Source organism: Nocardia sp. NPDC004604 (genome assembly GCF_040609795.1).
In the GTDB taxonomy this organism is placed as follows: domain Bacteria; phylum Actinomycetota; class Actinomycetes; order Mycobacteriales; family Mycobacteriaceae; genus Nocardia.
On record NZ_JBEXLC010000003.1, the window covers coordinates 57,672 to 115,342 of the forward strand.

At 65.9% G+C, this 57,671-nt stretch carries 41 protein-coding genes, 1 tRNA gene and 1 pseudogene (2 of these 43 cut by a window edge); 29 read left to right on the forward strand and 14 right to left on the reverse strand.

What is annotated here, in order from left to right; all coding sequences use genetic code 11:
- From ABZW16_RS02575 to ABZW16_RS02595, 5 genes are all read left to right on the forward strand, one after another.
- Positions 1-256 carry the end of a lytic murein transglycosylase gene (locus ABZW16_RS02575; RefSeq protein WP_354951603.1) on the forward strand. Its footprint begins 434 nt before the window's first position, so only the last 256 of its 690 coding nucleotides appear in the window; its start codon lies beyond the left edge, outside the window; it ends in the stop codon at positions 254-256.
- A gap of 177 nt (positions 257-433) precedes the next feature.
- On the forward strand, positions 434-1,720 hold the full coding sequence (gene eno / locus ABZW16_RS02580) for a phosphopyruvate hydratase (protein ID WP_354951391.1): 1,287 nt from the start codon (positions 434-436) through the stop codon (positions 1,718-1,720).
- A 173-nt stretch (positions 1,721-1,893) separates the two neighbouring features.
- The gene (locus ABZW16_RS02585; RefSeq protein WP_354951393.1) at positions 1,894-2,535 is read left to right on the forward strand and encodes a septum formation initiator family protein; all 642 of its coding nucleotides are present in this window, start codon (positions 1,894-1,896) and stop codon (positions 2,533-2,535) included.
- A complete protein-coding gene (locus ABZW16_RS02590; RefSeq protein WP_354951395.1) occupies positions 2,532-3,086 on the forward strand; it encodes a DUF501 domain-containing protein in 555 nt (184 codons plus the stop codon). The genes ABZW16_RS02585 and ABZW16_RS02590 overlap by 4 nt, the downstream gene beginning before the upstream one ends.
- Positions 3,079-4,026 (forward strand): Ppx/GppA phosphatase family protein, encoded by a 948-nt coding sequence (locus ABZW16_RS02595; RefSeq protein WP_354951397.1) that lies wholly within the window; start codon positions 3,079-3,081, stop codon positions 4,024-4,026. Before ABZW16_RS02590 ends, ABZW16_RS02595 begins: the two co-directional genes overlap by 8 nt.
- Before the next feature lie 37 nt (positions 4,027-4,063).
- Here the strand turns inward: ABZW16_RS02595 and ABZW16_RS02600 are convergent, their stop codons facing one another.
- Positions 4,064-4,885: a neutral zinc metallopeptidase gene (locus ABZW16_RS02600; RefSeq protein WP_354951399.1), complete on the reverse strand. Its 822-nt coding sequence runs from the start codon at positions 4,883-4,885 to the stop codon at positions 4,064-4,066.
- Positions 4,886-5,194: 309 nt separating this feature from the next.
- On the opposite strand from ABZW16_RS02600, the gene ABZW16_RS02605 reads away from it, so the two are divergent.
- From ABZW16_RS02605 to ABZW16_RS02625, 5 genes and pseudogenes are all read left to right on the forward strand, one after another.
- Positions 5,195-6,661, forward strand: a complete 1,467-nt coding sequence (locus ABZW16_RS02605; protein WP_354951401.1) for a peptide MFS transporter — start codon at positions 5,195-5,197, stop codon at positions 6,659-6,661.
- A 44-nt stretch (positions 6,662-6,705) separates the two neighbouring features.
- Entirely contained in the window at positions 6,706-8,229 is a 1,524-nt protein-coding gene (locus ABZW16_RS02610) for an amino acid permease (protein ID WP_354951403.1), read from the forward strand.
- Positions 8,230-8,372: 143 nt separating this feature from the next.
- A tRNA-Leu gene (locus tag ABZW16_RS02615) sits at positions 8,373-8,446 on the forward strand.
- Between the two features lie 140 nt (positions 8,447-8,586).
- Positions 8,587-8,682, forward strand: a pseudogene (locus ABZW16_RS02620) (inorganic phosphate transporter); the annotation flags it as partial.
- Positions 8,683-9,630: 948 nt separating this feature from the next.
- Positions 9,631-27,864 carry an amino acid adenylation domain-containing protein gene (locus ABZW16_RS02625; RefSeq protein WP_354951405.1) on the forward strand — a complete coding sequence of 6,078 codons (18,234 nt, stop codon included), beginning with the start codon at positions 9,631-9,633 and terminating at the stop codon, positions 27,862-27,864.
- 56 nt (positions 27,865-27,920) lie between these two features.
- Here ABZW16_RS02625 and ABZW16_RS02630 read toward each other — a convergent pair whose 3' ends face one another.
- Positions 27,921-28,535: a hypothetical protein gene (locus ABZW16_RS02630; RefSeq protein ID WP_354951407.1), complete on the reverse strand. Its 615-nt coding sequence runs from the start codon at positions 28,533-28,535 to the stop codon at positions 27,921-27,923.
- 966 nt (positions 28,536-29,501) lie between these two features.
- On the opposite strand from ABZW16_RS02630, the gene ABZW16_RS02635 reads away from it, so the two are divergent.
- The 11 genes from ABZW16_RS02635 to ABZW16_RS02685 all read left to right on the forward strand — a co-directional run bounded on the left by ABZW16_RS02635 (position 29,502) and on the right by ABZW16_RS02685 (position 38,185).
- Positions 29,502-29,891, forward strand: a complete 390-nt coding sequence (locus ABZW16_RS02635) for a TcmI family type II polyketide cyclase (protein WP_354951409.1) — start codon at positions 29,502-29,504, stop codon at positions 29,889-29,891.
- 1 nt (position 29,892) lies between these two features.
- Entirely contained in the window at positions 29,893-30,150 is a 258-nt protein-coding gene (locus ABZW16_RS02640; RefSeq protein WP_354951411.1) for an acyl carrier protein, read from the forward strand.
- Entirely contained in the window at positions 30,150-31,067 is a 918-nt protein-coding gene (locus tag ABZW16_RS02645) for a cupin domain-containing protein (protein WP_354951413.1), read from the forward strand. Before ABZW16_RS02640 ends, ABZW16_RS02645 begins: the two co-directional genes overlap by 1 nt.
- Positions 31,064-32,326 carry a beta-ketoacyl-[acyl-carrier-protein] synthase family protein gene (locus tag ABZW16_RS02650; RefSeq protein WP_354951415.1) on the forward strand — a complete coding sequence of 421 codons (1,263 nt, stop codon included), beginning with the start codon at positions 31,064-31,066 and terminating at the stop codon, positions 32,324-32,326. Before ABZW16_RS02645 ends, ABZW16_RS02650 begins: the two co-directional genes overlap by 4 nt.
- Positions 32,323-33,573, forward strand: coding sequence for a beta-ketoacyl synthase N-terminal-like domain-containing protein (locus ABZW16_RS02655; protein ID WP_354951417.1), 1,251 nt, complete (start codon positions 32,323-32,325; stop codon positions 33,571-33,573). The genes ABZW16_RS02650 and ABZW16_RS02655 overlap by 4 nt, the downstream gene beginning before the upstream one ends.
- Positions 33,570-34,400, forward strand: a complete 831-nt coding sequence (locus ABZW16_RS02660) for an SDR family NAD(P)-dependent oxidoreductase (RefSeq protein ID WP_354951419.1) — start codon at positions 33,570-33,572, stop codon at positions 34,398-34,400. Before ABZW16_RS02655 ends, ABZW16_RS02660 begins: the two co-directional genes overlap by 4 nt.
- Before the next feature lie 2 nt (positions 34,401-34,402).
- Complete coding sequence (locus ABZW16_RS02665; RefSeq protein ID WP_354951421.1) at positions 34,403-34,729, forward strand: hypothetical protein; 327 nt, start codon at positions 34,403-34,405, stop codon at positions 34,727-34,729.
- The gene (locus tag ABZW16_RS02670; RefSeq protein WP_354951423.1) at positions 34,726-35,082 is read left to right on the forward strand and encodes an antibiotic biosynthesis monooxygenase; all 357 of its coding nucleotides are present in this window, start codon (positions 34,726-34,728) and stop codon (positions 35,080-35,082) included. Before ABZW16_RS02665 ends, ABZW16_RS02670 begins: the two co-directional genes overlap by 4 nt.
- Positions 35,079-35,318, forward strand: coding sequence for a hypothetical protein (locus ABZW16_RS02675; protein WP_354951425.1), 240 nt, complete (start codon positions 35,079-35,081; stop codon positions 35,316-35,318). The genes ABZW16_RS02670 and ABZW16_RS02675 overlap by 4 nt, the downstream gene beginning before the upstream one ends.
- A gap of 69 nt (positions 35,319-35,387) precedes the next feature.
- Positions 35,388-36,341 (forward strand): SAM-dependent methyltransferase, encoded by a 954-nt coding sequence (locus tag ABZW16_RS02680; RefSeq protein WP_354951427.1) that lies wholly within the window; start codon positions 35,388-35,390, stop codon positions 36,339-36,341.
- A 47-nt stretch (positions 36,342-36,388) separates the two neighbouring features.
- Entirely contained in the window at positions 36,389-38,185 is a 1,797-nt protein-coding gene (locus ABZW16_RS02685) for an MFS transporter (protein ID WP_354951429.1), read from the forward strand.
- Between the two features lie 21 nt (positions 38,186-38,206).
- On the opposite strand, the gene ABZW16_RS02690 is transcribed toward ABZW16_RS02685, so the two are convergent.
- On the reverse strand, positions 38,207-38,716 hold the full coding sequence (locus tag ABZW16_RS02690) for a MarR family winged helix-turn-helix transcriptional regulator (protein ID WP_354951431.1): 510 nt from the start codon (positions 38,714-38,716) through the stop codon (positions 38,207-38,209).
- A gap of 69 nt (positions 38,717-38,785) precedes the next feature.
- Between ABZW16_RS02690 and ABZW16_RS02695 the strand changes: the two genes are divergently transcribed.
- From ABZW16_RS02695 to ABZW16_RS02705, 3 genes are all read left to right on the forward strand, one after another.
- Positions 38,786-39,610 carry an SGNH/GDSL hydrolase family protein gene (locus ABZW16_RS02695; RefSeq protein WP_354951605.1) on the forward strand — a complete coding sequence of 275 codons (825 nt, stop codon included), beginning with the start codon at positions 38,786-38,788 and terminating at the stop codon, positions 39,608-39,610.
- 39 nt (positions 39,611-39,649) lie between these two features.
- Positions 39,650-40,342, forward strand: coding sequence for a hypothetical protein (locus tag ABZW16_RS02700; RefSeq protein ID WP_354951433.1), 693 nt, complete (start codon positions 39,650-39,652; stop codon positions 40,340-40,342).
- Between the two features lie 241 nt (positions 40,343-40,583).
- A complete protein-coding gene (locus ABZW16_RS02705) occupies positions 40,584-41,402 on the forward strand; it encodes an SAM-dependent methyltransferase (RefSeq protein WP_354951435.1) in 819 nt (272 codons plus the stop codon).
- Positions 41,403-41,444: 42 nt separating this feature from the next.
- Here the strand turns inward: ABZW16_RS02705 and ABZW16_RS02710 are convergent, their stop codons facing one another.
- On the reverse strand, positions 41,445-42,416 hold the full coding sequence (locus tag ABZW16_RS02710; protein WP_354951437.1) for a hypothetical protein: 972 nt from the start codon (positions 42,414-42,416) through the stop codon (positions 41,445-41,447).
- A 524-nt stretch (positions 42,417-42,940) separates the two neighbouring features.
- Here ABZW16_RS02710 and ABZW16_RS02715 point away from each other — a divergent pair.
- On the forward strand, positions 42,941-43,957 hold the full coding sequence (locus ABZW16_RS02715) for an alpha/beta fold hydrolase (protein WP_354951439.1): 1,017 nt from the start codon (positions 42,941-42,943) through the stop codon (positions 43,955-43,957).
- A gap of 21 nt (positions 43,958-43,978) precedes the next feature.
- Here ABZW16_RS02715 and ABZW16_RS02720 read toward each other — a convergent pair whose 3' ends face one another.
- A complete protein-coding gene (locus ABZW16_RS02720) occupies positions 43,979-44,689 on the reverse strand; it encodes a hypothetical protein (RefSeq protein WP_354951441.1) in 711 nt (236 codons plus the stop codon).
- Positions 44,690-45,051: 362 nt separating this feature from the next.
- Entirely contained in the window at positions 45,052-45,702 is a 651-nt protein-coding gene (locus tag ABZW16_RS02725; RefSeq protein ID WP_354951442.1) for a TetR/AcrR family transcriptional regulator C-terminal domain-containing protein, read from the reverse strand.
- 123 nt (positions 45,703-45,825) lie between these two features.
- Here ABZW16_RS02725 and ABZW16_RS02730 point away from each other — a divergent pair, with 123 nt between their 5' ends.
- Positions 45,826-47,310 carry a long-chain fatty acid--CoA ligase gene (locus ABZW16_RS02730; protein WP_354951444.1) on the forward strand — a complete coding sequence of 495 codons (1,485 nt, stop codon included), beginning with the start codon at positions 45,826-45,828 and terminating at the stop codon, positions 47,308-47,310.
- Positions 47,311-47,465: 155 nt separating this feature from the next.
- Here ABZW16_RS02730 and ABZW16_RS02735 read toward each other — a convergent pair whose 3' ends face one another.
- The 5 genes from ABZW16_RS02735 to ABZW16_RS02755 all read right to left on the reverse strand — a co-directional run bounded on the left by ABZW16_RS02735 (position 47,466) and on the right by ABZW16_RS02755 (position 53,703).
- A complete protein-coding gene (locus ABZW16_RS02735; RefSeq protein ID WP_354951446.1) occupies positions 47,466-47,657 on the reverse strand; it encodes an acyl-CoA carboxylase subunit epsilon in 192 nt (63 codons plus the stop codon).
- Between the two features lie 11 nt (positions 47,658-47,668).
- On the reverse strand, positions 47,669-49,291 hold the full coding sequence (locus ABZW16_RS02740) for an acyl-CoA carboxylase subunit beta (protein ID WP_354951448.1): 1,623 nt from the start codon (positions 49,289-49,291) through the stop codon (positions 47,669-47,671).
- A gap of 210 nt (positions 49,292-49,501) precedes the next feature.
- The gene (locus ABZW16_RS02745) at positions 49,502-52,123 is read right to left on the reverse strand and encodes an AAA family ATPase (protein ID WP_354951450.1); all 2,622 of its coding nucleotides are present in this window, start codon (positions 52,121-52,123) and stop codon (positions 49,502-49,504) included.
- 127 nt (positions 52,124-52,250) lie between these two features.
- Positions 52,251-52,463, reverse strand: coding sequence for a hypothetical protein (locus ABZW16_RS02750; protein ID WP_354951452.1), 213 nt, complete (start codon positions 52,461-52,463; stop codon positions 52,251-52,253).
- 232 nt (positions 52,464-52,695) lie between these two features.
- Positions 52,696-53,703, reverse strand: coding sequence for a LysR family transcriptional regulator (locus tag ABZW16_RS02755; RefSeq protein ID WP_354951454.1), 1,008 nt, complete (start codon positions 53,701-53,703; stop codon positions 52,696-52,698).
- A gap of 87 nt (positions 53,704-53,790) precedes the next feature.
- Between ABZW16_RS02755 and ABZW16_RS02760 the strand changes: the two genes are divergently transcribed.
- The gene (locus tag ABZW16_RS02760; protein WP_354951456.1) at positions 53,791-55,125 is read left to right on the forward strand and encodes an aspartate aminotransferase family protein; all 1,335 of its coding nucleotides are present in this window, start codon (positions 53,791-53,793) and stop codon (positions 55,123-55,125) included.
- Between the two features lie 7 nt (positions 55,126-55,132).
- On the opposite strand, the gene ABZW16_RS02765 is transcribed toward ABZW16_RS02760, so the two are convergent.
- Positions 55,133-55,474: a hypothetical protein gene (locus ABZW16_RS02765; RefSeq protein WP_354951458.1), complete on the reverse strand. Its 342-nt coding sequence runs from the start codon at positions 55,472-55,474 to the stop codon at positions 55,133-55,135.
- Between the two features lie 89 nt (positions 55,475-55,563).
- Here ABZW16_RS02765 and ABZW16_RS02770 point away from each other — a divergent pair, with 89 nt between their 5' ends.
- Complete coding sequence (locus ABZW16_RS02770) at positions 55,564-55,728, forward strand: hypothetical protein (protein WP_354951459.1); 165 nt, start codon at positions 55,564-55,566, stop codon at positions 55,726-55,728.
- A gap of 14 nt (positions 55,729-55,742) precedes the next feature.
- Here the strand turns inward: ABZW16_RS02770 and ABZW16_RS02775 are convergent, their stop codons facing one another.
- A complete protein-coding gene (locus tag ABZW16_RS02775; protein WP_354951461.1) occupies positions 55,743-56,462 on the reverse strand; it encodes a DsbA family oxidoreductase in 720 nt (239 codons plus the stop codon).
- 254 nt (positions 56,463-56,716) lie between these two features.
- On the opposite strand from ABZW16_RS02775, the gene ABZW16_RS02780 reads away from it, so the two are divergent.
- Complete coding sequence (locus ABZW16_RS02780) at positions 56,717-57,433, forward strand: hypothetical protein (protein WP_354951463.1); 717 nt, start codon at positions 56,717-56,719, stop codon at positions 57,431-57,433.
- Positions 57,434-57,442: 9 nt separating this feature from the next.
- Here the strand turns inward: ABZW16_RS02780 and ABZW16_RS02785 are convergent, their stop codons facing one another.
- A protein-coding gene (locus ABZW16_RS02785; protein ID WP_354951465.1) for an alpha/beta hydrolase crosses the window boundary here: on the reverse strand, positions 57,443-57,671 show its end. It continues 722 nt past the right edge of the window; the window shows 229 of its 951 coding nt (coding positions 723-951); its start codon lies off the right edge, out of view — the gene reads right to left on this strand; the stop codon is at positions 57,443-57,445.

A 57,671-nucleotide genomic window follows, 5' to 3' on the forward strand; every position in this document is an offset into this window, starting at 1 on the left:
GGCCCTCGGCCCACTGCAATTCATTCCGGAGACCTGGAAGCGCTGGGGTGTCGACGCCAACGGTGACGGCATTGCCGACCCGCAGAATATCGATGACGCCGCACTCACCGCGGCCCGATACCTGTGCGCGAGCGGCGGCGACCTGACCTCCGAGCGCGGCTGGCAGCAAGCTCTATTGACCTACAACCAATCCAATGTGTATCTGCGGACGGTCCGCGATCGCGCCGCCGCGTACAGCGTCGGACGCCGGGCATGATCACCCATTGGACGACATGATCACCCACTGGACGAAACGACGGGCGATTCCCGCGACGATAAGACGGGATTCGTCGGAGTGCCGGTTACTGCACAGTCCGCGAGGACGCTAGGCTCGCAGACGCACGGCCCTTCCCGTCAGACCTACCGTGCCAGCAGCCGAAGGAGTGTCGTTTTCGTGGCCATCATCGAACAGGTCGGAGCTCGCGAGATCCTGGATTCTCGTGGAAACCCCACCGTCGAGGTCGAGATCGCCCTCGACGACGGCACCCTGACCCGGGCTGCCGTGCCTTCGGGCGCCTCCACCGGCGAGCACGAGGCCGTCGAACTGCGCGACGGCGGTGAGCGCTACGGCGGTAAGGGTGTGCGCAAGGCCGTCGAGGGTGTCCTCGACGAAATCGCGCCCGCCGTCATCGGACTCGACGCGGTCGAGCAGCGCACCGTCGACCAGGTCCTGCTGGATCTGGACGGCACCCCGGACAAGTCCCGCCTCGGCGCCAATGCCCTGCTCGGCGTCTCGCTCGCCGTGGCCCGCGCCGCCGCCGAATCCTCGGGCCTCGAGCTGTTCCGCTACCTGGGCGGCCCGAACGCACATGTGCTTCCGGTGCCGATGATGAACATCCTCAACGGTGGTGCGCACGCGGACAGCGGCGTCGACGTCCAGGAGTTCATGGTCGCCCCGATCGGCGCGCCGACCTTCAAGGAATCGCTGCGCTGGGGCGCCGAGGTCTACCACGCGCTCAAGTCGGTGCTGAAGGCCAAGGGTCTGTCCACCGGTCTCGGTGACGAGGGTGGCTTCGCGCCGTCCGTCGCTGGCACCAAGGAAGCCCTCGACCTGATCGGCGTCGCCATCGCGAAGACCGGTCTGAAGCTGGGCGCCGATGTCGCGCTCGCGCTCGATGTCGCCGCGACCGAGTTCTACACCGCGGGCACCGGTTACAAATTCGAGGGCAGCGTGCGCTCGGCCGCCGATATGGCGCAGTTCTACGCCGAACTTCTCGCCGCCTACCCGCTGGTCTCCATCGAGGACCCGCTGTCGGAGGACGACTGGGACGGCTGGATCGCGCTGACCGATCAGATCGGCGACAAGGTGCAGCTCGTCGGTGACGACCTGTTCGTCACCAACCCCGAGCGCCTGGAGGAGGGCATCACCAAGGGCGCGGCCAATGCGCTGCTGGTGAAGGTCAACCAGATCGGCACGCTCACCGAGACCCTCGACGCCGTCGAACTCGCGCACCGCAACGGCTACAAGACGATGATGAGCCACCGGTCCGGCGAGACCGAGGACACCACCATCGCCGACCTCGCGGTCGCGGTGGGCAGCGGCCAGATCAAGACCGGTGCTCCGGCGCGCAGCGAGCGCGTCGCCAAGTACAACCAGCTGCTGCGCATCGAGGACGCTCTCGGCGATTCCGCACGGTACGCGGGTGACGTCGCGTTCCCGCGGTTCGCGTTCGAGGGCTAGTCGATCGCGGTGTGAGCGACGGGTCCGGAGGCTAGCCGTAGCGACTGCTTGCAGGTCGCTCGAAACGATCAGCCGTAGCGACTGCTTGCAGGTCGCTCGAAACGATCAGCCTGCGTAACCATCAAGGGCCTGGGAGCACCGCAATCGGATACAGGTAGATACAGGGTGACGGTATGACAGAGCGACGTGCGCGTGGATCCAGTCCGGCCGGACGTGGGAACCGCCGCACGTCGCGCTCTGCCAGATCGCGCCCGTCGGCCGAATCCCCGGCGGCCGCGCCGAAACGGACGACCCGCAGGCGCTCCGAACCCGGCGAGAAGAAGGCCGAGGCGCGGCGCGCAAAACCGCGCGTCGCCGAGCACGATCGCACCATCCTCGGGCTCTCGACCGGCAAGGCGGTCATCCTGGCCATTGTGGTGTGCGCCCTGGCACTGACCCTGGCCGTGCCGCTGCGCACCTACTTCACCCAGCGTGCCGAGGCCGCGCACCTCGCGCAGGAGCGCATCGAACTCGAGGCCGATCTCGCCAAGTTGCGGGATCGCCGGGCCCAGCAACAGGATCCGGCCTACGTCCGCTCCGAGGCCAGGGACCGGTTGCGGCTGGTCATGCCGGGCGAGACGCCTTACATCGTGCAGGTGCCCGGTATCGAGGCGCCCGCGCCACCCGCCGCACCGACCCAGTCGAAGGCGCCCGAGCCTTGGTACACCGAGCTGTGGCGCAGTATCTCCCAACCGCAGCAGGCCCCGGCGCCACCCGCGGCCGCACCGGCCGGACCGCCTGCCGCGCCGACTCCAGCACCGGAAGGACCGAGGTGACCGCACCGACCGACCGCGATCTCGAGATCATCGCCGAGCAGCTCGGGCGCGCACCGCGCGGCGTGCTCGCCGTCGCCTACCGCACCCCGGACGGGCTGCCCGCGGTGGTCAAGACCGCGCCGCGCCTGCCCGACGGCACCCCCTTCCCGACCCTGTACTACCTGACCGATCCGCGGCTCACCGCCGAGGCGAGTCGTCAGGAATCCGCTGGCGTCATGCGGGAAATGACCGAACGCCTCGCCACCGACTCGGAATTGGCCGCCGCCTACCGCGCCGCGCATGAGAGCTATCTGGCCGAACGCAATGCCATCGAGTCGCTCGGCACCGATTTCACCGGTGGCGGGATGCCGGAGCGGGTGAAATGCTTGCATGTGCTGATCGCGCACGCGCTGGCCAAGGGTCCCGGTGTCAATCCGTTCGGCGATGAAGCGGTAGCGATGGCGGCCGATCACGGCTTGCGCGGCACCGCGATTCCCGCCGATTGGCCGAAGTACGAGCGGCCCCACCCGCCAGCCGACGGGCACGAAAACGAGCGGAGCGAAAATGAGTGACCGGGTAGCGGCCGTGGATTGCGGCACCAATTCCATCCGACTATTGATCGCCGATGTGCTCGGCGACGGCCGACTGGCGGATGTGCACCGCGAGATGCGCATCGTCCGGCTCGGCCAGGGTGTGGACGCGACCGGTGCGCTCGCACCCGAGGCCATCGAGCGCACCAGGATCGCGCTCGCCGACTATGTCGCGATGATGCGGGAGGCGGGCGTCAGCCGGGTGCGCATGGTCGCCACCTCGGCCACCCGCGATGCCGCGAACCGCGAGGACTTCTTCGCCATGGCCCGTGCCGAACTCGGCACCGTGGTGCCGGGTGCGGAGGCAGAGGTGATCACCGGTGACGAGGAGGCGCGGCTGTCCTTCACCGGCGCCGTCGGCGAATTGGCCGGCGACGCGGGACCTTTCATCGTCGTCGATCTGGGGGGCGGTTCCACCGAACTGGTCGTCGGCAATAGCGACGGTGTGCGCGCCGCGTTCTCTGCCGATATCGGCTGCGTCCGCATTACCGAGCGGTGCCTGCCGGGTAATCCGCCGACCGCCGAACAGGTCTCCGCCGCACGGGAATTCGCCACCGAACGACTATCCGAGGCCTTCGACAAGGTTCCCGTCGACGGCGCGCACACCTGGGTCGGTGTCGCGGGCACTATGACCACGCTCGCTGCCGTCGCCCTCGATCTGCCCGAATACGATTCGGAGCGGGTCCATCTCACCAGCCTGACCCTGGATCAGGTCCGCGACGTCTGCGACCGCCTGATCGGCATGAACCACGATGAGCGGGCCGCCCTCGGCCCCATGCATCCGGGCCGGGTCGATGTGATCGGCGGCGGCGCCGTCATCACCGAGGTGCTCGCCTACGAATTATCCCGCCGCGCCGACATATCCGCCCTCATCGTCAGCGAACACGACATCCTCGACGGCATCGCCATGTCCATCGCCTGAGGCGCTACCGGCGACCCGTGCGGTCGATCGGATTCGTTCACTCCACCTCGTCCGGCGTTGCCGCCCAGGTATTGCACGACGAGGTCGAGGCGGTGCGGTAGCCGGTTTCGACCCAGCGCCTGCTGTTCGTGCCGGTGCCGTGGGCCGGATCCTCCGCGACATCGGATTGGATATCGATCAGCTCGTCGGCCGCGCTCGGCGTCAACATGCCGCCGGATTGCGCCGCCGCCAACATCACTCCGGCCAGGCACTGGGCCTGTAGTTCGATGCGTCGGCTGAGTTCGAGTCCGACCGGTGACCGCTCGCCCGCGGTATCGATATCCCGGTCGGCCGTGCGCAGGATGCCGGTGGAGGACTGCAGGTGGTGCCCGTATTCGTGCATCACGACGAACAGCAGATAGTGCTCGAGCAGCGAACCCCAGCCCTGATGGATCGGATCGTCGGCGGGCCAGTACACACTGCCACCGCAGTAGAACGCCGCATCGGTCGGCCGGACCTGTTTCGAGCAGCCGGATACCACGCTGTCCACCACGACGAGTTCCAGCGGTGCGACGGACATACCGGCGGAGCGCAGCGGCGAGTCCCACACCTTGGCAAGGCAGTCCAGCATGGTCTGCACGAACTGTCGCTGGCCGGACGCGCTCATCTCGACCGGTGGCAGCTCACACTGCAACGGTGCGAGCCGCAGATCGGCGTGCAGGGTATTGGCCGTGAGCGGGGGCTCCTGCGCCGATCCGACGATGAGATCGGATTGTTCGCCGTCCACCGCGGATACCGGCGCGCATCCGGTGCCGAGCAGCGATACCAGTGTGATGATCACGGCGAGGAACAGTGCAGCCTGCGCGCTCGAATACTTCATCAGGTTCCCCCGTCCAGCCAACAAACGAGGGTTCCCCGTCCAGCGAGGCGCACTCTACCGGGAAATTCCGGCGGCTTCTCGTCGAGCGTTGTCGATGCCGAGCCAGGTCACTGGGTGGGTGCCGACGAATATTCGACATTGCCTAGAATTCGCTAGCCTGACCAATCAGTCGGGTACTTCCACGAAGTTTCGGCCGGACAGCGATTTGCTATGACCTGCAGCACGGGTGGGTTGCGTGACATCGCGCATGAACAGGGAAACTTTGTTCAGGATGCCGGAAATTTTCTGCCTATATGGGATGGTCTCAGCATGTCCGAAGCAGCAATGATGGAGCAACCGATCAGGGAGCGGACCCTGTTCGGCCACCCCATCGGGTTGACCAACCTCTTCGGAGTCGAACTCTGGGAACGCTTCTCGTTCTACGGGATGCTCACCATCCTGGGGTACTACCTCTACTACTCGACGGCCGAAGGTGGACTCGGTCTGTCGCAGAGCACCGGGGTCGGGATCGTCGGCGCCTATGGCGGGCTGGTGTATCTGTCCACGGTGCTCGGTGGGTGGGTCGCCGACCGGCTGATCGGCATGGAGCGCACCGTCTTCTACGGCGGCGTCGTGGTGATGGCCGGACATATCGCGCTGGCGATCCTGCCGGGACTGACCGGTGTCGGGGTCGGATTGGTCCTGGTCGCCCTCGGCAGCGGCGGACTGAAGGCCAATGCATCCTCGCTGCTCGGCACCCTCTACCGGCCGGGTGATCCGCGCTTCGACGGCGGATTCACGCTGTTCTATCTCGGCATCAACCTCGGCGCGTTCACCGGACCGCTGCTGACCGGTCTGCTGCAGCGGCATTGGGGCTTCCACTACGGCTTCGGCGCGGCCGCGGTCGGTATGGCGGTCGGGCTCACCCAGTACGTGGTGTTCCGGCGCAACCTCGGCACCGCGGGCCGGCATGTGCCCAATCCGCTGCCGCGCGGCGCCGTCGGGCCGGTCGCCGGGGTCGTGTCCGGTGCGGCCATCGTGATCGCGCTGGCGCTGGTCAGCGGGCTGGTGACGCTGGACAACCTCTCCGAGGTCACCACCGGTGTCATCATCGCGGCCTCGCTCGCCTACTTCGTGATCATGCTGACCAGCGCCAGGGTGACGCCGATCGAGCGCAGTCGGGTTCGCGCGTTCATTCCGCTGTTCATCGCGAATGCGGTCTTCTGGTCGCTGTTCCAGCAGATCTTCACCGTGCTCGCGGTCTACTCCGACGAGCGGATGAACTGGCGCATCTTCGGCTGGACCCCGCCGTCGAACTGGATCGGCTCGGTCGAGCCGGTGTGGATCATCTGCCTGTCGCCGCTGTTCGCGCTGATGTGGACCAAACTCGGCAATCGCGCGCCGAGCACACCGCGCAAATTCGCCCTCGGCGTCATCGGCATGGGCCTGGCGTTCTGGTTGTTCGTGCTGTTCTCGGGCGGAAGCGGAAAATCCGTCCCGGCACTTGCGGTGCTGCTCATCATGGGTGCCTTCGCGGTTTCGGAGCTGCTGCTCTCACCGATCGGCCTCTCGGTGACCACCCAGCTGGCCCCCGCGGCGTTTCGCGCGCAGATGATGGCCCTGTACTTCTTCTCTGTTGGCATCGGCACATCGATGTCCGGTACCTTGGCTCGGTTCTATGACGCGGAACACGAATTCGCTTACTTCGGTATCACCGGAGCAGTGGCGATCTGTGCCGGTTCGATCGTCGTCGCACTCACACCATGGGTGAGCCGACATATGGCCGGTGTGCACTGAACAAATCGGCGGAGAACCCGTCATTCGACAAGCAAGGAGATAGTGTGGCGACCCCAGGAACTCGATGGGGCGGTCTGTTCCGCACCAAATCGGTCGAGCAGTCCATCCGGGACACAGACGAACCCGATTCGAAACTGCGCAAGGACCTGACCGCCTGGGACCTCACCATCTTCGGTGTCGCCGTGGTCGTCGGTGCTGGCATCTTCACGCTCACCGCGCGCACCGCGGGCAATGTGGCCGGACCCTCGGTCTCCCTCGCGTTCGTCTTCGCCGCCGTCGCCTGCGGTTTGACCGCGCTGTGCTACGCCGAATTCGCCTCTACCGTGCCGGTCGCGGGCAGCGCGTACACCTTCTCCTATGCCACCTTCGGTGAGCTCGTCGCCTGGATCATCGGCTGGGACCTGATCCTGGAGTTCGCGCTCGCGGTTTCGGTGGTCGCCAAGGGCTGGTCGCAATACCTCGGTGAGGTGATGGGGTCGCATTCGCCGATCCTGCATCTGGGGCCGATCGACTTCGACTGGGGTGCCGTACTCCTCATCGCCGTGCTCGCGGTGCTGCTCGCGGTCGGCACCAAGGTGTCTTCGCGCGTTTCGGCGGTGGCCGTTGCCATCAAGCTGAGCGTTATCGCGTTGGTGCTCGTGGTCGGCGCCACCTATTTCGACAAGTCGAATCTGACGCCATATATCCCGCCGTCGCAGCAGGGCGCGGAAGGCGAGGGGCTGCGGCAGTCGCTGCTGTCCTACTTCACCGGTGCCGGGCACAGCACCTTCGGCTGGTACGGCCTGCTCGCCGCGGCCAGCCTGGTGTTCTTCGCGTTCATCGGCTTCGATGTGGTCGCGACCACCGCGGAGGAGACCAAGGATCCGCAGCGCGCATTGCCCCGTGGCATCCTCGGCTCACTGCTCATCGTCACCATTCTCTACGTCGCGGTATCCCTGATCCTCACCGGAATGGTGCCCTACACCGCGCTGTCGGGCGATAAGGCAACGCTGGCAACGGCTTTCGCACTGCACGGCGCCACCTGGACCAAGAACATCATCTCCATCGGCGCGCTCGCCGGACTCACCACGGTCGTCATGGTGATGTTCCTCGGGCAGACCCGCGTGCTGTTCGCGATGTCGCGCGATGGGCTGTTGCCGCGCCGCCTCGCGCACACCGGCAAACACGGCACGCCGGTCCGGCTCACCGTGATCGTCGGGATCGTCTGCGCCCTGCTCGCCGGTTTCGTGGACTTCGGCACCCTCGAAGAGATGGTCAATATCGGCACCCTCTTCGCCTTCGTGCTGGTCTCCATCGGCGTGCTGATCCTGCGTCGTACCCGCCCCGAACTACCGCGCGGCTTCCGTGTCCCATTGGTCCCGCTGCTCCCGATCCTCGGCGTCCTGGCCTGCCTGTGGCTGATGCTCAACCTCTCGGTCGAAACCTGGCTGCGCTTCGTGATCTGGATGGGACTGGGCCTGGTCGTCTACTTCGCCTACAGCCGCCGACACTCCGTTCTCGCAAACGCCCCCGAGCCGGATCCGGCCGACTGCCCGCCGCCGTCCAGCTCGATCACCACGCGGGAGTAGCTGCCTCCCGAGAGATCTGTGCCCCGAGCGGCCACAGGACCAATCATCGATCCGCCCCGCCGCGAACACTCTGATGACACCGGAGGGACTTGCCTGCAGCGGGAATTCCGGTACGCCAGTACGAGTCGGTACGCTAGCCGGGCGCCCCTATAGCCCAATTGGCAGAGGCAGCAGACTTAAAATCTGCAAAGTGTCGGTTCGAGTCCGACTGGGGGCACGATATGTCTCCGGCATGCGCGCAGGTCGAAATGGGTTTCGGCGGTGTCGCCAGCTGCGTCGACCAGCAGGCTGCCTAGGACCCGTAATGCCGAAGAGTGCCGGACGCATCGGCGGCAAACCGGTCAGTTTCCGCGCCGGATGTGGAATCTGCTGACCTGGCTGTTCGGCCTGCCGTCGAGTTCCTCGCACGCGCTGTTCGGCCGCCTCATCGGTGCCACCATGGCCGCACTGGGTTGGTGCGACGGCGACGTCCGGTGTGCTGAGCGCCGTCCTCGGCAATTGCCCGCGCCCACGATGTGCATTCGCGTAGGTCGATCCGGAGGGGGCGTGCCCTGACCCGGGTGAAAGCCGATAGCGACCTCGACTCGGAGCTTCTTCCGCCGGGGTTTCGCGGCACGTCACTCGAGCCAGCCGCGTTGCCGACATTCGCGAAAGTATTCGTCGTCGGCCGGTTTGCGTGTGGAGGATGTGGGGCGGGAGGGTAGCCGCAGCGCACCGTTCCGGGCTCCTCCATAGCCGTAAACGGGGATTTAGCAGCGTAAATTCCGTGGCTCCCGGTGCCGCGACAATCCTGCGGTTTCCCGGTGTCGTCAGGTCAAAAACCGAGCACAGTTAACTGCTAGCATTACTCTGGTTGAAGAATCTCAACGGCGGGTTGGAACCCTGGATCTCCCGCCGGATTCGATGTCTACCTGGTGCTGGAGTATTCGGAGCTGGTCGCGCAGTTGTTCGGATTTCAAGGCCGATTGTGGGGTGATGGAACTGTCGGTAGCCTAATCTGACTGATCATGGTAAGTATTAGCCAATGTGTTGCCGATCTACTGACCTGAAGTGCTCCTTCGAGCTCTGATGACATGTCCAACCACGTTATAGCTACCCTGACAGCGCGGCGAGCGTCTGCGCTGCATTTGCTGCTGGATGCCGAATCGTACTCGAAACTTGTGACTTTAGTCCCTGGGATTGTGCCGCGGGCAACCTCACGATGGACGGATGACCGAGAGGTCCGACCGGTTGGAACGTCGCGCATGCGTCGGCGAAATCGGGTGCCGATGTCACGCCGACGCTTCCCCGGGCATGCAGTCTGGTTGTCGTCACTATGTTGCAAAACTTCAGCAAGCTGATATCGGCAACTTCACGGCAATAGCTGAGCTTCTGCAATGAGTGGTATCAGCGGAGGTCGAAATGGACCAATCGAAGAGCGGCGACGATGGCAGTCCGGACTCGTCGAAATCGTTGCAAACCGGCCCATTCAGTTTTTCCGGAAACCCGGATTCGGGTAACGGTTCCAGCGCGCGCTCCAATGGTGATGGGTCCGCGCGACGGCCGTCATTCGTGCTTCCGCTGACCGCTGCACAGCGGGGAATCTGGTTTGCCCAGCACCTCGCGGAATCGTCGCCGATATCGGTGGCCCAATACGTCGAGATCACCGGCGAGTTGGACACGGAATTGCTCGCCGAGGCCTGCAGAACCGCCGGTCGCGAGTTCGGATCCGGACATATGCACCTGATCGAGGTCGACGGAGAGCCACGTCAGTTCGTCGACGAGGACCATGGAGGTCAGGTGTCGGTCATGGACTTGCGCCGGCACGCCGATCCGGTCGCGACTGCGCACAGACTGATGGTTCAGGATTATTCTGCTCCGCTGGACCTGCTGCATGACGACCTCATGACGAGCATTGTGTTCCAGGTCGGCGAGGGCCATTTCCTGTGGTATCAGCGCGCGCACCATATCGCGCTCGACGGATTTGCCGCGGTAACCATGGTGCACCGGATAACCGAGCTGTACAACGCTTGGGTGCAGTCCGAGGACGCGGCGCCGTGCACGGCGCAGGACCTGGGGGACATCGTCGAGCAAGATCTGGCGTACCGAGGTTCGGAGCGATTCGACAACGACCGCAAGTACTGGCTGGAGCACCTGGCAGGCGCGCCTCCTGTCGTCAGCCTGGCCGGGCGTGTGGGCAAGCCCACCATTCATCCGGCGCTGGTCAGCACCGAACTTTCCGACGACACCGCGCAGCTGCTGGAAAGCGTCGCGCTCGAGCACGGCCCGAGCGTGACTCCGATCATCGTCGCGGCGTTCGCCGCCTATCTCGCGCGGATGACCGGAAGCGATGAAGTATTGCTGAGCCTGCCGGTTTCGGGTCGGCACTCCGCCGTGCTGCGCCGTTCCGGGGGGATGGTGGCAAATGTGGTCCCGCTGCGAGTGCAGGTCGCCGGCCGCAGCGTCGGTGAACTGATTGCCGCCGTGTCGAGCGAGTTGACGAGTGCGCTTCGACGGCAGCGCTACCGCCAAGAGGACATATTCCATGACATGGGGATGGTGCGCGACGAGGCGGCATCCTTCGGGCCGGCCGTGAACCTCATGATGATCGAGAACGAGGTTGTGCTCGGCAATACGACAGGCCGGCTGAACATCCTCACTTCCGGCCCTACCGCCGACCTTTTCGTCAATATCTACCCGGGTGCGGGCAAAGACAGTACACAGATCGACTTCCAGGGGAATCCGAATGCCTACAGCCCGGACGAGCTCGCTGGTCACCACCGCCGGTTCCTCATGTTTCTGCGCGAGTTCCTCGCCGGGGGTAAGGGATGTCCGGTCAGCAGACTGCCGCTGCTCGAAGTGCAGGAACGGTCTGCGCTGCTGCCGGTGCGGGGGCCGAGCGGGGTCGAAACACGGCTGCTTCCGGAGATTCTGACCGAGAGTGCGCACCGGAATCGTCGCGCGTGCGCGATCGCCTCGGCCGGGCAGACGATGACGTACGGCGAGCTGGACACCAGATCCTCCCAGCTGGCCCGGGATCTGATAGCTCTGGGTTGTGGCCCGGACACGGCGGTGGCGATCATGCTGCCCCGCTCGGTCGAATCGGTCGTCGCGACATGGGCGGTCGCGAAATGCGGTGCCGCCTTCGTGCAGTTGTCCCCCGAGTATCCGTCGAAGCGGATAGACCACGTGATCGCCGATAGTGGCGCAACAGTGGCGATCACGGTCGATGCCCTGCGTGGGCGACTCCCGCAGGAGATACACCGTGTGGTTCTCGACGACCCCGCGACCCGGTGGGAATCCGACACCGCGGGCGGGCCGATTTCCGACGATGACCGTATCCGCCCACTGCGGCCGTCCAACGTCGCCTACATCACCTACACCTCCGGATCTACCGGAGCGCCGAAAGGCGTCCAGGTCACCCACACCGGCCTCGCGAATCTCATTTCCGACCGCGCCGCCACGTACGGCATCGACACGACATCGCGCGTGTCCTATGCCCTCTCGCCCAGTTTCGACGCCTCTCTGGAGCAGTTTCTGACCTGCTTCGCGAACGGATCCACGCTGGTGATCGTGCCGCCCGAGGTGACCGGCGGTGAGCCGCTGACGCAACTGCTGGCCGACGAGCACGTGACACACCTGACGCTGACGCCCACGGTGCTGGCAACCGTGGACCCACATCCGATGACCGATCTGCGGGTAGTCGTGGTCGGGGGCGACGTATGTCCACCGCACGTCATCGAGCGGTGGACACCACTGTTGTCCATGTACAACGAATACGGTCCGACTGAAACCACCGTGACCGCCGTCTCCGCCATGTTGAAACCCGGCCGCGCCCACACAGTCGGTGGCCCCATCAGCGGCGTCTCGGCGATGGTGCTGGACCGCACGCTCCAACCGGTGCCCAAGGGCACCATGGGCGAGTTGTATCTCGCCGGACCGGGATTGGCCCGTGGATACAGCCACCTGTTCGTCGAAACCGCCGCCCGGTTCGTCGCCGATCCCTACGGTGGTACCGGCGAGCGGATGTACCGCACCGGCGATATCGCGCGCTGGACCGGCGACAACGCCGAGATGACGCTGGAATTGATGGGGCGCACCGACTTCCAGGTCAAGATCCGCGGGTACCGGATCGAACCGGGTGAAATCGACGCCGCGCTCACCACCCACGAGGACGTGGACCTTTCGGTCACGGTGCCGGTGCAGAACAACGCCGACACGACCGTGCTGGCGTCCTATGTCGTCCCGGTCAGCGGCCACCGGATCGATCCGCTGGAACTCCAGCGCTTCGCCCGCGCTTCGCTGCCGCCGCATATGGTCCCGGCAGTGATCCTCTCGCTGGACAGCTTCCCGGTGAACGCCGTCGGCAAGCTCGATCGCAGCGCCTTGCCGAAGCCCGAGTTCGGGACCGCGCCGGTCGGTCGGGCGCCGGCCACCGCCCGGGAAAAGACGGTCGCAAGGCTGTTCGCCGAGGTGCTCGGCGTGCCTCTGGTCGGGGCGGACGACAGCTTCTTCGCCCTGGGCGGCGACAGCATTCTGTCGATCCGGCTGGTGGCGCGGGCCAAGGCCGAGGGCCTGAGTTTCTCCACACAGGATGTGTTCGTGCACAAGACCGTCGCGGGCCTGGCGGCCACGGCGACGGAAGTCCGCGATACCCCCGAATTGGCCGAGTTGCCCGGTGGCGGTGTAGGGCCGATGCCGTTGTCGCCGATCATGCACGCAATGATCGATCGAGGTCATTACGACCGATTTGCGCAGGCCGCGCTCGTGCAACTGCCCGAGCGGGTCGATCGAGCGGGTCTCGTGCGCGCATTGGGATCCCTGCTGGACCGTCACGACATGCTGCGTGCGGTACTCCGCGGCGGTGATTCGGTTGATCGGTACGTCGAGGTACTCGATCGGGAAGCGGTCGATCCGGACGCCGCGCTCGTCGATGTTCGGCTCGATCGACGTGACGCCGCCGAAGTCGACCGGCACCTGCAGAAGGCCGCGGATCGATTGGACCCCGGCAACGGTGTGCTCGTTCAGGCCGTCTGGATCCACGATTGCGACGGCTCGGGACCCGACCTGATGTGGCTGGCGATCCATCATCTCGCCGTCGACGCGGTGTCGTGGCGCATCATCCTCGCCGACCTCGCGCAGGCCTGGTCGCAGATTTCCGACGGCGGCGAACCGCATTTCGGCCCGGTCACCACCTCGTTCCGACGGTGGGCGCACGGCCTGGTCGAGCGGGCGCCGGGCAGGCGGTCGGCGGAGCTCGACCTGTGGAAAGACGTACTCGAGCGAGGTGATCAGCCACTCGGATCACGTCGTCTGGTTCCGGATCGTGACATCGGGGCCACCGCGGGCCGGATACATCAGCGCATCCCGGCAGCGGTTGCCCATGCGGTTCTCACCGCCATTCCGGACCGCTTCCACTGCAGTGCCAACGATCCGCTGCTGGCGGCGCTGGTACTGGCACTCGGTGAGTGGCGGCGCAGGCGCGGTACGGCGACGGCCGCCGGAGAGCTGATCTCGGTGGAGGGGCACGGTCGCGAGGAGCGGGCCGTACCCGGCGCCGATCTCAGCGCCACCGTGGGCTGGTTCACCACACGCTTCCCGGTCCGGATCGAATGGGAAAGTGTCGACCTCGATGATGCGCTGTCCGGCGGCATCAGCGCGGGACTGGCGATAAAGCAGGTGAAGGAGCAGCTGCGCGCGGTGCCCGGTAACGGCATCGGCTATCAGATGCTGCGTCATCTGGATCCCCAGGGGAGCGCCGAGCTCGCCGACCTGCCCGAACCCGAGATCAGTTTCAACTACCTCGGGCGGGTGGGCGTCGGTGAACGCTCGGGGCCCTGGGCACCCACCACTGAATTCACCGCACTGACCGCGACGAGCGATCCGGAGATGGCGCTGGCCGCCGCGCTCGATATCAATGCGATCGCCGAGGAAGGTCGCGACGGGCTCGAAATCCACGCGACCTGGGAGTTCGCCTCACAGGTGTTGCGTGGCGAGGAGGTCGACGAACTCGCCGGGCTGTGGGTTCGCGCCCTGGGGGCGCTTGCCGATCACGTCCGATCCGACACCACACCCGGCTTCACCCCATCCGACTTCCCGCTCGTCGCGGTACCGCAGGACGATATCGACAACTGGCTGCGGGAATACCCGTCGATGACCGATGTGTGGCCCCTGACCGCCCTGCAGTCCGGACTGCTGTTCCACACGGTCTACGACCGCGACGGCGAGGACGGCTACATCGTGCAGGCGGCGCTGACATTTGCCGGGCGGGTGGATGGGGAGCGGATGCGACGGGCCGCGCAGGTGCTCATCGACCGGCACGACAGCCTGCGGACCGCGTTCGTCGAAAGTGCCGATGGGCCACGTCAGATCGTATTGCGCGACACCAGGGTTGATTGGGGCGAGTCGAGTGTCGGCGATATCAGCGATGTCGGGCAGCAGGCGCAGGTACTTCGGCGACTCGCGACGGCGGCTGCGGCTCCGTTCGACCCGGCCCGCCCGCCGCTGGTGCGTTTCCACCTCGTGCGCACCGGCGTCGAGATGTTCCAGCTGCTGGTCACCAACCACCACCTCGTGCTGGATGGCTGGTCGATGCCGCTGCTGATCCACGAATTGCTCTCGTTGTACACATCCGATGGCGATACCGCCGAGCTTGCGCCCCCGCGTTCGTATCGAGAGTATCTGCAGTGGCTACAGGTTCAGGATCGCGACGCCGCAACCGCCGCGTGGCGGGAGATGCTCGCCGGAATCGACAGTCCGACCCGGGTCACCAGCGGGTCCGATCGGACGGTCACCGCGGACGCCGGTGCAGTCGGCCTGAATCTGGATGCCGCGACCACCGCCGCGATTCTCGATCTGGGCCGCTCGCACGGCGTCACTGCCAACACGGCCCTGCAGGTGGCGTGGGCATTGCTGGTGGCCGTACTGACGGGACGGTCGGACGTGGTGTTCGGCAATACGCTGTCGCAGCGCCCGCCGCAGCTTCCGGATGTCGAGCGCATGGTCGGGCTCCTCGTCAACACGCTGCCTGTCCGAGTCCGGCTCCAACCCGACGAAACCGTCGGCGACCTGCTCGTCCGCGTGCAATCCGAACAGGCCGCAATGCTGGACCACCAGCACATCGGCTTGGCGGAGTTGCAACGGGCCGCCGGTATCGCCGATATGTTCGACACCGCGACGGTGCTCGAGTCCTATCCGCTGGACCGGGAACTGTTGGCGCGCAATCTGTCCGACGCCGGATTGCGGCTCGTCGAGATCGACGCGCACGATGCCACGCCGTATCCGCTGAGTTTGCAAGTGACCCCGCCGCGGTCGAGTCGCGACGGCCGAGCGGATGCCGACGAGCCCGGCACCTTCACGGTGACGGTGAAATTCGCCACCGATCGATTCGAACCGGACGATGCCCGCACGCTGCTCGCACGATTCGAGCTGCTGCTCACCCAGATCGTCAATGATCCCGCCAGGAAGGTCGCTGCGATCTCCTCCTGCTGGAATTCCGAACGGGCGGAGCTACTTTCGGTCGGCAGCGAGGAGGCGGCCGCGGAGTTCGTGCTCCGCGACATCCTGTGGGGGACCGCGCGCAGGTATCCGGATGCCGTGGCTGTCCGGTGCGATGACACCGCGTGGACCTATCGTGAGCTCGAGCATCGCGCCGACGGGTTGGCTCGCCTGCTGGCCGACCACGGTGCTCGCGCCGAGTCGATCGTCGCATTGGCCGTTCCCCGTTCGGCCGAACTGATCGTTGCGATCTGGGCGGTCGCGAAGACAGGTGCCGCCTTCCTGCCATTGGATCCTGGTAACCCCGCCGTGCGGATCGCGGAGTTGTTGTCCGACTCGCGGACCGGTCTGGGCGTGACGACCAGCGCTGTGGCACCGCAGCTTCCGGATACTGTCGACTGGTTGATCCTGGCCGCTTCGGATTCGGACGCTCAGGACGGTCTACCTCGTCCGTCCGATATCCCGGCCGGGGCCGACCGGCTGTCGGCCGACAATGCGGCATACGTGATCTATACCTCCGGATCGACCGGCAAACCGAAGGCGGTCCAGCTCAGCCATCGCGGTCTGGCCGACCTGGTCGCCGCGCAAGTCGACGCCTTCGGTGTGGATACGGATTCGGTGGTGTTGCAGGTCGCTTCGCCGGGATTCGACGCCTGCCTGTCGGAGTTGCTGTTGGCGCACAGCAATGGCGCCTGTCTCGTGGTGGCGCCACCGGAGGTGTACGCCGGGGCCGACCTCGAGGAATTGGTCGGGTCGCAGCAGGTTTCGCACGCGATCATCACCCCGTCCGTGCTGAACACCCTGGATCCGTCCCGGACACCGTCATTGACATCGCTCGCGGTCGTCGGCGAAGCGACCGGGCCGGACACCGTCGAGCGGTGGGGCCCTGGGCGACGGCTGATGAATCACTACGGACCGACCGAGTGCACGATCTGGGCCACGGGGTCGGATGTCCTGGTACCCGGCGAGCCGGTGACTATCGGTGGCCCGATCCGAGGCGCGTCCGCGATGGTTCTCGATATGTGGCTGCGACCGGTGCCGATCGGAGTCGCGGGCGAACTCTATATCGGTGGGCCCGGACTTGCCCGCGGGTACGTCGATCGACCGGGCGTGACGGCGTCGCGCTTTGTTGCGGATCCGCGATCCGCCCGCGGCGAGCGGATCTACCGCACCGGTGATTCCGTGCGCTGGGTGCGCGGACGCGCCGGGCTGGCCCTGGAATACTTGGGCCGCTGCGATCAGCAGGTCAAGATTCACGGCCTGCGGATCGAGCCGGGGGAAGTCGATGCCCATATCGCGCAACATCCGGGGGTGGCGAGCGTCGCCACTGTTGCGGTGAAAGGGCCTGCGGGCGAACCGGTTCTGGTGTCCTATGTCGTCTTCGCGCCGGGCGCTGCCGTGGATGTGGCGGCACTCGGCGACGATCTCGCGGGCAGGCTACCCCGCTATATGAATCCCGCGGCGATCGTGCGGCTCGACGAGATGCCGCGCACGCCTACCGGAAAGATCGATCGGGAAACATTGCAGCGGCGCACCTTCGATTCCGACACCGCGGGCGGCAGACCGCCGTCGACGCAGCTGGAGCAGGTCGTGGCGAAGCTCTTCGCCGATGTGCTCCATATCGACACCGTGTCTGCCGATAGCAACTTCTTCGCGCTCGGCGGGGACAGCATCGTCTCGATGCGGCTGGTGGCGCTGGCGAGATCCGCCGGGCTCACGCTCAAGCCGCGAGATGTATTCGAAGGCAAGACAGTTGCCGCCCTCGCCGAACTGGCGGGCGGCGACGCGCCTCCCGCGACCATCGAGGAACCCCCTCGACTCCCGACGGCCGATCGCGCCGCGGATCTTCCGCTCGTCGCGCTCACCCAACAGGACATCGATCGGCTCGAGCGGCAATACCGCGGCCTGTCCGACGTATGGCCGTTATCGCCCACGCAATCCGGGATGCACTTCCACTCGACGTTCGACCCGGATGCGGGGGACAACTACACCGTCCAGACGATGATCGGATTTTCCGGCGCGGTCGACGCCGAGCGCCTGCGACGTGCGGCTCAGGCCGTGGTCGACCGGCACGATATCCTGCGGGCCGCCTTTGTGGAGACCTCGGCCGGGCCGTGCCAGATCGTGCTGGACCATGCCGAGATCCCGTTCCGGGAGATCGATCTCGTCGGTGGTGGCAATGCGGAACCCCCGGCCGACCCGGAATCGATTGCCGCAGCGGACGCGGCGGCGGGGTTCGACCTATCGGCTCCTCCGCTCCTGCGCTTCACACTGATCCGCCTCGATGCGGTGTCCTTCCGGCTGCTCGTCACGAATCACCATGTGATCCTGGATGGCTGGTCGATGCCGTTGCTGATGCGAGAACTGCTCGACTACTACGGATCTCCCGCACATATCGACTCCGCCGGACCTGCTCCCTCCTACCGCGACTATCTGTCCTGGCTGGGTCGGCAGGACAGCGCCGCATCCAAAGCGGCATGGGCGCAAGCCTTTTCGGATGTCGACGCACCCACCCGGGTATCCCGCGCGGCTGGCGCGGCGGGCTCCGTATCCGCCGGTGAGGTGGTGGCCGAGCTGACCGCCGATCGTTTCGGAGAACTCCGTCGAATGGCGGCGGAGGCTGCCGTCACCATCAATACCGCGGTCGCCGCGGCCTGGGCCCTGAATCTACGGCTACTGACCGGTGAGACCGATGTGATCTTCGGCTCCTCGGTGTCGGGCCGACCTCCGGAGTTGCCACTGGTCGATCAGACGCTCGGCATGTTCCTGAATACGATTCCCGTGCGAGTTCCGCTCGAACCCACAATGACGGTGCGCGCATTGCTGACCGGCATTCAGGCGCATCACGCCCGCATGCTGGAGCATCACCACATCGGCCTATCCGAGATTCACCGCAGCGTCGGCCTGCCCGAACTCTTCGACACCGCCATTACCTTCCAGTCGTTCCCCGTCGACCGGGCGGCACTGCAGCAACTCGTCGATTCGGCGGGCCTGCAGGTGGACGAACTCAGCGGTGTGGACGCAACGCCGTACCCGCTGAGCCTGGCCGTGGAACCGACGCAGTCCGAGGACGGCGACGCACAGGGACTGCGGATCACCCTCCGATTCCACGACCACGCGTTCGACACCACGTCGGCGCGGCGCATCCTCGACCGCTTCGTCGAGTTGCTGTGCCGAATCGGCGCAAATGCCGACCTGCGGCTGGCCGAGCTGCCGCTCGACGAGGAACCGGGACCCACATGGCCGGTTTCGGGTGCGGAAGCCGCGATCCCGGACACGTTGGACCGGATACTCGCCGCTTCCGCTGTCGCCGACCCCGACGCGATCGCCGTGCGGTGCGGTACGGCCGCGATGACCTATCGGCAGCTCGACGAGCGATCCGCTCGTCTGGCTCGGGTCCTGCTGCGGCACGGCGCTCGGCGGGGACAGGTCGTTGCCTCCGTGCTTCCGCGATCCCTGGCGGCGCCGGTCACCGTGTGGGCCGTGGCGAAGACCGGTGCCGCATTCCTGCCGATCGATCCGACCCTGCCACCGGAGCGGATCGAATTTCTGCTGTCGGACTCGGAAACCGTGCTCGGGCTGACCGATACGTCTGTCAGGAAGCATCTTCCCGTCGGCGTCGACTGGCTGGTGCTCGACGAGGAGCAAACGCTCGACGCAGTGGACTCGGTTCCGGCCACGCCGATCACCGATGCCGAACGCGGCGGACCGATCCGGCGGGATCAGATCGCCTACGTGAGCTACACCTCCGGATCGACCGGAACGCCCAAGGGCGTACTCGTCAGCCATCGTGGCCTGGCCGATATCGTCGCGGCACAGCGGCGAATACTCGGTGTCGACACGATGTCGGTGGTGCTGCAGGTCGCCTCGCCCAGCTTCGACGCCTCGGTATTCGAGTTGTTGATGGCGCACGGCTCGGGCGGTCGGCTGGTCGTATCGTCGGCCGATGTCTACGCCGGACCCGAGCTGGCGGATCTGATCGGGCGCGAACATATTTCGCATGCCGTGCTGACCCCGTCGGTGCTGGCGACAGTCCCGTGCGCCCGTCTCGACGGGCTGCGCGTGCTGGCAACAGCCGGTGAGTCGGTCGGGCCGGAACTGGTCGATCGGTGGGCGCCGCATCGCACCATGGTCAATCTCTATGGGCCGAGCGAAGGCACCATCTGGGCTACCGCCGGTGATGCACTGGTACCCGGTGCCGCGATCACGATCGGCAGGCCGGTCGGCCCCGTCGCGGCCGTGGTGCTCGATACCTGGTTGCGGCCCGTGCCATACGGTGTCGCGGGCGAGCTGTACCTGTTCGGCGCCGGGCTGGCCGATGGGTACATCGCCAAGATGGGGTTGACCGCGGCGCGGTTCGTCGCATACCCGTTCGGGGAGCCGGGGCAGCGCATGTACCGCACCGGTGATGTGGTGCGCCGCACCGCCGATGGTGAGATGGAGTTCCTGGGGCGCAACGATTTTCAGGTGAAGGTGCACGGCACCAGGGTCGAGCTGGGCGAGATCGATGCGCTGCTGGGTGCGCGTGCGGATGTGGCATATGCGGTCACCGTGCCGCGCCGCGATGGCGGGCGACCGGTGCTGCTGGTGTCCTATGTCGTGCCCGCTACCGGGACACAGGTATCGGGCGAGGAGTTGCGCGCGGCGCTGGCCGAGGCCCTGCCCAGGTACATGGTGCCATCCGCGGTGATGGTGCTGGACGAGGTGCCGCTGACCGCCAACGGGAAGCTGGATCGCGAGCGGTTGCCCGAGCCCGTTGCCCTCGCGCGCGAATTCCGGGCGCCATCGCCAGGATTGGAAGAGCTGGTCGCGCGGGCATTCGAGCAAGTCCTCCAGGTGGACCGGGTGGGAGTCGACGACGACTTCTTCGCGCTGGGCGGCGATTCGCTGAGCGCCGCGCTGGTGGTGGCGCGCATAGGCGCGGCCATGGACCTACGAGTGCCGGTGCGGTCGGTATTCGAGGCGCCGACCGTCGGCGAATTGGCCGCGCGTGCAGGGTCTCTCAGCGGTGCGGGCCGGTTGCCCCTGCTGCCCGGAGTGCACCCCGACCCCGTACCGCTGTCGCTGGCACAGCAGCGGATGTGGTTCCTGAACCGGTTCGAGCCGGATTCTGCGGCATACAACATTCCGGTGCTGCTGCGGTTGTCGGGACGGCTGGATACCGCAGCGTTGGCGGCCGCGCTCGCAGATGTGATGGCACGTCACGAGGTACTGCGGACGATATATCCGGACGTCTCGGGTGAGCCGCGGCAGGTCGTTCTCGACGAGCCCGCGGTGCCGGTGGAGCCGGTGCCGGTGTCGGCGGATTCGGTCCCGGATGTGGTGGGCGAGTTCGTCCGGCGCGGATTCGATGTGACCGTCCGAGTGCCGATGCGGGTGGGATTGTTCGAGCTCGACGGTGACACCGGAGAATTCCTGCTGGTGCTGGTGGTCCATCACATCGCCGGTGATGGTCAGTCGATGGGGCCGCTGGCCCGTGACGTAATGACTGCGTATACCGCGCGACTGGCCGGGCACCCGCCGGAATGGGAGCCGCTCGCTGTGCAGTACGCGGATTTCGCGTGGTGGCAGCGGCAGATGCTGGGGGCCGCAGACGATCCGGCATCGCTGATGTCCGCGCAGTTGGAGTTCTGGCGCTCGACGCTCGCGGGCGCTCCGGACCGGCTGGAACTACCGGCGGATCGACCACGCCCGGCCGTCGCATCACTATCGGGAGGCCGGGTACCGGTGGAGATCGGTGCGAGGCTGCACGAGCGGCTGCTCGTGCTGGCACACTCGCGGGGGTCGTCGCTGTTCATGGTGATGCATGCCGCGCTGGCAACGGTATTGGGGCGGCTCAGTGGCAGCGATGACGTAGTTATCGGCACCCCGGTCGCGGGGCGGGGCGAGCCCGGTCTGGACGATCTGGTGGGGATGTTCGTGAACACCCTCGTATTGCGGACCCGGGTGGATACGGGCGAGCCGTTCGCCGAGTTGCTGATGCGTACCCGGGAGACGGACCTGCTGGCGTTCGAGCACGCGGACGTGCCGTTCGAGCGGGTCGTGGAGGAGTTGAACCCGGAGCGGTCGGCGGCGCGACATCCGTTGTTCCAGGTGGCCTTGGCGTTCCAGAACGTGTCGACGGTCGATGTGGCGCTGCCCGGCGTCCGGGTTGCCCGGGCGGATGTGGATACCGGGGCGAGCCAATTCGACCTGCAACTGGTGCTGTCCGATTCTTTCGGCAATGTCGGTGTGGCGCAAGGCATCTCGGGAATGATGACCTATGCGTCGGAGCTGTTCGACGAGGCGACCGCGGCGGGGATTGTCCGACGCCTGGTGCGGGTGCTGGAAGCCGTAGCCGACGATCCGGCCGTCGTGGTCGGGGATATCGACTGGCTGGAAGCCGACGAGCGCTCGGCGCTCACGTCACGGGTAGGGGCGTCACGGGTGGGGGCACACACCGTGGCGGCGCTGGAGCCGTCCGTATTGCTGCCGGAGGTGTTCGCCTCGGCCGTCCGCGACAACAGCGACGGTATCGCCGTTGTCGCGGGGGATGCCACATTGTCGTATGCACAGCTGGACGAACGATCGAACCGACTGGCGAGACTACTGATCCGCCGTGGTGCCGGACCGGAGACTCCGGTGCTGGTTGCGGCGGCGCGGTCGATGGAGTCCGTCGTCGCCTGGTGGGCGGTGGTGAAGTCGGGTGCGGCACACGTGCCGGTGGACCCCGGCTATCCCGAAGGCCGGATCGCGCAGATGGTGTCGGATTCCGATGCGACGCTGGGGGTTACGGTGTCGTCGGCGCGTGCCCAGGTGCCCGATTCGGTGGACTGGATCGTGCTCGACGACCCGGCCGTCGCCGCACAGATCGACGCGGCGGCGAGCGGCCCGATCGGCGACGACGAGCGGACGCGGCCACTGCGGGCCTCGGACATCGCCTACGTGATCTTCACCTCCGGATCCACCGGGGTTCCGAAGGGCGTCGCCAGCACACATGCCGGCATTGCCGACTTCATCTCGGGGCGGCGCGCCGACCGCGAACTCCGGCGCATGTCCAGGGTGTTGCATTTCGCGTCGCCGTCGTTCGACGCCGCGCTGATGGAGATCCTTATTGCGGTCAGCCGGGCCGGCGCACTGGTCGTGGCGCCGACGGGGATCTACGGCGGCGGTGAGCTGGCCGAGTTCCTGCGCGTGCAGCGGATCACCCACGCCTTCATGACCCCGGCCGCGCTCGCGTCGGTGGATCCGGCCGGGCTGGACGACTTGCGGCTGGTGATGTCCGGCGGTGAGGAGGTCCCGGCGGATCTGGTGCGCCGATGGGCGGGCACCGATATCGCAGGCGCCCGGAAGTTCCAGGTGCTGTACGGGCCGACCGAGGCCACGATAATCGCCACGGCGACGGGTGCACTGCAACCGGATGACCGGCTGACGATCGGTGCCCCGCTGCCGGGAATACAGGCGCTGGTCCTGGATGCCCGGCTGCAACCGGTGCCGGTGGGGGTGGCCGGAGAGCTGTATCTGGCGGGCCCGGCGCTGGCGCGCGGATATCTGAACAAGGCGGCTACCAATGCAGCGCGGTTCGTGGCGCATCCGTTCGCAGCACCGGGACGCCGCATGTACCGCACCGGTGATGTGGTGCGCTGGAATACCGAGGGTGCCCTGGAGTTCCTGGGGCGCAACGATTTCCAGGTGAAAATCCGTGGTTACCGGGTCGAGCTGGGCGAGATCGATGCGGTGCTGAGCGCGCGGGCGGAGGTGGCATACGCGGTCACGGTGCCGTGGCATGCGGGCACGGGTCCGGCGCAGTTGGTGTCCTATGCGGTGCCCGAAAACGGGGCGAGCCTATCGGGCGAACAGTTGCGGGCGGCGTTGGCCGAAGTGTTGCCGTCATACCTGGTGCCCGCCGCGGTAGTGATCCTCGATGCGGTCCCACTGTCGCCGAATGGCAAGCTCGACCGCGCGGCCCTGCCCGCACCCGTCGTCCAGGCCAAGCGATTCCGGGCCCCGGCGTCACCGGTGGAGGAAATAGTTGCCGGTGTATTCGCCGACGTCCTCGGCATCGACGGTCCGGTAGGCGCCGACGACGATTTCTTCGAACTGGGTGGCAACAGCCTGGTGGCCACCCGCGTGGCCGCGCGGATCGGTGCCGCGCTCGACGCGACCATCCCGGCATCGATGATTTTCGAGGCGCCGACGGTTGCCAGGTTGGCCGCGCGCGCCGAATCGCAGGCCGACACCGGTCGGGTGGCACTGACCGCACAGCCACGGCCGCAGCGAATTCCGCTGTCGTACGCACAGCAGCGGATGTGGTTCCTGAACCGCCTCGAACCCGGCTCGGCCGCCTACAGCATTCCGATCGTGCTACGGCTGTCCGGAAAGCTGAATCTCGACGCGCTGCGTGCGGCCATCGAGGACGTGCTGAACCGGCACGAGGTACTGCGGACCGTATACCCGTATGCCGAAGGCGAGCCGTTGCAGGTTGTCCTGCCCGTCGCCGAGGCACTTGCACCGATATCGGTGACCTCGGTCACGGAACCGGAGCTGGCCGAGTCGTTATCGGCGTTCGTCTCGACGGCGTTCGATGTGACAGTCGATGCGCCGGTGCGGATTCGGTTGTTCGAACTCGGGCCGAACGAGTGGGTCCTGGCCGTGGTGGTGCACCACATTTCCTGCGACGGATCGTCGCTCGGCCCGCTGGCACGGGACATGATGACCGCGTACACGGCGCACTGGCTCGGGGAGACGCCGAACTGGTCGCTGCTGCCGGTGCAGTACGCCGACTACGCGATCTGGCAGCGGACGGTGCTGGGCACCGAAGACGATCCCGAATCGCTGCTACGCGCCCAGATCGACTACTGGACACTCGAATTGGCGGAGCTACCGGTGCTGCTGGAGCTGCCGACCGACCGACCGCGTCCACCCGTGCAGACCTATGCGGGCGCGAGCGTACCGATAACTCTCGATGCCGATCTGCACGCGGGAGTGCAGCGGGTCGCGCGGGCACACAACACGACGCTGTTCATGGTCTTCCACGCTGCGCTCGCGGCCACGCTGGCTCGGCTGGCCGGTGGCGACGATATAGCGATCGGCACTCCATACGCTGGACGCGGCGAACCCGAACTCGACGATCTGGTCGGGATGTTCGTCAATACCCTGGTGCTGCGGACCAGGTTGACCCCGGGGATGACCTTCACCCAGCTGCTCGAGCACGTGCGCGGGACCGATCTGGCCGCGTTCGGGCACGCCGATGTTCCGTTCGAGCGGCTGGTGCAGGAGCTGAATCCGGTGCGGTCGCATGCCCACCATCCACTGTTCCAGGTAATGCTGGCATTCCAGAACGTCGGGACGGCCGAGTTCGAACTTCCTGGGCTCTCGGCGTCGGCCGTGACCGCCGAGGCCGACACCGCACTGTTCGATCTGCAGATCACGGTGTCGGATTCCTACGACTCCACCGGTGCCCCGGCCGGTATCGGCGGCGCGGTGACCTACGCGAGCGACCTCTTCGACGCGATGACGGTGACCACGATCGTCGATCGCCTGCTGCGGTTGCTCGGCGCACTGGTGACCGATGCGGCACAGCCGGTACACGAGGTGGACCTGCTCGGCGCCGATGAACGGGAAGCCGTTCTGACGCAGTGGAATTCGACCGATCGCAGGCTCCCGTCCGGAGAGACGCTCACCTCGGTCTTCGCCCACTCCGTGCAGTCGTATGCGGACCGGCCCGCGGTGATATTCGGCGAACAGTCGCTGACCTATGCGGAATTCGCGTCTCGCGTATACCGGTTGGCGCGGTGGTTGATCTCGCGCGGAGTGGGGCCGGAGTCGTTGGTGGCGCTGCGGATGGCGCGTTCAGTGGACCAGGTCACCGCCATGTACGCGGTGCACGCCGCTGGCGGTGGGTACGTGCCGGTCGATCCGGAACTTCCCGACGACCGTATCGCGTACATGCAGTCGATCGCCGCACCGGTGCTCGAGCTGTCGTCCCTCGATGGACTGGAGCTGTCCGGATTCGATGATGCGCCGGTCACCGACGCCGATCGGCTCGCACCGCTGCGGCCGCACAATGTCGCTTATGTGCTCTTCACTTCCGGGTCGACCGGGCGGCCGAAAGGCGTTGCGGTATCGCATTGTTCGGCGGTCAACCAGGTGCGGTGGCTCAGCGGGACCTACGCGCTGACGCCGAATGACGTCATAATGCTGAAGTCCCCGGCCACGTTCGACATGTCGGTGTGGGAGCTGTTCGCGACACTGGCGGTGGGGGCGCGGCTGGTGATCGCGCGAGCCGACGGACATACCGACCCTGCCTATCTCGCCGAAACCATTGCCACCCAGCGGGTCACGATCACCGCCTTGGTGCCGTCGATGCTGGCGGTATTTGCGGACGCGGCGCCTGCGGGGTCGCTGGAATCGGTGCGGACGCTCCTGGTGGGCGGTGAGGCATTCGGCCCCGAGGTGGTGGCCGCGGTGCGGCGAATGGTGCCCGGGGTCGAGTTGCACAATCTGTACGGGCCGACCGAGTTCACCGTGTGCGCGACCGCGCATCCGGTGACCGAAGCCGACAGCGGGAGCATGCCGATGGGCACACCGGTATGGAACACGCGGGCATACGTACTCGACAACCGGTTGCGTCCGGTGCCGCCCGGTGTCGCCGGGGAGTTGTACTTGGCGGGCGCCCAGCTCGCGCGCGGCTATCGGTCACGTCCGGGCCTCACCGCGGAACGGTTCGTGCCCGACCCGTACGGTGACGGCCGACGCATGTACCGCACCGGCGACTTGGTGCGCTGGCGCCACGACGGCGAATTGGAATACCTGGGCCGCACCGATTTCCAGGTGAAGCTGCGCGGCCTGCGCATCGAACTCGGTGAAATCGAGGCGGTACTTGCCGAGCATCCCAGCATCGCCCGGGCAATCGCTGTGGTGCGCTCGACCGGTGCGGTGGACCACCTCGTCGGCTACCTCGTGCCTGCCGCGGGCGCCACGGTCGACACCGCAGCGGTCTCGGCGCACGCGGCAGCCAAACTGCCCGACTACATGGTGCCCGCCACGATGATGGTGCTCGACACGGTGCCCCTCACCGCGTCGGGGAAGCTGGACCGCACGCGGTTACCGGAGCCGGTGCTCGCGATAGGGGAGTTCCGGGAGCCCTCATCGTGGCTGGAAGGGGAGGTCGCCCGGGCCTTCGGAACGGTACTCGGCGTGGATCGGGTTGGCGTCGATGACGACTTCTACGCCTTGGGTGGTAACTCGCTGAAGTCGGTGCAAGTGGTGAGCGAGTTGCGCAAGGAACTCGACTACGAGATTCCGATCAGCTGGATGCTGTCGGATCATTGTCCGGCCGACCTGGCAAAGCGGATCGAATCCGGAATGCGCTCGGGTCGGGCGGTCGACCGGACCGATGACGGTTTCGACGTGCTGCTGCCGATCCGGACCGGCGGTGAGCGAGCGCCACTGTTCTGTATCCACCCGGCGGTGGGCCTGTCGTGGTGTTACCGCACACTCGACCGGTACCTCTCCGACGGTCGACCGATCTACGGCCTGCAGGCGCCACAAATCGGCGGCGAGATCCCCGGTCCCACGTCGATCGAAGAAATGGCCGAACGCTACTTCGACGAGATTCGCGCGGTTCAGCCACACGGCCCATATCATCTCCTCGGCTGGTCGCTGGGTGGTGTGATCGCCCATGCCATTGCCGTCGAGATGCGCGCCGCCGGTGAACAGGTTGCGCTGTTGGCGCTGTTGGACGCCGAGGTGGACGGTGTCGACGAGTCGACGCTGCGCGCCGTCACGCCCGGAGAACTGATCGGCAATCTCGGCCCGGTCATGGGCGTCGATTTCGTGAGCCCCGATGCGACCGCCGAGGAGGCCGCCGACCTGATCGAACGGCACCTGGGAGGCAGCCTCGGTATCGACGCCGCACGGATCGAGCGCCTGACCGACGCCTACAACCTGGCGGTGCGGGCAGCCGGTGCGTGGCGGCCCGCGGTCCTGGACAGCGACATGCTCTACTTCGCCGCGACACGTGAAAGGCGATCCGATGCTGCGGGTCACGAGGGATGGGCGCGGGTGGTCCGGGGTCAGATCTCGGTTTTCGACATCGATGCGACCCACCTCGCAATGACCGAGCCGGATGCGATTGCCCAGATCGCCCGGATTCTCAATGCACGACTGGATCGATGATTGCGTCTATTTCGGTGAGGTGTGGGCGAACCGAATCCATCGGTTCGCCCGTCCGCTCACGGGAGGGGCGTGGTGATGCCGACTACCACCCCGACCGATGCCCCGAGTGCCCCACCGAGCACGGCGGCAGGTCCGGCAATGGCGGCGGCGCCGACGGCCGCGCCGAGGAGCGGGCCGGCAACCAAGCCGGTCGGCATGAACGGGATACCGGCGACGAACCCGGCGGCCGCGCCGACCGCGCCAGCGGCCACCGCGACGGGCGCGAACACTCCCGCGGCGAGGCCCGCACCGATTGCCGCACCGACGCTCGCGTCCACGGCGGTGACGGAGCATCGGCGGGGATCCACCGGGATGTGCTCGCAGAACGCCTGGATCGGCTCCTGATCCACGGCCGGCGGCGCGTCCGGCGCGTCCACCGTCGCGATTCGGGTCCAGCTGTCGGCGGCGAGCGGATTCGCTGTGCCGAGAACACGATCGATGCGGTGCGTACCGATCGGCGACTGGCCGAGTAGAGCGAGCAGGGTCGGCGACGGGAAAGGATCTTGCCCGTGCTCATGGCGCGTCAGCGATAGCCGGTCCGCTGTCGTCGGTGACGTGGCAGGTGCCTGCGCAGTGTCATACGGGGATGCGCTGGCTACTCCGGTGCCGAGAACGACCGCAATCGGCAACATGCTCGCAATCAATATCGGACGCGATCGGCACCAACGACCGGCTTCCGGCATTCCGCACCTCCTGGACGTCTATCCCGACCTCGAGTATTTGTCGCACGTTGCGGCGCAGTCAGCTTAAGCGGCCGGGGCCGCCAGGGTAGGGAGAAATGCCGAATCCTGTGGGCATCTGGCAAATCTGTGGCTATGTCGAGTTTGCCGCGCTATCCAAATGCGCCGGATCGGTATCCCGCTGTGCTGGCCGGCCCGCCGTGCGCTGACGTCAGCCCGCCGAGTCGCGGTAGCGTCCGGAGCTTCCAGTCCTGTCGGCGCAGGAAGACATCGGCGATGGACAGCGAGCGCGCAGGCCTCTAGGGGTGTCGATGATGATGTCTTCGAGCGCGACGGCTCTGTCCTGCCGGGCTGGGGTTGCGATTATCAACCCCGTCATTGTCAACCATTACGCACAACTTCGAGATCAGTTGTGGGTCAAGATATCCCGCACACTGAGTACGTCCAGCGGCAAACGCAGTGCGGATTCGGGCGTTGTGCTCGGCGCTGGACTCCTGGGCAGCCCCGATCGGGCGCACGGCCGCTTCGCTTCTATAGAATATTGCAATTAGCAATATTGTTTCCGCATCCATTCTCGCGGCGGCGAATCGCGTGCAACTGCATCGTCGTTAACGCCATTTCGACGGTGTTCCACGATCGTTGCTACGAAAGTCGTGGAATCTTATCCCATCGTACAGCGCTACCTTGGTGTTGTTTATCGCAACCCAAAGGTGCTGGTTAAAGCACATCAAGGGTTGTGGATTACCGCCCGGCTCCGCCAGTAAAGTTCATGGCACGCCTCGATGTATTCCGGCGTCGAGCCCATTTACCCACGAATCCATATAGGAGAAGCTCTATGTTTATTCAACGTTGTAGCAACTGCGCTGCAATGGCGCGTGCGTCCGAGCGAGTCGTTTTCGGCAGGCGCGGGGTTTCGAAATGAATCGTTCGTTGATCATCGCTCGAGTACTTCCGCACGCTGCTTCCCGCGTTGCCGAGATCTTCGCCGAATCCGACGCGACGGATCTGCCGGCGATCGCAGGCGTCGCCCGGCGAGAGCTCTACGTCCTGGGTGATCTCTATGTGCACTTGCTGGAGACTGCGGAACCCAGCGCGGCCGCAATCGGTACGGCTCAGCAGCATCCGGAGTTCGCGCGCGTGAGCTCCCGGCTGGGTGAATTCATTTCACCCTACCTTGCGACATGGCAATCCCCGGCGGATGCGCGCGCCCACATGTTCTACAGCTGGACACCGCAAACCGGTCCCACGCTGGATATTCCGAACCGACCGGAGTCGGATGCCGACACAAAATGGAATGAGGAGAAGTAAAGTGTCCGCAACATTCACCATTGAAACCCTCCGCGCGATCCTGGACAAGCACGTCGGGGTCGATATCAGCCCACACGAGTTGCAGTCGGCAGACAGTTCGACAATGGCAGAACTCGGCGTAGATTCGCTTGCCGTCTTCGAGATCCAGAGTGTTGTGGAACGCGACTTCGATATCAGGTTGCCCGCTGAGCTGATCGACATGACCGGTGGCGAATTGGTCCGGTACGTCGAGCGTGCAGTGAACCTGGAGGTCGCGTGATGTCCGGCCACACAGAAAACACGATCCACATCGATGCCCCCCTCGACGTGGTGTGGAACTCGACCAACGACGTGCGAAGCTGGCCGGATCTGTTCTCCGAATACGCCGCCGTCGACGTTCTCGCACAGCACGCCGACACCGTCCGATTCCGGCTCACGATGCACCCGGACGAGGCGGGTCGAGTATGGAGCTGGGTCAGCGAACGAACCGTTGACCCGATCAACCGAACCGTTAACGCACATCGCGTGGAGACCGGACCGTTCGAGTACATGCGCATCCGCTGGCACTATGCCGAGTCCGGAGCGGGAACCCAAATGACCTGGGTTCAGGACTTTCACATGCGACCGGGTGCACCGCTCGACGACGCTGGCATGACCGACCGAATCAACACCAACAGCGTGATCCAGATGCAACTCATCAAGGAAAAGGTCGAACGGCGCCACGCCGTGGAATCCGGCGCCCAAGCTGCACCGCCGCAGCACGGCGACTCTGTCGGCGTGCCGAGCGTTCGACCCGGCCGCGTCGATGCTTCCGACCTTCCCGCTGACCGCCGCCGGGGAGGTGAGATCAGGACTGTGCTGAGCCCGAAAACCGTCGGTAGCACGTCCGGGTTCACCGGCGTTGCCACATTGGCGGCGGGCGAGCGCATCGCCGAGCACTACCACCCATATTCGGAGGAGTTTCTGTACTGCGTACAGGGGGTCCTCGCCGTCGACCTCGACGGCGAGGAGTGGTCGGTGACAGCGGGGCAGGGACTGTTCATCCCGATCGGTGTCCGGCACCGGTTGCGCAATGTCGGGACCGAGACCGCGAGCGTCGTCTTCCATCTCGGACCACTCGCCCCACGACCCGAACTCGGCCACGTGGACACCGAACCGTCGGAGCGTGCCCCGGTGACAGCGGAGAGAGCTCGATGACCCGGGTCGCCGTCACGGGGATCGGGGTCGTCGCTCCAGGCGGAATCGGACGCAGGTCGTTCTGGGACTGTTTGTCGTCCGGGCGAACAGCGACCCGTCGGATCAGTTCCTTTGATCCGACGGGGTTTCGCTCCCAGGTGGCGGCGGAATGCGATTTCGATCCGCAGGCATACGGGTTGTCGCCCAGGCAGGCGCGCCGCTGTGATCGGATGACTCAGTTCGCGCTCGTTGCCGCCCGCGAGGCGATGGCGGACAGCGGTCTGGAGTTGTCCGACGCCGCGCGTGAGGTGTTCGGGGTGTCGCTGGGCTCGGCGGTCGGAGCCACCATCACCCTGGAGAACGAGTACGTGATCGCCAGTGACGGTGGCCGGGAATGGCTGGTCGACGAGGGGTCCGTGCTGCCCCACATGTATCAGGCCCTCATCCCCAGCAGCATGGCCGCCGAGGTTTCGGCGTTGTACGAGTTGCACGGTCCGGCAGCGGTCATCTCGACGGGCTGCACATCCGGGATCGACTCGATCGGTTACGGACTTCACATGATCGAAGACGGTGACGCCGACTTCGTTCTTGCCGGCGCATCGGACGCGCCTATTTCACCGATCTCCGTCGCCGCGTTCGACGCGATCCGGGCGACCACCGATGACAACGATGATCCCGCGCACGCGTCCCGCCCCTTCGATATGACGCGGGCCGGATTCGTGCTCGGGGAAGGTGCGGCGGTGCTGATGTTGGAGAAGCTCGAACACGCCCTGGACCGGGGTGCCCACATCTACTGCGAGATCGGCGGGTATGCCTCGCGCTGCAACGGCTTCCACATGACCGGACTCCGCCCGGACGGGCTCGAGATGAGCATTGCCATCCGGGCCGCGATGGACCAAGCCCGGCTCGATCCCGACGCGATCGGATACATCAGCGCACACGGTTCGGGCACGAAGCAAAATGACCGCCATGAAACGGCCGCCTTCAAAAAGGCGCTCGGTGCGGCCGCGTACGAGGTGCCGATCAGCTCGATCAAGTCGATGGTCGGGCATTCGCTCGGGGCGATCGGCTCGATCGAAATGGCGGCCTGCGCATTGGCGATCGACACCGGCGTGATACCGCCGACCGCCAACTGGAGTAACCGAGACCCCGAGTGCGACCTGGACTACGTCCCGAACATCGCGCGCAACGCTGCCGTCGACACGGCGTTGTCGGTCGGCAGTGGGTTCGGCGGTTTCCAGTCCGCGATGGTCTTCACCCGTCCGGAGGAGTTGCGATGACCCGCCGAGCGGTGATCACCGGGATCGGCATTGTCGCCCCGAGCGGCACGTCGGCGAGCGAGCACTGGAAAACCGTTATGGCAGGTGAGAACCGGATCGCACCGATCACCCACTTCGACGCCTCCGGGTATTCGACCACGCTGGCCGGAGAGGTCCGCGACTTCGTGCCGGAGCTACACATGGACCGCCGTCTGATCGTGCAGACCGACCGGTGGACGTGGATGTCGATGGCGGCGACAACGCAGGCCTTGGCGGATGCGGAGCTCGATCCGTCCAGCCTGGATCCGTACCAGATGTCGGTCGCGTTGGCGAGCTCGTCCGGCGGAAATCACTTCGGCCAGCAGGAGCTGCAGCGGCTGTGGTCGGGAGAGAAACGCACCGTCGGCACCTATCAATCGATCGCCTGGTTTTATGCGGCAAGCGTTGGGCAAACCTCGATTCTGCATCAGATGAAAGGTCCGTCGAGCGTCCTCGTCTCGGAAGCGGCGGGCGGCCTGGACAGCCTCGGATACGCAGCTCGTGCCATCCGTCGCGGAACCGACGTCGTCCTGGCCGGCGGTACCGAGGCGCCGCTGGGTCCCTACGCGCTTACCTGCTTGCAGCGCAGCGGATGGCTGAGCCGGCAAAAGGACCCCGCACGCGGATATCTCCCCTTCGATGTCGCTGCCGCCGGATATGTCCCCGGCGAGGGCGGTGCCATCTTCGTTGTGGAGGAAGAGCAGCACGCGCTGCGGCGCGGCGCACCGTATGTGTACGCGGAGGTCGCAGGGTATGCCGCCAACCACGACGGACGTACCTCCCACCCCTGCGGCGACATGACCGGCGAGCAGCCATCGAATTACCTTGCCGCCGCATTACGGGGAGCGCTGCGGCGTGCGCAGACCTCGCCGGGGCGAACAGATGTCCTGTTCGCCGACTCAGCCGGTGTGCCAGCTGCCGACCGGGCCGAAGCCAACGCGATCCGCGCCGTCTTCCCCGACGGGGTGCCGGTCACCGGTCAGAAAGGACTGCTGGGCAGAGCCGCCCATGGCAGTTCCGCGCTCGACGTTGCCACCGCCGTGCTGGCAATGCGGGAGCAAACCTTGCCAGCGTTCGGGGCGTTGGTCAATCCGGCCCCTGGATGCGAACTCGATTTCATCGCCGCTCCGCAACGAGCGGCCGTCCATGTCGCCGCCGTCGCCGCACGCGGATACGACGGCTTCAACAGTGCGTTGATTCTGCGCCGACCCCAAGGAGTCCGACAGTGAACGACAACGAGAACACCCGCGCCAGTCGGCTCGGATGCGCTGTGCGACAGCGCGAGCATCCGACAACCGACGACCCCCCAGCCGTGCAGCAGACGCAGCTGAACCTGCGACTGACCGGCAAGACCGCGATCGTCACCGGCGGCACCCGCGGCATCGGCCTTGGCATCGTCCGCGCGTTGGCCGCACAAGGCGCACAAGTGACAGCGATCGGCAGCAAACCCAGCGACGCCGCCGCCGATCTCGCACGCGAACTGGACGAGGCCACCGCACCCGGCCGCGTGTGCTTCGCAAACGTCGCCGACCCTGCGGAAGTCGCCGCCATCGTCGAGACTGCCCCGGCCACCGTCGACATCGTCGTCAACAACGCAGGGGTCGTGTCGAATACGCCACTGCTGAAGATGGATCCGGCTGAATGGCACCGCGTCGTCGACACCAATTTGACCGGGATGTACCTGATGGTGCGCGCGCTTCTGCCCCGCCTCGGCGAGTCCGCGTCGATCATCAACATCTCCTCCGCCGTCGCGAATGTCGGAATGCCCAACCGGACGCACTACACCGCGTCCAAAGCCGGCGTGCACGGCCTGACTCGCTCGCTGTGTAAGGAGCTGGGTCCACAGGGCATCCGCGTCAATACCGTCGCCCCGGGAATCATCGAAACCGACCAGATCATCGGTCTGGCCGAACCGCAGAAACAGCGCTACGCAGCCCTGGCGGCCCTCGGCCGTCTCGGCCGCCCCGGCGACGTCGCCGGCGCCGTGCTGTTCCTCGCCAGCGAACTCGCACAGTTCGTCAACGGCATCTGCCTCAACGTCGACGGAGGAATCTGACGATGACCGCCTTGCGCGCCACCATTACCATGACCGTCGCCAGACGCGACGCTACCCGCCTGCTCGAGGGCCTACGGCCGGTGTTCGCCTTGGCCGCACAGTCCCCGGGTTTCCGCCAGCAGCGCATCACCCGAGCCGTATCCGCGGACCCGGACATGTGCGTTTTCGTCGTCACCAGCGACTGGGCCGATGAGGGCTGCTTCCATGCCTTCGAACGCAGCCGCAAACAGGACGTCGCCACCGCTGCGTTGCGTGCCGTCCGCACCAGCAGCGATATGCAACTGAGCATGGTGAACGAACCGGCCCGTACCGGCCAGGTGATCGCATGACCGCGCGAGTGATGGTCCGAGCCCGCATACGGGCGGGCGAGGAAGCAGCATTCGAAGCCGCATATGCGCAGGTCACTGCGCAGGTGGCGGGTACGCCAGGTCATATTCGTGACGAGCTGCTGCGGCCGTGCGCCGACGACGACCACTACATCCTGCTGTCCGAATGGACCGACGAAGAGGCGTTCCTCGCCTGGGAAGACGCCCCGATCCATCGGCAGACCACCACCCCCATGCGTCCGTACTGGGCGGGGCGAGTCCGCCGCGACATCCACATCGTCGCGCACTCCAGCACCGCAAACACCCCCTCGCCCACGAAAACCGCCACGCCGGCGCCGGAAGGGGAACTCCCGTGACCGCGAACGCCCCGCCCGACACGCTCATCGAAACCGCCGACCCGGACTCCTCCGACCCCCGCCCATCGACCTTCACTGTGCTGGGCATCCTCGTCCGCGCACTGCAGTGGTTTCTCGACGGCTTATGCATTTACGGGCTCTCGCTGCACGGCTACAGCCGCGAGCAGGTCTCGGCCGCCGACTACAGCACCGGGGTCGCGTCATCGTTTGATCACGGTCCCGGTGGCACGCCATGACGAATTCCTCGCCGCCGACGACAGCATCCCCGCCCATCACACCAGTAACCCGACCCTGATTGGAGAAAAGTGAGCACCACGCGCAACGACAACGATTCCTGGGACATCAAGACAAGCGTCGGCGCCACGGCGCTGTTCGTCGCAGCAGCCCGCGGCTTGGCAGCTCGGCACCCGCAGGCACTGGCCGTCGACGAGTTCGCCGAAGTGTTCTGTCGCGCCGCAGGCGACGAATGGGCCGAGCTGTTCACCGCCGACCCGGAACTGACGAAGCAACATCCGCTGCGCTCGGCCGACTTCGGACCGCTGTTTCAAGCTTTCCAAGCCGGACGCACCCGGTACTTCGACGATTATCTGCGCTCCGCCACCGAGGCGGGTGTGCGTCAAGTCGTCGTCCTCGCCGCCGGACTCGACTCCCGCGCGTACCGGCTGCCCTGGCCGGACGGCACGGTCATCTATGAACTCGACCGCCAGCCGGTCCTCGAATTCAAACGCGCCGTGCTCGACGACGCCGACGCGACGACAACCGCCGAACGTCACGAAGTCGCCGTCGATCTGCGCGACGACTGGGCAACTGCCCTGCGCGACAACGGCTTCGACCCATCGCTACCGACCGCATGGCTGGTCGAAGGTCTCGTCATCTACCTCACCCCCGCCGCCCAAGATCAACTGTTCGACACCCTGAACGCACTGTCCGCTCCCGGCAGCTGGCTGGGCATCGAGGAAATGGGCACGATCGATTCTGGCGTCTTTTCCGCCATGACCACGTCATCCACCGACCCGGACAGCTACGACCGCGGTGCGGGCGCACGCTGGGCCGGGCTCATCTACAACGATCGCAAAACCCAAGCGGTGCAATCGTTCACACCGCAGGGCTGGACCGGCGCCGCTATCGGCCTGGTCGACTACCTGCAATCCCACGGCCGCACCGTCCCCGGCGGCGGCGAGGCGGTGGGGCACTTCAACCCGTCCCTGATGAGCCTCGCGACCATGCGGAAGCCGACATCGGCCAACGCTCGGCCCTGACCGAAACCATCCGGGCTACTGCACTTTCAATGATGGGAGGGCCATAGATGGTGTGGCAGTGGAGTTGTCCGCCGATATCCCAGCGGCGTTCGACGTCGCAGGAGCGCCGACGCTGGATCGCGCTCGCCGTCGTCCTCGTCGCGGGGTTCATGGACCTGCTCGACACCACCATCGTCAACGTCGCGGTACCGAGTATCCAACGTGACCTTGGGGCGCAATATGCACAGCTCGAATGGATCGTCGCGGGATACGTGCTGGCGTTCGCCGTAGTCCTCATCACCAGTGGCAGGCTCGGCGATATCTACGGCCGCCGCCGGTTGTTCCTGACCGGAGTCGCCGGGTTCACCATCGCCTCAGCGCTGTGCGGCATCGCCTGCAGCCCGGGCATGCTCATCGTCTCGCGGTTTCTTCAGGGAGGCACCGCCGGACTGATGGTGCCGCAGATCCTCGCATTCATCCACGTCACCTTCCCGCCCAACGAGCGGGGCAGGGTTCTCGGCATCTTCGGTGCCATCGTCGGATCGGCGGCGGTCGTCGGGCCGACCTTCGGTGGTGTCCTCGTCGACTGGAATGCGTTCGGCCTCGACTGGCGGCCGATCTTTCTGGTCAATGTCCCGGTCGGTATCGGCGCTATCGCCGCGGCCCTGTTCGCGATGCGCGAATCGAAGTCCGCGACCGCTGCGAAGCTCGACCTCGTCGGCGCCGGGCTCGTCACGGCCGCGATCGCGATGCTGGTCTACCCGCTTATGGAAGGCCGCCGATTCGGGTGGCCGGCATGGACTTTCGCGATGATGGCCGGTGCGGTTGCCGTGCTTGCCGTCCTTGTGGTCTACGAACATCGACGCGCCCGGACGATCGGTTCACCGCTGATAGTTCTCGGATTGTTTCGGGTGCGATCATTCACGATCGGTTGCGTGCTCTGGCTGATCTTTTGGATCGCGCTCGGCGGATTCTTCCTCGTCTGGACGCTCTACATGCAGCTCGGCCTCGGCTGGTCGCCACTGCGGGCCGGTCTGACCGCTGGCGCCTTCGCCGTAGGCGCTGCCGTGGCGGCAGCCATAGCTGTGGAGGTGCTGATACCCCGGTACGGGCGGCAAGTGCTGATGGCCGGAGCACTGCTGAACGCGGCGGGCTTCGCCAGCTGCGTGTGGGCCGAAGGGCGGTACGGCCCGGCGATCACGTCGTGGCAGTTGATTGCACCGCTTGCCATTTCGGGACTCGGCTTCGGCCTGATCGTCTCGCCGACCATCGACTTCGTGCTGGCTGCGGTCCCCAAAGACGATGCGGGGTCGGCGTCCGGCCTGGTGAACACCGCTCAGCAACTCGGCGTCGCGCTCGGCGTCGCGCTCGCCGGGGTGATCTTCTTCACCCAGCTCGACAGCGGTTCCGATCGCGGCGTCGATGCGGTCATACCCCGGGTCCGCACCGAACTCGCCGTGGCGGGCCTGGACGAGCAGGCGCAGGCGCGGATCATCTCTGGCTTGCGAGTTTGTGTGCAGGACAGATCGGCCAACACCAACCCCACCGAGACGCCCATGAGCTGCCGGGGCATCCAGGGCCGGGCCACACAACCCGGCGGGCGTGATCGGGTCACCGAAATCCTCAGCGAAGCGGGCGAAATGGCCAACGCGGAGAATTTTTCCCGCACGTTCGGGCTCACGCTGTGGTGGGCCGTGGGAATTCTCGCTGCCGTCTTTGCGGGATTGTTCGCGGTCCCTCGACGCGTAGGACAGCACAGTCCGCATCGGCCCGGGTTCGATGCGCACTGTGGCGCCACTCCAGTCGACCAGAGCATCTGCGGGGCGGCACGCGTCGATGCCTGGTCGGGGCGGATGTCCTCCTAGCTTCGTCGGACGACGGTTCGGCTACGTATCGCTCGGGGGGAGCGAGGTTCGGCGATAGCCGGGGTGGACGCCCGGTTTCAGGTGCTGCTGGTCGGCGATGCGATTGAGCAGGGTTGCCAATTGTTCGTATTCGGCGTCGTTCAGGCTTGCGCAGATATCGGCTTCGTGCGCCTGGCCGAGCTGCCATACCTGGCCCATCAGCTGCTGTGCCTTCGGGGTGAGGTGCAGTTCGTGATTGCGGCGGTCGGTGGCGCCGCGGCGGCGTTCTACCAGGCCCTTGCGGTCGAGGTGGTCGATCAGGGTGACGATGCGGCTCGGGACGACGCCGAGTTCGGCGGACAGTGACCGCTGACTGCGTCCGGGCTGGGTGGCGATCATGCGCAGCAGTCCGATATCGGGCGGGGTCAGGTCCAGATCGCTGATGAGTTCGGCGAATCGCTGTGCCGCGTGCGCGCCCAACTGCGTGAGCAGGTAGGTCACTGCCCGTGTGCGTGGCGGGGGCTGCGCATCCCCTTGCTCGGCTTCGCTCACCACGCTATCGTACACACCGCAGCATCGTTCACTTCAGTGAACGATTCACCTAAGAGAATTGAGTTGATCGTGCATGTCGAGCTGATCGAGAAGCTGATCCGGTTCCAGCGGCCCGAGCGGGCGTTGCCGTATGTGAACGGGCTCGATGACATCCGCATCGCGGGCCTGTTCGGCCTGGGGCCGGCCGAGTACACGCGACTGTGCGCCGGATTCGACGAACAGACCCGAGCCGCGGCCACCGAACTCCTGGCCGATGCCGAAGTGGCCGATGCGGTGGACCGGCTCCCATTCGAGCCGGGGCAGCACGTCGTCGCCATCGGGGAGAGCACGACGGCGGATCGGCTGTCCTGGTTCGAGATAGTGCGGGCGCTGCTGGCCATCCGCCGTCCGGAGGACGGCATCCGACTCAGCAATCTGGCCGTATCCGGTTGCACCACCACACAGGCGCTCACCGGACTGGCCACGCTGGTCGGTCAGCGGCCCGACTGGGTGCTGTGCCAACTCGGCGCGAACGATGCCCAGCGTCTCGGCGGGCCCGACGGACCCCGGCTGGTGAGCATGTCGGAAACGACCCGCAATCTGCTACTGCTGCGCGAATCGACGCTGCGTGTCACCGGTGCACGCTGGTTGTGGCTCACACCGGCCGCGGTGGACGAGGGCAGGTCGGCCGCGTTCCCGCACTTTCAGCGGGCCGGAATCGGTTGGCGCACTTCCGATATGGCCGAGACCGCCCAGACGCTCATCGATCAGTCGGAACCGACCGTGGATGTGTTCGCGATAACCGCTCCCGCCTCGGGCTTCGACGGGCACCTCGATGACGGTGTCCACCTGACCATCTCCGGCCAACAGGAGATCGGTGCGGCGGTCGTCGTCACGCTGGCCCAGCTGTCCTGAACCGATATCCCGGCTTCGCATCACTAGAAAAGGTCAAGCATGCGCGTCACCACATTCATCCTCACCTGCACACTCGCCGCCGCCACTGCCGTGGGCACCGCCACCGCCCAAACCCCGGAAGAGATCGACGGCGTTGTCTTCACCGCACGCGCGGTCGACGGCGCCAGTGTGATCGACATCGACTCGGGAACACTGTCATCGGACAACGATGTCTTCGAGATCAGGGCCGCCGACGGTGCGGTGGTCGCCGCGATGCCATTGCGGCTGCGGCTCGACGATTTCGAATTCCCCATCGCGGCAGCGATTTCCGAGCACAGCGCGACCTTGGTACCGCAATTCGATATGGCGCGCGCGGTCTATCGGCCGGTGGCGCTGCCCTTCGAGGATCAAGCGCCGTTTCGATCGGAATACGAGCGCGAGGTCGCGGCCTGGAATCGGATGAGCAGCACCATCGCCATGGGGGCCCTTGTCGGCACGGTGGTCGGTGGCCTCGGCGGCGCGGCCGTGGGCTGTGTGCTCGGCGGGGCGGCCGGTGCGGCGGCCGCCAGCGCCACGATTATCGGGCTCTTCGGTCCGATCCTGCCCGCCGCCGCGGTCGGCTGTGTCGGTGGCGTCATCGCGGTCGGGGCGCTCGGCACCATTGCGGGTCAGCTCTTGGTCACCGCCCCGGTGATCGTCGCGGCCGCGATCCAGTACTTCACCACGATCAGTTCCCCACTCCCGGGGCGATGATCGGGTATCGGGGGTTCAGAACTCGACGCTCCCGCTGCCGCACCGTCACCCCGTGGAGGCAACCCGGGCAAATTGCCAGCACCGACCAGCACGCGGAAGGGGTGGCGGTGAGGTGGCCGAATGCCGTTGTAGCGCTATCATTTACGAATTCGCGTTGCCCGCACCGGTCGAACGAGGCCGGGCGGGGGACATCCCATATCGCCAGCGTATTTCCGCCGGACGGCAGGAAAGGCTTGTTACGATGATCGACGATATCGAGGGAGGTGCGGTGTCGGACGTCAAGCGGGTACCGGCGGGCGTCGATCCATCGAAGCCGAACTCGGCTCGGGTGTACAACTACCTGCTGGGTGGCAAGGACAATTATGAGGTGGACCAGATGCTGGCCCACCGCATGTTGCAGATAGCACCGGATACCAAAACGCTGGCCTGGCTGGTCCGCAAGTTCATGCTCCAGGGCGCGCAGCTGGCGGCCGATGCGGGCGTGCGTCAGTTCATCGATATCGGTGCCGGGATTCCGGCCTCACCCAGCCTGCACGAGGCGGTGCAGGCGATCGATGCGTCGTCGAAGGTGGTGGCCGTCGACTACGACGCGGTCGTGTTCGCGCACAACAACGCGCTGCTGGCCCGGCTGCCCGGGGTAACTCCGATGCTGGCCGATGTGCGCCGCCCGGACGACATCATCGAGCGGGTGCAATCCGAGGCGAAGATAGATTTCTCGCAACCGGTCGCCATCGTGCTGGTCGGCGTGCTGCATTACATCATGGACGATGAAAATCCGGCCGAGATCATCGCACGTTTCCACGAGACACTGGCGCCGGGTAGCTATTTCATCTTCACCCACGGGTCCGATGAAAGCGATCCGGACTTCATCGCGCAGTCGACCGCGCAAGCCGCCGGTAGCACGGCCCAGGTCCTTTACCGGTCGCGGGCCGAAGTGGCCAAGTACTTCGACGGTTTCGAAATGCTCGGGCCCGGCCTGGCACCGGTACAGGAGTGGCTCGACGGTGATACGCCGAAAACCGGGTTGGTGCTCATCGGCGGCGTCGGCCGCAAGAAGTAGTCCGGAATTTCCAGGGCCACAACGGCATTCGGGCTGGCCCGGTCACTCCGCCCCGGCGATGGCATCGGCGCGTGCCACCATCGCGTCGGCGATCTCCCGAGGTCTGCGGCCGAGTCCGCAGGCACTGGCGACGCCGTCGACCGGTCGGCCGAGTGCACTTTCTACCATGTGCAGCGTCTGCACCTGCTGCGCTTCGGTCGGAATATCGTGCACCAGACCGGCATAGAAGGCCGTGCCATCGCCCAGCCGCAGATCCTTCAGCGGCGCATAGAATTCCGGAAGTGTCGAAGGCGGCACATCACCCGCGGCGAGCGGTCCGTGCACGTACTCCAGCACGCGTCCCGACGGCCATTGCCGCGCAATGGAATTGGCCAGATCCACCAGCGGCCGAGTATCGTGCATACTGGCGCGGGATCTATTGTTCATGCTGCCGAGGCACAGGTGTACCCCGAATCGGGTGCCCGCCGGTGCCGCGGCGGCCAGCGCGGCAATGCCACGGCCGAGTCCGAGTGCCGCCTCGAACTGGCGGTGTACCGGTTGCGTTTTCGCCAGCAGCACCAGTTCGGCGGTCGCCTCCAATTGAATGACGACGTCGTCGCCGACCAGTTCGCGGATCGCCGCGATATCGCGCACGGAGGCGTGGGTGAATGCCTGCTTATGTGATCGTAGGCCGGTTGGGCCGAGGGCGATGAACGTCAGTGTGAAATCGGTCGGCATGCCCATTTGCAGTGAGAGGCCGGGCAGATCGCGTGCCTCGCGCAACTTCTGGAAGACCGGCAGCGCCTCCCGTGTCTCGCGGAGGTAGCCGAGATCCATCATGTCGCCGGTGAATTCGGCGCCGTGGGCGATGCGATGGATGGTGCGTTCCTGGCTGGTACGCCAGCTGCCGGGCTTGCGCACCTCCAATGCGCCCTGGGACACCAGATCCGTGATGATCGGCTGGACATAGAACTCGTAGCGGCTGGTCTCGCCGGTCGGCAGTGTACGTAGCCGGGGTCCCGCTCCGTCCAACATTGCCCGCATCGCATCGTCGGTACTCTCAGCCGGGTAGCTTCCAACAAAATGCACAGCTCGCGCGCTCACGTCCGGATTGTAGATCGCAAACGTCCCGCATTCGGTCTTACGTCCGGCATGTCCGTTGCGTCGGATCTGTCGCCGACGTCGGATCCGGCCGTTTCGCAGCAAACGAATCGCCTTGCGCGGTATCGGGATTCGCCAGAAAGTGGCAAGGATGGCACTGTCTTCTCGATCGCCGGCTAAGACACCGTGGACGATCCGGCCAACGCCATGCGCGCCGCCGACAGCGAATACCTGCCAGCCTGGTCGAGCTAGAGTGCCGCACAGGTACTGGAGGTGGTGGCGGGGCGATCGGTTCTGATCTTGTGCCGCAATGGAATCGGGGTGCCGCCCGCCATTTTCCATGACGCGTGCAGCAATTCTTGCGCGGCAGCGAGCTCGCGCTATAGCCTGCCTCACTGAACGGCTGATCAGCATGCCAGGCTGGCGATTTTCACATATCACCAAAGGGGGCGCGTCCCGTGCGAAGCTCGGTTCGGTCCATTGCCGCATTCGCGGCCGCAGCACTGCTCTGCCTCGCGCCGGGGGTGGCCGATGCCGACGATACCGCGGTGCCGGACGGTTGCCAGGCGGTCTCGTTCCCGGTGCCGCAGGGCAATCTGGCCGGGACGCTGTGCCTGCCGCAACAGCCGACCGATGTCGTCATGGTGCTGATGTCGGGCTCCAACTACAACGCCACCTATTGGGACTTCGCCTACCAGCCGGAGACCTACAGCTTCCGGCGGGCAATGAACCGTGCCGGTTTCGCGACGCTGACCATGGACCGGCTCGGCAATGGCGACAGCAGCCACCCCCCGGCCATGACGCTGACCGCCACCGCCACCGCGGACGCCCTGCACGAAATAGTCCAGTCGTTGCGGCGCGGGTTCGCTGGCGCGCAGCCCTTCGGCAAGGTCGTCACCGTCGGTCACTCACTGACCTCGGGTACCTCCGTCATCGAGGCGACCGCGCACAACGATGTCGACGGCGTACTGCTCACCGGCTATTCGCACACCCTCAATATCGCCGAGGTGCTCGGCGTTATCGCCACCTACTACCAGGCCATCCACGATCCCGTATTCGCTGGTCGCGGACTGGATTCGGGCTATCTCACGACCAGGCCCGGCACCCGGGCCAAGGATTTCTTCGGCCCGGATGCCGACCCGAAGGTGGTCGAGCTGGACGAGAAGACCAAGGAGGTCTTCTCGCTCTCCGAATATCCGGACGGCCTGACCTCCACGCTGCCCGGGATGTCCAGCCTCATCAAGGCGCCCGTAATGATCGCCAATGGCAGTGTGGACCGGTTGTCCTGCGGCCCCGCGTATTCGATCTGCCGGGACGCCACCACCCTGCTGGCCGCGGAGACCCCGTTCTTCGCCCCGGCGGCGAAGCTGCACACCTTCGTGCTGCCCGGCAGCGGACATTCGGTGAATCTCGCACCGAATACCGCTGCCTATCAGCGTGCCGTTGTCGACTGGGTGAATACGACCGTCAAGTGATGGTCGGCCCGAGTCGGGTTGTCAGGCAGTGATCTTCGCGCGATATGGCTGCGGCGTCGCGACCACGCGCACTGCGCTGATCGGCCGTTTGCGCAGTCCCATGGCTGCGGCGGCCAGCGCGGCGCCAAATGCGGAGAATGCACCGAGCGTCGCGCCGAGGTCGATTCCGGCACTGGCGATTCGATGTTCACCCATCCCGAGGTTCGAACTCATGTTATTGCCGAAGAGCCAGCTGAAAAGTCCGGCGTGAGTGGCGGATTCGGTGAGTCCGCGCAGTTCCGGCGCCTTGCTGTTGAGGTACAGCAGGGTGATGAGCACGAAGATCGCGGCCGCGCCGCTGGTGACCATGACCAGGCGGGACAGCGCCTGGCTGCGCACCCGGAAATACAGCACGACCGAGCAGACCGTGCCAGCGACCGCCATGGTGGTGAGGACGGCCCAGGCGCCGCTGATGCTCACCATGTCCGGCCCGTCCGATTGCCAACTGCTGCTGGTGAAGCCGTCGATGCGGCCGAAGGCATTGGCGCTGACCGTGCCGTTCGGTCCCGTTGCCGAAACCCAGGGCTGGAACAGTAGTAGAAAGGTCAGCAGACTCAGGCCCGCTGCGCACAGGTAGCCCCAGTCGGATCGTAGATCGAAACGTTGCGCGGTCAGTTCGCGAATGCGGTAGCGACTGTTCTCGGACCGGCCGAGCTGAACTTCATTGACTTGCCAAGGCGTTGCGTATGCCATTTCTAACCACACCTGCTGCGCTACTTCCTGATCGAGGGAGCGGGCACTGCGGGGCATGTCCTCCTGCGGGACCGAATAAAAGGAATTGGTCAGGACGACATCGTCCTGTTAACAGGAAGTTACGTTATGCCCCAACGCTCCGAAGGAGCAACGTGATCCCATGCACAGACAACGGCGCGAACTCGGCACCAAAAGCCCCGGTCCGAGCGCCGAACGGCCGCGTGGTTCCGGTGAATCCCGCTCTCTCGTAGGCGTTTTCGTGGCGGTTGCGCGACCTCGCAAACCGAGCCGGTGCGGCGCTGGTCAGTACGGCATCGGCGCACCGGTTGTGACCCGATCAACAGCTCCGGCAAGGGATTCCGCTACTGACTACTGAGTAGTAACTGGAATCGGCCCTCGAGTCCGTCCAATAGCGATTCGAGACCGACCTCGAATGCGACCTGATCGATGCGCTGCTGTCGGTCGGCGAGTAGGTGCGCCTCGTTCAGGTGTGGATATTCGTCGGCGTAGACCTCGGCATCGGCGGGGAAGCCGGCGGCAAATGAGCCGAGAGATGAGCCGGTGAGGAAGTAGCGCATCAGCGTGCCGACGGTTGTCGCCTCCCGGCGCGGCCAGTTCGCCGCAACCAGGCCGCCGAAGACGGCATCGGCCATGCGCAGCGCGTTGGGTCGATGGCCGGGTCCGCTCGCCAATGCCGGAACGATGTGCGGGTGTGCGGCGACGGCGGTCCGATACGAATGGGCCCAGCGTCGCAATGCCGATCGCCAGTCCGGATTGTCGGCCGACAGCTCGCCGAACATCGACGTGTCCACCTCGCCGAGCACGGAATCGACCACGGCGTCGATGAGTTCGTCCTTGGTGCCGACATGGTTGTACAGCGAGGGGCCCTGTACGCCGAGTTCGGCGGCGAGGCGGCGGGTCGAGAGGGCCGCCAGACCCTCCGCGTCGACAAGGGCCAGCGCGGTCTCGACGATGCGCTCATGGCTGAGCAGTGGTCGGCGGGGTCGGGCCATGTATCGCATTCTTGCAGGAGCCGCCGAAAAACTTGCGCTGCTAGTTTCAGTGCCCTACCGTTGGGTTGAAACTTGCGCTGCTAGTTTTTGGAGAGCGATGACGAGATTCACCGGGCGCGCGTTATGAACGCGACCCTGTCCCTGGCGAGCATCCTGGCCGAACAGGCGCGAAGGCGACCGGAGCGGATCGCACTGATCGAGGGCGCAGAGCGGATCACCTTCGCCGAGCTCTGGGAACGGGCGCGGCGTCAGGCCGCCGCCCTGATCGAGCTCGGTGTGCGCCCCGGCGACCGAGTGGCGCTCATGTGCCCCAATACCGCCGACTTTCCGGCCGCCTACTATGCGATTCTCGCCGCCGGGGCGGTGGTGGTTCCGGTGCATCTGCTGCTGACGGCGGGTGAGGTCGAACATGTGCTGCGCGACAGCGATGCTCGCCTGCTGGTATGTCATCCGTGGTTCGCGCAGGTGGGCGCGACGGCCGCCGCGGCGGCGCAGATACCCGGTGTCGAACCGAATTCCCTTGCCGGACAACCCATTGCGACCTTCGTAACGCGGCGGCCCGAGGATCCGGCGGTTGTGTTCTACACGAGTGGGACGACCGGTCGGCCGAAGGGCGCCGAGCTCAGTCACCTGAATATGGTGATGAACGCGACGGTGAATGCCTTCGACGCCAACGATGTGCGTAGCGATGATGTCGCGCTCGGTGCGCTGCCGCTGTTCCACGTCTTCGGTCAGTCGGTCTCGATGAACGCAACCTGGCGTGCCGGAGCGACCCTTGTGCTGCTGCCCCGATTCGATGCGGCCGAGGCCATTCGGCTGATGAAAGCCAGGGGCGTCAATACATTTCACGGCGTGCCGACGATGTATGTCGGTCTGATCGCCGCGGCGCGCGAGTCGGCGGAACCGCCGCGACTGCGACTGTGCATCTCGGGTGGCGCATCGCTGCCGCAGTCGGTGCTGGAGGCGTTCGAGGAGGTCTTCGGTGCGCCGGTTCTGGAAGGTTACGGGTTGTCGGAGACTTCGCCGACGGCGGCGGTGAACCAGCCCGATTTCGGGGCGCGGCCGGGGACGGTCGGACATTCGATCTGGGGTGTCGAGGTGGAGATCGCCGATCCGTCCGAATCGCAACGGATTGCGCTGCTGCCCACCGGTGCACTCGGCGAGGTGGTTATTCGCGGCCACAACGTCTTCAACGGGTATCTCGGGAAGCCGGAGATCACGGCCGCCGTCGTGGTCGACGGCTGGTTTCGCACCGGTGACCTGGGGGTCAAGGATGTCGACGGATACCTCACGATCGTCGACCGGATCAAGGACATGATCATCCGCGGCGGGTTCAATGTGTACCCGACCGAGGTCGAAGAGGCGCTACTGCGGCATCCCGATATTGCCGCGGTCGCGGTCATCGGTCTGCCGGATCACACCTATGGCGAAGAGGTCTGTGCGGTCGTCGTACCAGCTGGGCCGGTGAGCGCTGAAGCAGTGATCGCCTACGGGCGTGCGCATCTGGCCAAGCACAAGTATCCGCGGCGCGTCGAATTCGTCAGCGAACTTCCGCTCGGTCCCAGCCATAAGGTCCTCAAGCGCGAGCTAGTGCAGCAGTTCAGCTGAGGACCTTCGCGCGCTTACGCACAACAGCTGTGCGGTGAGAATTTCTCGACGGTCCGTCGCTGGACGCGACCAGTGAGCCGGTCACGCGGCAGGCGATCGCGTAGCGCCTTCAGCTCCGCCAGCACACGGCTATCGGCTGGCGAACTTTCGGGTGACTATGCGGCCCAGCTGTGCGGGACCACGAAGGCGGGGCGGCGTTCGGGGCGTAGCCACTGCACCGATGCCGGGCCGGGCGCGGGTGTAGGGGTGGGGCTGGCTCCGGCGATGATGGCCAGCAGGACGGTGGTGAGCGCGGCGAGTTCTTCGTCGGTCGGGTTGCCGCGCTCGATTTTCAGGAAGGTGGTCATCCGGACTGCTCCTACTGGGGTGGATTGCCGTGCTTGCGCATCGGGAGATCGGCATGCTTACTGCCGAGCATGGCCAGTGCGGCGATCAATGCGGGGCGGGTATCGGCGGGGTCGATGACGTCGTCGACTAGACCGCGTTCGGCCGCGTAGTACGGGTGGATCAGTTCGGTGCGGTATTCCTTGATCTTCTGGCGGCGGGCGGCGTCGGGATCGTCGGCGGCGGCGATCTCGCGCCGGAAGATGACATTCGCCGCGCCCTCGGCGCCCATGACCGCGATCTCATTGGTCGGCCAGGCCAGGGCCAGATCGGCGCCGATCGAGCGCGAGTCCATGACGATGTACGCGCCGCCGTACGCCTTGCGCAGCACGACCGAGATCCGCGCGACGGTGGCATTGCAATAGGCGTACAACAATTTCGCGCCGTGTCGGATGATGCCCTCGTGTTCCTGTGCGACGCCGGGCAGGAAGCCGGGCACGTCCACCAGCGTCACGATCGGGATATTGAACGCATCGCACAGCTGCACGAATCGCGCCGCCTTCTCCGATGCTTCGATATCGAGCACACCGGCCAGGACGCTGGGTTGGTTGGCGACGATCCCGACCACTCGACCGCCCAAACGCGCCAGCGCGCACACGATATTGGCCGCCCAGTGCTCGTGCACCTCGAACAGCACGCCGTCATCGACGATTTCCTCGATCACCGCGCGCATGTCGTAGGGCCGGTTGCTATCGGTCGGCACCAGGTCGTAGAGCGATTCGCTGCGCCGGTCGGCCGGGTCCTTACTGGCTTGCACCGGTGGCTGTTCGCGATTGTTCGACGGCAGCAGCGATAGCAGGAATCGCACGTCGTTCAGGCAGTTCGCCTCGTCGTCGTACAGGAAATGCGCGACCCCGGAGGTCTGCGCGTGCACATCGGCGCCGCCGAGATCCTCCATGGTGATGGTCTCGCCGGTTACCGCGGTCACCACCTCGGGTCCGGTGATGAACATCTGGGCGGTGCCGCGCACCATGAAGACGAAATCGGTCAGCGCCGGACTGTAGGCGGCACCGCCCGCGCACGGTCCGAGCATCACACTGATCTGCGGGATGATGCCGGAAGCGCGGGTATTGCGCCGGAAGATACCGCCGTATCCGGCCAGCGCGGTCACCCCCTCCTGGATCCGCGCGCCCGCACCGTCATTGAGGCTGACCAGGGGCGCGCCCGCCGTGACGGCCAGATCCATCACCTTGTGGATCTTGTGCGCGTGCGCCTCGCCGAGTGATCCGCCGAAGATCCGGAAGTCGTGCGCGTAGACGAAGACGCGGCGCCCCTCCACGGTGCCCCACCCGGTGACGACGCCGTCACCCGGCGGGTGCTTGCGATCCATGCCGAAGCCGGTGGCCCGGTGCGTGCGCAGGCCCTCGATTTCGACGAAGGAATCCGGATCGAGCAGGGTCTCGATCCGCTCATAGGCGGTCTGCTTACCGCGTGCGTGCTGGCGTTCGGTCGCCGCCGGATCGGATCCGATCACGGCGGCACGTTTGCGTTCGGCGAGTTCTTCGACGTGACCGCGCATCGAATTGATGCTCGGCGCCCGGGCGCCGACGGGGTCGGCGTCCGGTGCGTCGGCGGCGTTCGGTGGTTCGCTGATCATCAACTGCTCTCGCCTTGTTTGTGCGGCTTCTGCATAGTTGATCGCGATCCGGCGTCGAAACGTTTTCGTGCACCGATCGAACTGAGATCAAAACTCACTGCGGAGCCAGGCTCACCAGCGCGAGTCCAATCAGACGGGGCATGACCTTCGCGCCCTCGACCGTCCGCGGCTCGTGCAGATGTTCGGCGGGGAAATGGAATGCGCGATCTGTCACCGTGGCCGCGGCGTACGTGGTCGTTGTGCGGTCCGACGGGGCCGCCTCGCTGCTTCCTTCCGGACCTCATCGATCTGGTCCCTGGGAACGAATCCGATGATGTCTTCGCGTGAAGTAATTGTCAGTTTCTGAAAGATCGCGGCCATCTGCGCGTCGATGGTCCGGCCGGAATTGCCTCGACGGGCCGCGATCGCGCTGTTCGTCCATCCCGCAGCGGCCAAGGTCGCGACCTGCTCCTCGGCTGCCGACAGCTCGCCCCAGTGTGATGGGGTGTTCTTCCGGGCGGGATGGTCCATCGCCAGCCTGCCGATGGACAGCGTCCCCAGCGCCAAACGCTGCACCTCGCGCAGGTCGGGACGCAGCAGGGAGCCCTGCCTATAGGCGGCGGCGAACGCATCGGGCGCCAACACGCTGCGGGCGACGTCGATCGCCTTTTTCGTTTCATCGGCGTAGAGCCCCAGATCGCCGAAATAGATACCCGACCCCGCTCGCAGCGTTGTGACCCCGCCGGCGAGTTGAGCGGTTTCGGTGGCCAATGCCCTGAGTTCGGCCTGGTCGGTGCCGCCGGCCGCAATCGAATTCGTAATGGACTGTGCCAGTGACCATATCCGGATGAACACAGCCAACGCCGCCCCCCAGTGGTCGCTCGCGGCTTCCTGGCGTGCCAGTGTTGCGCGCCCGAGAGCCAATGCCTCGGTGGGATCACCGTGTTTGGTCAACGCGATCGCCCACGTCATCTCTGCCCAGGTTATCGTCCACCGGTCTCCGGACGCGGTGGCATGATCGAGACCACGTCGGTTGATTTCCAGGGCCTGCTGAGCCGATCCTACGAAGCTCGCCGCCAATGCCTCGTGCCACTCGCTCCTCGCCTCGCCACCGAGATTGCCCAGGGCATGGAACTTTTCGCGGGCCCGGGCCAATACCGTGATAGCGCTCGGGTCTCGATGGGCCGCCATCAGTTCCACCCCCCACAAGACTTCGACATGCGCGGGGAGACCGATGTCGGCTTCCGGGGCCTGCCGCCAATTCTGTCGGATCTTCGGGTCATCGATGCAGGCGGCGGCGCACTCCTCGAGCATTCGTTCGGCGTCGTCGTTTCTGCCCTGGAGCAAGGCCAGCCACCCGCTCAGGGCCATGGCCACGATTTGGAGCTCGGTCGGTTCCGGGGTCAGCGTGCGGGTGGCCCGCAGCATGCGTTCGGACCACCGGCGTATTTCTCGGGGTGAACCTTTGTAGATGGGCAGGGCGATCAGACCTGTGCAAATTTCCAAACCGAGTGCCGGCTCGCCGGAGGCGAGGCTGGTCTCGATCGCGGTCACAATGTTGTCCCACGCCGCGCGCGCCCAGGCCAGCAGATCCCGCTCCGCGGGACTGAACCAATTGAGTTGCGCCGCAACGACTTTGTTCCGATAGTAGCGGAGATGTCGCTGTGCGAGCCGCGCCGGTTCGTCCACCTCGTCGGTCGAGCGTTCTTCCAGCCGCTGCTGGGCGAACACTCGAATGCTTTCCAGCAGTGAGTACCGCACCGCGGTCGGCGTGATGTGCCGGGTTACCAGCGACTGGTCGGCGAGACTCTCGAGCAAGCCCTCGACCTCCTCGGTTGCCACGCTCACTATGGTCTCGCCGTTTCCACGGTCGTGTCCGGGTGCCGGATCGTCGGCGCAGACCACTTCGATGGCTTCCAGGTCGGCACCGACATCCCGGGCCGAGATGATGTCGTCCTCGGGGTTGGTGTCGTAACCCGCCGCGAAGACCGACATTCGGTCCAGCAGCAGCCGCTTCTTGTCCTGGGCCAGGTCGTAGGACCAGGCGATGACATCACGAACCCCCTGATGCCGCGCCTCGGCCCCCATCCGGGGCCCATGCGCCCACCGCATCCGTCTGTCGGTCGCCTCACCGCTCAGTTCGGAAAGGACCACAGCCAACGGCCGCCGTGACAGCTGCGCCGCCGCCAACCGGATATACAGCGGATGGTTGTGCACATGACGACAAATCAGGCCGGCCGCAGCAAGCTGATCGGCGTCGGTGTCGATGATCGGATGATCGGTGAGTACGGCGCGCTGCCGGAACAGCGCCAGAGCTTGCTGTTGTGTCAGCGGGGGGACCACGACGAGATGTTCGTCGACCCACCCGATCGCCTCGCGGCTGGTCGCCAGGACGGTCAATCCCGGAACCGCCTCCAGCAACTCCGTGATCAACTGTCCGGCGCCCGCGAGGACGTGCTCGCAATTGTCCATCACCAGCACCGTCTGCAGATTTCGTCCCACCGCGTCGGTCCTGGTCAACGTGTCGACCAGCGCATCCCACCCAGATCTTTCGGAGAAGTCGGCACCGACCACCGATTGCGCGGCCTCGTCCAGAACCGCGGCCGCATCCGAGTTCTTGGCCAGCCGCGCCAGCCGCACCCAATACACCGGCGTAGGCCCGGCCCTGCCGAATCGGCGCAGGACCTCGGTCGCGAGTCGTGTTTTCCCGATCCCGCCCGAGCCGATCAACGTGACCAGCCGAGCCGAACCCAGCAGCAAGCTGCTGATCTTGCCCAGCTCCGGATCACGACCAACGAAATCTCCCGTTGCCGCCACCAGATCCTCGGCGTGTTCTCGGCGCGTCGCCGACATAATGCCGAGGGTAGTCGCCCGAACACGCTGCTGGTCGCCCGATCACCGCAGATCGCCGCGGAGCTGGGCATCAGCGATCAGGCTGGCACACCGCTCGATGATCGGGCTCGGGTGTGTTGCTGATGGTTCACGCCCATAGTCGGCGACACGGCAAGGGCGGCCAACTGTCGCTGAGGTCGGCGTCGATCGTGACGGTCGCCCCCACCTTGTGCGCGGCAGCGGCGAACCGGTCGGCCACCGCCCGGATGTCTTGGAAGTCCAACTCCAACGCCGGACACCCGAACCGAACCCGAATGTGGCACAGGTCCCACTGCCAGGAGCCCATCCCGTTCATCGACATGTCATTTCCAGTCGCGTCCGCTGGCCGGGCAGCCCGACCCGAGTTGGCGCGGATCGGACATCTCGTACTCGGTGGCCGGCCACTACCCCGAGCACGTGTCATGGTGCTGGTCACTGTCTTGGCGTCGATCCTTCCGGCCATGAAACCCACAACCTGTTGATAAGCAATGCTCGGCGATTAGGCGCGGCGCCACGCATCAGCAGATACCTACGGATCTACCTATAGCGGCTACCTAGACAGGGGGCTGGAGACGCTCAGCCCGCAATACGCGCATTCGATCGTCGAACTTCGCAATGCCCGGCGTGCGATCGCGATGCTCGAACGAGGACTCGGCGACTATCCCCGAGACGCGGGTCAGCGATAGGGAGGTCTGGCGTAGGGCATCGAGGACCAGGTTGACGGCGGCGCGTGGGGGCGCGCCGCGGCGGATGACGGCGGTGATCGTGCGGGTGACGGGGGTGGCGAGTTCCCGGGTGGTGACGCGATAGCGTGGGTCGACGGCCAGGCCGGGCAGTAGGGCGATCGAGAGTCCGGCTTCGACATGTTGCAGCGTCATCATGTAGTTGCTGAAGCGGCAGACCACGCGCGGTTCGAAACCGGATTCGCGGCAGAGCCGCGTCGCCAGATTTGCCATATAGGACTTCGGCATATCGAAGGCCCACGGCTCGTCGGCGTAGGCGGCGAGGTCGGCGGGTCCGCGGGCGGACCGGCCGGGTGGCAGCACGAGCACGATCGGGTCGGTGGCCAGCGGCACGATATCGACATCCGCGCCGAGCGGATGTTCGACGAAATCGGTTGTCGTAATGATGATGTCGGCATCACCGACCCGCAGCGCGGGCATGCTCGCGTGCGGTTCCAGCTCGACCAGTTCGATGTCGAGGTGCGGATGCGTATGTGCCAGCTGCGTCACCGCGGGCACACACAGCGAGTGGATGGCGCTCTGGAACGCGCCGAGCCGGACCTGTCCGACCGGTTCGTCACCGAGGCTGCGCAGTTCGGCCTCGACGCCGTCCATTTGATCGAGGATCGCCCTGGCCCGGCGGGCCAGCATCAGCCCGGCGGGGGTGAGCCGAACCCGGCGGCCCGTGCGTTCCAGCAGCCGGGTCTTGGTTTCGGCCTCGAGCACGGCGAGTTGCTGCGACACGCTGGACGCGCTGAGGTTGGCCGCCTGCGCGACCGCGCGGACGGTGCCGAGGGAGTCGAGTTGGCTGAGCAGCCGCAGCCGCCAAGGGTTCAGCACGTCTCCATTCTTGTGCGGCTTTGCCGAACAGTACAGCCGGAATTGTGAGATGGACGTGATGCTCGGCCCGGCCCTACCGTCGCAGATATGGCTGCTCCCACCTCCGCATCACTGTCCACCGACGACTTCTGGGCCGACGCCGACCGGCATCTCGTGCGCTACGCGGGTGCGGGCGACTTCACCCGCGAGATCATCGCCCGCGCCGAGGGCAGCTTCCTGTACACCGAAAGCGGCAGGGAGATACTGGATTTCACCTCGGGCCAGATGAGTGCGATTCTCGGACACGGACATCCGGATATCGTCGCCACCGTGGGCCGCCAGATCGGTGAGCTGGACCATCTGTTCAGCGGCATGCTGAGCCGCCCGGTCGTCGACCTCGCCCGCCGCCTGGCCGAGACTCTGCCCGAACCGCTCGCAAAGGTGCTGCTGCTGACCACCGGGGCAGAGTCGAATGAGGCCGCGATCCGAATGGCCAAGCTGGTCACCGGAAAACACGAGATCGTCTCGTTCGCCCGCTCCTGGCACGGTATGACGCAGGCGGCCGCGAGTGCCACCTACAGTGCGGGCCGCAAGGGCTATGGCCCCGCCGCGCCGGGCAATTTCGCCATCCCGGTACCCAATTCCTATCGCCCGGACTTCACCACCGCCGATGGCGAACTCGACTGGCGTCGCCAACTCGATTTCGCCTTCGACCTGATCGATGCCCAGTCGGTCGGCAGCCTGGCTGCCTGCCTGGTCGAGCCGATCCTCAGCTCCGGCGGTGTCGTCGAACCGCCGCCCGGCTACTTCGCCGCGCTGCGGGACAAGTGTCGCGAACGCGGCATGCTGCTCATCCTCGATGAGGCACAGACCGGCCTGTGCCGTACCGGATCCTGGTACGCCTTCGAACGCGACGGCGTCGTGCCCGACATCCTCACCCTGTCCAAGACGCTCGGCGCCGGGCTGCCGCTCGCGGCGGTGATCACCAGCGCCGAGATCGAGCAGCGGGCACACGAGCGTGGCTTCCTGTTCTTCACCACCCACGTATCGGACCCGCTGGTCGCCGCGGTCGGCAATACGGTGCTGGATGTGCTCATTCGCGACGGTCTCGCCGAGCGTGCCGCCGCGCTCGGCACCTACCTGCGCGGTGGTCTCGAGCGAATCGGCGAGCGGCACAGCGTCGTCGGCGATATCAGGGGCCGTGGTCTACTCGTCGGACTGGAACTCGTTCTCGATCGCGAAACCAAGGAGGGCTCCGATGAACTCGGCGCGCTCGTCACCCGCCGCTGCCTAGAACTCGGCCTGCATATGAATATCGTCCAGCTCCCCGGCATGGGCGGCGTCTTCCGCATCGCCCCGCCGCTGACCGCCACCGAAGACGAACTCGCCCTCGGACTGTCCATCCTGGACGCGGCGATCGGCGACGTCGTCGCGCGGGGCTGATGCCGGATCAGCTGCCGTTGACGCTGGTGGTGAGCCGGACCACGACCTTGTCGCTGGTGACCTCCGGCACCGTCACGCTGAGACCGTCGGCGGGTTGGGTCTGCCCGGCCGGGATGCTGACCTCCTGGCCGCCCACCTTCAGCGTGACCGTATTGCCGTTCACCGCAACGAGTTCGGCATCGATACCGAGCACATTGGCCTTGGCATTGACGCCGCGGGTGAAGGTGACCGTGCAACCGCTGACCTCGCACTCGGACTTATAGCCGGGCCCCGAGGATGAGCACGCCGTCGCGGCGAGCGGTGTGAGCAGGGCGAACGCGGACAGGGCGAGCATCCGTTGCACAGGCATGCGGCCCAGTGTAGGGGCCGTCACATCGGCCGCACATCGCTCGCGGTCCGTGCGATGGCGCGAATCATGGCGCGGACTATCGTGGAGACGTGGGCGTTATCGGTGAACTGTTCCCGGGTCAGAAGCTGACCGACGAGGGGAGCGAGGACAGCGATGGTCAGACGCACCGGCCACGCGTCGAGATCGATCTCGACGCGGGTGTCGTGCGCCTCGGGCCCATCGCGCCCTCGACCACGGACGAACCGAGTGAATAGCGCTGTCCCGCAGCTCAATTGCGCGCAGGCAGCGCACATCCGTCCGGACCGCAGACCTCGGCCCCGCCGATCGTCGCGATAACGGGTTCGCGATCCGCCCAGGCCTTGTCCAGAACTTGGGCGAACACCTCGGACGGCTGGGCACCCGAGACGCCGTATTTGCGATCGAAGACGAAGAACGGAACGCCGGTCGCCCCGAGTTGGGCGGCCTCTCGCTCGTCGGCGCGCACCGCATCGGCGTAGGCATTTGGATCGGCGAGCACGGCACGCACCGCCGACTCGTCGAATCCGGCCGCGACGGCGATCCGCACCAGACGCTCGTGATCGGCGAACAGTGACTGCTCTTCGGCGAAATTCGCACGGTAGAGGGCATCGAGCAGGTCGTCCTGTCTGCCGTCGGCCAGCGCGAAGTGCAGTAGCCGGTGCATATCGAAGGAGTTGCCGTAGTCGCGACCTTCGGTCAGATAGGGCAGTCCGATTTCGGCGGCTTGCGCGCCGATGCCGCGCTCATTGGCCGCCGCCTGCGCCTCGCTGATGCCGTATTTGCGGGCGATCTTCGCGATGACCGGACCGGATTCATCGGTGGGCAGGGTCGGATCCAATTCGAACGAGCGGTGCACCACCTCGACCTCGGAGCGGTGCGGGAAATCGGTCAAAGCCTGCTCGAACCGCTGCTTGCCCAGGTAGCAGAATGGGCAGTTGATATCGGTCCAGATCTCGACCCGCACGGTCATCCTCGCTCTCGTTCGAACCCCCGGGTTTGGCAACACCTCGGCTATTGCATCTGTTCCCAGTCAGCGGGTCATCGGCGCCCAACGATCGCATCGATGACTCCGGTGCCGGAGGCGAACGGCGGCGTCACCACCGACCGAGGTTCCCACTGGAGGTGAGTTCGCGCCGAGTCCCAACGATCTTCGACACCTAAGCTGAGCTCATGGAGCAGCCGAACTCCTCCAGAGCCATCGCATCTCGACGCACAGCCGCTCTGGTGAGACCGACGCAAGGCCGCGCCGCGGAGCTGATCGAGCTCCGGGCGCAGCTCGGACCGCTTCGATGTTATTGGGGCCACATAGTCGCCGCGATCGGCAGCACGGCGACCCTCATCCTGCTGTTCCAGTCGTGGATCACCGCAAAGGGGCCCGACGGCACGGTCGCCGCCAATGCCTTCGGCCGACTCGAAATAACCAGCAACTACCTGAACATCTGGTCGCAAGCGAAGCCCAAAACCCCGCCGCTCACCGGCCTCTGGGCCATCCTCGCTGGCGCCGCCATCATTATCGCGCTCTGCGCCATCGTGCTGAACATCCGCCTTCGCAACGAGATTCTCGCCCGCCTGACCACGTTTTCACTGGCGTGTGCCGCACTTTTCGTGATCCTCTGTTTGATCTATCTCAATGGCAAAGGCGCCGAACTCAAGGCCATGACCGGTCGGACCTATGACCTGGGCGGCAGCGTCGGACAGATATTGAATTGGGCTACCGGCAGAGGCAAACTGCCCATCCCGGGCACGGGTACCTCCAACTACTCATCCGCCGGACTCACGCACTGGGGATATCTCGCGGTGGTGACCTCGCTCGTTTCGACTATGGCTGCCGTCGCCCAATGGCTGCTCGTGCGTCGCGCGGCCGACAATCCGGTCCGTCTGTCGTTGCGTATGCCCATTGTCATTTCGCGGGCACCATCGAACCGTGACATCACCACGTGACGCAATTCGCTACCTGGTGAATGCCTTCCGCAGCGCCGTCGCGGCATCGAGTCGTGCTCGCTTGCTGGCGTCGAAGGGGTGCCGGACGAATTCGTGGATCATCCCCGGATAGCGGGTGACGGTGACCGCGACCCCGGCCTCATCGAGCTGCTGACCGTACTGTTCGCCCTCATCGCGCAGCGCGTCGTATTCAGCGGTGATGATGAGCGCCGCGGGGAGGTCGGCCAGGTCGGTGGCC

What these genes read in the sequence shown, in the direction of transcription:
- ABZW16_RS02585 (WP_354951393.1), top strand. Translation starts at nt 1,894, where the DNA reads ATGACAGAGCGACGTGCGCGTGGATCCAGTCCGGCCGGACGTGGGAAC.
- ABZW16_RS02595 (WP_354951397.1), top strand. Translation starts at nt 3,079, where the DNA reads ATGAGTGACCGGGTAGCGGCCGTGGATTGCGGCACCAATTCCATCCGA.
- ABZW16_RS02600 (WP_354951399.1), bottom strand. Translation starts at nt 4,885, where the DNA reads ATGAAGTATTCGAGCGCGCAGGCTGCACTGTTCCTCGCCGTGATCATC.
- ABZW16_RS02605 (WP_354951401.1), top strand. Translation starts at nt 5,195, where the DNA reads ATGTCCGAAGCAGCAATGATGGAGCAACCGATCAGGGAGCGGACCCTG.
- ABZW16_RS02625 (WP_354951405.1), top strand. Translation starts at nt 9,631, where the DNA reads ATGGACCAATCGAAGAGCGGCGACGATGGCAGTCCGGACTCGTCGAAA.
- ABZW16_RS02630 (WP_354951407.1), bottom strand. Translation starts at nt 28,535, where the DNA reads ATGTTGCCGATTGCGGTCGTTCTCGGCACCGGAGTAGCCAGCGCATCC.
- ABZW16_RS02635 (WP_354951409.1), top strand. Translation starts at nt 29,502, where the DNA reads ATGAATCGTTCGTTGATCATCGCTCGAGTACTTCCGCACGCTGCTTCC.
- ABZW16_RS02645 (WP_354951413.1), top strand. Translation starts at nt 30,150, where the DNA reads ATGTCCGGCCACACAGAAAACACGATCCACATCGATGCCCCCCTCGAC.
- ABZW16_RS02650 (WP_354951415.1), top strand. Translation starts at nt 31,064, where the DNA reads ATGACCCGGGTCGCCGTCACGGGGATCGGGGTCGTCGCTCCAGGCGGA.
- ABZW16_RS02655 (WP_354951417.1), top strand. Translation starts at nt 32,323, where the DNA reads ATGACCCGCCGAGCGGTGATCACCGGGATCGGCATTGTCGCCCCGAGC.
- ABZW16_RS02665 (WP_354951421.1), top strand. Translation starts at nt 34,403, where the DNA reads ATGACCGCCTTGCGCGCCACCATTACCATGACCGTCGCCAGACGCGAC.
- ABZW16_RS02670 (WP_354951423.1), top strand. Translation starts at nt 34,726, where the DNA reads ATGACCGCGCGAGTGATGGTCCGAGCCCGCATACGGGCGGGCGAGGAA.
- ABZW16_RS02685 (WP_354951429.1), top strand. Translation starts at nt 36,389, where the DNA reads ATGGTGTGGCAGTGGAGTTGTCCGCCGATATCCCAGCGGCGTTCGACG.
- ABZW16_RS02700 (WP_354951433.1), top strand. Translation starts at nt 39,650, where the DNA reads ATGCGCGTCACCACATTCATCCTCACCTGCACACTCGCCGCCGCCACT.
- ABZW16_RS02705 (WP_354951435.1), top strand. Translation starts at nt 40,584, where the DNA reads ATGATCGACGATATCGAGGGAGGTGCGGTGTCGGACGTCAAGCGGGTA.
- ABZW16_RS02710 (WP_354951437.1), bottom strand. Translation starts at nt 42,416, where the DNA reads ATGTTGGACGGAGCGGGACCCCGGCTACGTACACTGCCGACCGGCGAG.
- ABZW16_RS02720 (WP_354951441.1), bottom strand. Translation starts at nt 44,689, where the DNA reads ATGGCATACGCAACGCCTTGGCAAGTCAATGAAGTTCAGCTCGGCCGG.
- ABZW16_RS02725 (WP_354951442.1), bottom strand. Translation starts at nt 45,702, where the DNA reads ATGGCCCGACCCCGCCGACCACTGCTCAGCCATGAGCGCATCGTCGAG.
- ABZW16_RS02730 (WP_354951444.1), top strand. Translation starts at nt 45,826, where the DNA reads ATGAACGCGACCCTGTCCCTGGCGAGCATCCTGGCCGAACAGGCGCGA.
- ABZW16_RS02735 (WP_354951446.1), bottom strand. Translation starts at nt 47,657, where the DNA reads ATGACCACCTTCCTGAAAATCGAGCGCGGCAACCCGACCGACGAAGAA.
- ABZW16_RS02740 (WP_354951448.1), bottom strand. Translation starts at nt 49,291, where the DNA reads ATGATCAGCGAACCACCGAACGCCGCCGACGCACCGGACGCCGACCCC.
- ABZW16_RS02745 (WP_354951450.1), bottom strand. Translation starts at nt 52,123, where the DNA reads ATGTCGGCGACGCGCCGAGAACACGCCGAGGATCTGGTGGCGGCAACG.
- ABZW16_RS02750 (WP_354951452.1), bottom strand. Translation starts at nt 52,463, where the DNA reads ATGTCGATGAACGGGATGGGCTCCTGGCAGTGGGACCTGTGCCACATT.
- ABZW16_RS02760 (WP_354951456.1), top strand. Translation starts at nt 53,791, where the DNA reads ATGGCTGCTCCCACCTCCGCATCACTGTCCACCGACGACTTCTGGGCC.
- ABZW16_RS02765 (WP_354951458.1), bottom strand. Translation starts at nt 55,474, where the DNA reads ATGCCTGTGCAACGGATGCTCGCCCTGTCCGCGTTCGCCCTGCTCACA.
- ABZW16_RS02775 (WP_354951461.1), bottom strand. Translation starts at nt 56,462, where the DNA reads ATGACCGTGCGGGTCGAGATCTGGACCGATATCAACTGCCCATTCTGC.